Genomic DNA, 57,671 nt, shown 5'->3' on the forward strand with positions numbered 1-57,671 from the left:
TTCCGCGGGCGGTACGTGCTGCCCGACGGCCGGATGACCAGCGACAGTCCGACGGCCTACGCGCTCGGCATCGCCTTCGGACTGCTCGCCGAGGAACAGCGCGACGCGGCCGGTGACCGGCTCGCCGAGCTGGTCCTCGCCGACGGGGCCCGCATCGCGACCGGATTCGTCGGCACCCCGCAGATCTGCGACGCGCTCACCGACACCGGACACCTCGACGTGGCCTACCGCCTGCTGACCCAGACCGAGTGTCCCTCCTGGCTGTATCCGATCACCCAGGGAGCCACCACCATCTGGGAGCGGTGGGACAGCCTCCGCCCGGACGGCACCCTGAACCCGGGCGGCATGACCTCCTTCAACCACTACGCCCTCGGCGCTGTCGCCGACTGGCTGCACCGCGTGGTCGGAGGCATCGCCGAGTCCGCGCCGGGCTACCGCCGCCTCGTCTTCCACCCCCGCCCCGGCGGCGGCATCACCTGGGCCCGCACCCGCCACGAGACGCCCTACGGGACGGCTCGGATGTCGTGGGAGACGACGTCCGGCGGCCGGATACGAGCCCGTGTCGTCGTACCGGACGGCTGCACCGGCGTCGTACGACTCGCCTCATGCCCTCCCCTGGAGGTGGGTCCGGGAGAACACGAATTCGACTCCTGGGAACTGGAGAAGAAGTCCGCCTGACGTATTCATTCTTCTCGTCGATGGTCATCATCCATACGGTTGATGGCGCGGGTCGGCGTCCGTCCGTTTTCATTTGAAATTTCACTTCACTATTTCAATAAGACGGGTAGATTGCCTGGTCAGAAGCATTTTTCCGGTGCGGCTGCCGCAAGGGTTGACCGCTCTGGATGTGGCCCTTAGTTTTGCCGCTCAATAAGTGGAAGGCGCAACGGAAAGCCGATTCCCCTCCCCGTGGAATGCATGGGAATGCATGGGAACTGCGCTCCTCTCAGAGCTGGGGCCGGCCGTCACCTGACCCAGCGGCCGGCCCCTTTCCCATGTGTCCGTTGCGCACCGCCCCCATTTCCCCGGAGAGCCGCTGTGAAGAGAAGAACGTTTCTGTCCGCCGCCACCCTCACCGCCCTGAGCGCGAGCATGGCTCCCGTGCTGAGCGGAGCGGCAGCCGCCGCGACCTCCCAGGACCGCGCCGCCGCGATGCTCGCCCGGATGACGGCCGCCGAGAAGGAGGCGCTCGTCAGGTGCGACTTCGCGGCCCTCTCCCACCTCGGCATACCGGCCCTGACGATGGTGGACGCCTCCGCCGGCCTGCGCGGCGAGCAGGGCGTCACCGCCTTCCCGGTGCCGATCGCCCAGGCGGCGACCTTCGACGCCTCCCTGATGGGCCGGGTCGGCAGCGCCATCGGAACCGAGGGCCGGGCCAAGGGGTACAACAACCTCCTCGGTCCCACCATCGACCTGGCGCGGACCTGGCACATGGGCCGGCTGGCCGAGGGCATGGGCGAGGACCCCCTGCTCGCCGGTGAACTGGGCGCGGCCCTCACCGTGGGCATGCAGAGCCGCAACGTCGTCGCCACGGTCAAGCACTTCGCCGCCTACACGCAGGAGACCAACCGCTTCTTCACCGACACCGCGGTCTCCGGCCGCGCCCTGCACGAGATCTACGAAGCGCCGTTCCGCCGCGTGGTCACCGCCGCCCCGGCCACGTCCGTCATGATGGCCTACCCGAAGATCAACGGCACCTTCGCGACGCAGAACGCCGCCCTCTTCGACGACTTGAAGAAGCAGATCGGCCTCCAGGGCTACACCGTGCCGGACTTCTGGGCGGGTGACGACCAAGTCGCCGCCGCCCGGGCGGGCATGGACCTCGCCGGGCTCGGCCCCGCCGGCGTCAGGATTCCCGCCGGGTCCCTCACCGGCGGCGCGATCCCGGGCACCCGGCTGGACGACGCGGCCCGCCGCATCCTGGTCTCGATGTACGTGAACGGCCTCTTCGACCACCCGGTGCCCCCCGCCTCGGCCGACGTCAGCACCCAGGCACACCAGGCCCTGGCCCACGAGACCGCCGTCGCCTCCCTCGTCCTCCTGGCCAACCGCTCCGCCGCACTGCCCCTGCCGGCCAGCCTGAAGTCCCTGGCCGTCATCGGACCCGCGGGGACGGACGCCTTCACCGGGGTGGCCGGCTCCAGCTACGTAGACCCGGGCACCTGGACGACGCCCCTGGACGCCCTCCGCGCCCGGGCCGGCAGCGGGGTCAAGGTCACGCACGCCCAAGGCACCAAGGGAGACCTGCCCCTGACCACCGTGCCGTCCTCCGTGCTGCGCACCGGCACCGGAGCGCCCGGCCTGACCGGCACCTACTGGGCGGGCGCCGAAGCCTCCGGTACGCCCCTCACCTCCCCGCACCGACGCCACCGTCGACTTCACCTCCGCCCCGGTGGACGGGCTGCCCGCCGTCTGGTCGGCGAAGTGGACCGGCACGCTCGTCCCCACCACCACGGGTCTGCACCGCTTCTCCCTGCTGCCCGCCGGAACCGCCACCCTCAAGATCAACGGCGCCACCGTCGTCACCGGCACCCGGCACAGCCGCCGCTTCTTCCTCGGCCCCTACGACTACCCCCTCCAGGGAACCGCCCGGCTGACCGCGGGCAAGGCCGTCACCGTCGAGCTGACCTACACCAACGCCACCACCGACCCCGGCACCTGCGGCCTCACCCTGGGCTGGCAGCCAGGCTCCCTGATCCCCGCGGCCGTCGAGGCGGCGCGTGCCGCCGACGCCGCCGTCGTCTTCGTCAACCGGGTCGCCGGCGAGGACATGGACCACCACGGGCTCGGCCTGCCCGGCGACCAGGACCAGCTCATCAGCGCCGTGGCCGCGGTGAACCCGCGCACCGTCGTCGTCCTGAACACCGACGGCCCCGTGGCCATGCCCTGGCTCGGCGAGGTCGAGGCCGTGCTCCAGGCCTGGTACGGGGGCCGGGCCATGGGCACGGCGCTGGCGGCGGTCCTCTTCGGTGACAGCGACCCCTCGGGCCGCCTGCCCGTCACCTTCCCCGTCGACGCCACCCAGGGCCCCGGCACCACACCGGCGACGTACCCCGGCACCAACGGAACCGTCTGCCACGAAGAGGGCATCCTCGTCGGCTACCGCTTCTACGACAGCAAGGGCCAGCAGCCACGCTTCCCCTTCGGCCACGGCCTGTCGTACGCCTCCTTCGCCCATGGCTCCCTGCAAGCCACGTACGACACCACCACCAGGAGCGTGACGCTGCAGGTCACCGTGACCAACACCGGCTCACGCCGGGGCACGGACGTCGTGCAGGTCTACGCGACCCTGCCCGGCGCCGCGGCGGCCGAGCCGCGCCGGCTCGTCGCCTTCCGCAAGGTCACCCTCGACCCCGCGGCCGGCAAGCAGCTCACGATCACGATCCCCGCGCAGGACCTGACGGTGTGGAACGCCGGTACCTGGAAGCTCGTGCCCGGCACCTACACCTTCGCCACGGCACGCAGCTCGCGGGACCTGACCGCACAACGAGCCGTCCCCATCGGCTGACAGCCACCCCTGCCGGCGCGCCACGCCTGCCGCCTCCCCGGCACGGCATGGCGCGCCCCACCTACCCCGTCCCTCTACCGCACGGAGCCCTCTCGTGCCCTCCAGACCGAGACGCATCCCGCTCGCCGCGCGGCTCGCCACGGCCATGGCGCTGCTGACGGGCTGCTCCGCCGTCGGCGGGATCGGCGGCGACACCGCGGACACCGAGCTGTCCGTCATGGCCAACACCACCGACAAGACGTCCATGCAGGCCGTCGTCGAAGCCTTCCGCCGAGCCCATCCCGGCATACGGGTCACCGTCCGCTACGCCGATACGAACACACTGCAGAAGGAGCTCCCGCGACGGCTCCGCGCGGGCGACGCGCCGGACATCTTCACCGTCTGGCCGGGCAACGGCAATCCCGCATCGGTCGTCGCCCTGGAGCGGGAGTACTTCCTGCAGGTCCTCACCCTGCGCCGCTTCGGCGGCCGCATACCGTCCGGCATCCGGCCGGTCACCGACACGGACCTGGGGACGTACGTCGTCCCCGTCACCTTCAGCGCCATCGGCGCGATCTACTCCTCGGAAACGCTGGAGACGCTCGGCGAAACCGCTCCCCGTACCTACAGCGGCCTGCTGGAGCTCTGCGACACCGCCCGCAGCCACGGCAAGGTCCTGTTCGCGCTGGGCAACGCGACCCCTTGGGTGACCCAGCTCGTCGACTACGCCCTCGTCGCCACCACGGTGTACGCCGACGATCCCGACTTCGACGCGCAGATGGAGTACGGCCGAAGGACGTTCGCCCGCTCCGGCTGGCGTCAGGCCATGGCGAAGTACCTGGAGATGCGGGATCACGGCTGCTTCAGCTCCGACCCCCTCCGCACCACCTACGAGGAAGCCGTCGAGCAGGTGGCCGACGGACGAGCGGTGGGCGTGGTGCAGGTGGCCGGCACCCTCCCCGATCTGCGTGCCGCCGCACCGGACATGCACTTCCGGATGACGGCGCTGCCCGCCACCGACGACCCCGAGGCGACCCGCATGCCCGGCGCGGTCTCCGCCGCCTACGGACTCAACGCGGACACCGCGCACCGCCGGGCAGCCCTGACCTTCATCGACTTCCTGGGCTCCGAACGGGGGCAGAACCTCTACAACAAGTCCGGCGCCACACTGCCGGCGCTCCCCAACGACTCCACCTCCGTCGACCCGGCCGTAGCGGAGGTGGCGCGGCGCCAGAAGGAGGGCACGACGGTACCTTTCATGGACCAGCGGTGGCCCAACTCACAGGTGCAGCAGACCCACTTCGCCCAGGTGCGCGCCCTCTTCGAGGGCACCACAGACATCGACCGGACCTTGGCCGCGATGGACGGCGCCTACAAGTAGGGACACGCGGAGGGCCATGCACACACCACGCCAGGAGTCGGTGCTCTCCCGAGCGGCGCGCATCCTCGAGGCGTTCAGCCAGGACGAACCGGCCCTGACGGTCTCCGAGATCGCACGCCGGACGGGACTGCACGTGGCCACGGCGTCCCGGCTGGTGGCCGAGCTCGTCGCCCATGACTTCCTGAGCCGGGACGCCGATCGCAAGGTTCGGATCGGCGTCCGGCTCTGGGAACTGGTGACCCGCGCCTCACCGACGCTTTCGCTGCGCGACCACGCCATGCCGTTCATGGAGGGCGTGCACGACGTAGTGGGCCACCATGTGCAGCTCGGCGTGCTCGAAGGGGGCGAGGTGCTGTTCCTCGAACGCCTCTCGGCCCCCCACGCGGTGGTCAACTACACCCGGATCGCCGGTCGTCTGCCTCTGCACGCCTCCTCCAGCGGCCTGGTCCTCCTGGCCCACGGCCCGGCCGACCTCCAGCAGCGGATCTGCGACGGCCCGCTGACGGCCTGCACCCCGGCCACCCCCGCCACCTCCGCGGGACTGCGGGCGACGCTGGCCGAGGTCCGCCGCCAGGGCTACGCCTCCTGCCCCGGGTTCGTCCACGCCGACGCCCTCGGCGTCGCCGCCCCCGTGCGGGGTGCGGACGGCACGGTGGTGGCGGCGCTGTCGGTCATCGTGCCCCAGGACGCCCGGGCGCAGACGGTCGTCCCCGTCGTCCGCACCGCCGCCCGGGGCATCTCCCGCGCACTGGCCGGCAGCGCGACGTCTTCCCGGAGCCGGCCTCTCACTGGATGAGAAAACCCACCTGCGAAGTGCGCAGCAGCAAGCAGCAAGGCACCCCGCCGCACCGGTCACCGCGCCCACTCCCGCCCGCCGGAGCCGCGCGACACACCGTCGGCGTCATTCCTTCGGGTGGCTCTGTTGCTCCTGATGCGGAGAATGTGCTGGTAGCTGACACGATGGGTGGTCTGGCGAAGGCCGGCCGTGATCAGGGGGCGCCGGCACCACAGGAGGTACGTCGTTGTCCCGTCCTCAGCTTCCCGCTCAGTACGTCGGTGACCATTCGCAAACTCAGGAACACAGACCCGACACATCGGCCGAGATCCTTCCGGTGACGGCGGGGCAGCGCGAGGTGTGGCTCGCCGAGCAGCATTCCCCGCACCTGGGCTCGGCCCTGCGCCTGGGTGAGTACCTGGACATCCACGGACCCGTCGACCCAGGTCTGTTCGAGACGGCCCTGCGCCAAGTCGTCGAGGAGACCGACGCGTTACGGGTGCGCCTGGTGCCCGGCGCGGACGGCCCCGTCCAGATCCTGGAGCGCGAACTGCCCTGGACGCTCGCCTTCGTCGACGTGAGCGACGAGCCCGCGCCGGAGGCGGCCGCCCGAGCCTGGATCTCCGAGGACATGGCCCGGCCCATGGACCTGGCCAACGGGCCCCTGTTCAGCTACGCGCTGTTCCGGCTCGCACCGGACCGTTTCTGGTGGTACCACACCTACCACCACGCCGCCGTGGACGCCTACGGCTACGCCCTGGTGGCCCGCCGGGTCGCCGAGGTGTACACCGCCCTGGTCCAGGACACCGAGCCCGGCCCGTGCCCCTTCGGCCCGCTGTCCGCACTGGTTCAGGCCGACCGGGACTACCACGCGTCCCCGGATCACGCCGCGGACCGGGAGTACTGGGCGGGCGAGTTGTCCGGATGGACGCGCACGCACGCGCCGCCCGCTGCCGACGCCGATGCTCAAGGGCCCGTTCCGCGCACGGAGTTGCTGCCCCTCCAGCGGCCCCAGGCCCTCAAGGAGGCGGCCACCCGCGCGGGCGTCTCCCGCTTCCGTTTCGTGTTCGCCGCTGTCGCGCTCCACACGCACCGGCTGACCGGCGCCCGGGACATCGTGCTCGGGCTGACCGTCGCGGGCCGGGTGGGCGAGGCCGCCCGCGAGACACCGGGCATGCTGGCCAACAGCGTCCCCGTACGTCTCACGGTCCGGCCCGACATGCCGTTGCGGGAACTGCTGGCCCAAGTCGACCGGCAGATGCGAGCAGCGGTCGAGCACCAGCGCTACCGCACCGAGGACCTGCACCGCGACCTCCACCTGTCCCGCGGCCCCGGCAGCGTGTTCTCACCGGTCGTCAACCTCATCGGCTTCGACTACAACGTCACCTTCGCCGGGCACCGTTGCGTCGCGCACAACCTCTCGTTCCCGCTCGGCGCCGACCTGCTGATCATGGTCTGGGACCGTCGGGACGGATCCGGGCCGCACATGCGACTGCACGCCGCGCCCGGAGCGCACGGCCAGACGGACCTGCTCGACACCCAGCAGCGTCTGCTGCGCCTCCTCGCGGACATGTCGGACCTGGACCCCGACCGGCCGATCGGCTCGCTCGACGTCCTGACGCAGGACGAACGGCAGCGCCTCCTCGACCTGGGCGACGCCACCGCGGCGGGCAGTCCGGCCGTGCCGTTCCCGACCCTGTTCGAGGAGCAGGTGCGCCGCGCCCCGGACGCGGCGGCCCTGGTGGCCGACGGGACGTCTCTGACGTACGCGGAACTGAACGCGCGCGCCAACAGGTTCGCGCACGCACTCGTCGCCAGGGGCATCGGGCCCGAGGACGTGGTCGCCCTCGCGCTGCCCCGGTCGGCCGAACTGGTCGTGGCGCACCTCGGCGTGCTCAAGGCCGGGGCCGCCTTCATGCCGGTCGATCCGGCGTATCCGGCGGCGCGCAAGCAGTACATGCTGGCCGACGCCCGCCCGGCCCTGGTGATCGAGGACCGGGCGCTCGTGGCCGACCTGTCGCAGGGGCAGCCGGAGACCGATGTGTGCCGGGCCGTGGACCCACGGCATCCGGCGTACGTGATCTACACCTCCGGTTCCACCGGGAAACCCAAGGGCGTGGTGGTGACGCACACCGGTATCGCCTCAGTGGCGACATTCCAGGGAGAAGGCGCGGCGATGACCTCCGGCAGCAGGGTGCTGCAATTCGCCTCGCCCAGCTTCGACGCCTCCGTACTGGAGACGTATGGCGCCCTGCTGAACGGGGCCACGCTGGTGGTCGCCCCCGCGGCCGACCCCGTCTCCGCCCTCCTCGACGGCACCTCCCTCACGCATGTGGTCGTACCGCCCTCGGTGCTGGCGGCGCTGCCCGAGACGGACGTGCGTGTCCCGACCGTGCAGGCGGCCGGTGAGGCGTGTCCGCCGGGGCTGGTGGCGCGCTGGGCGCCGGGCCGGTGCATGCTGAACGCCTACGGGCCGTCCGAAGCCACGGTCATGGCGACCCTGAGCCCGCCACTGGTGCCCACGGCCGCGCCGCCGCCGATCGGCCACCCGACCCCGGGCAGCCGCCTCTACGTGCTCAGCGGCACCCTGCACCCGGTGCCGGTGGGTGCCGCGGGGGAGCTGTACATCGCCGGGCCCTCCCTGGCGCGCGGCTATCTGCACCGGCCGGCGCTGACGGCCGCCCGCTTCGTGGCCGACCCGTACGGACCGCCGGGCAGCCGGATGTACCGGACGGGCGACGTGGTGCGGTGGCGGTCCGACGGCCAGCTGGAGTACATCGGCCGCGCCGATCAGCAGGTCAAGGTGCGCGGGTTCCGCATCGAACCGGGGGAGGTCGAGGCCGCGCTGACGGCCTGCCCCGGGGTGCGGCAGGCCGCCGTGCTGGCCCGGTCCGGCCGGCGGCACAGTGATGTCAGGCTCGTCGCCTACGTCGTAGGGGACGAGGACGCCACCCGGACCGGGCTGCTGCGGGAGCGCCTGCGGCAGAGCCTGCCCGAGCACATGGTGCCCTCGGTGTTCGTACGGCTGGACGAGCTGCCCCGCACGCCGAACGACAAACTGGACCGCGACGCCCTGCCCGCCCCGGACGACGACCAGTTGGAGGCACCGCCGTCGCGTGCGCCCCGCAGCCCGCGCGAACAACTGCTGTGCGAACTGTTCGCCGAGGCCCTGGGCCGCTCCCAAGTCGGCCCGGACACCCACTTCTTCGAAACCGGCGGGCATTCCCTGCTGGCGATCCGCCTGGTCTCCCGCGTCCGCGCCGTCCTCGGCGTGGATCTCACCCTCAGCACGCTGTTCGACGCACCCACGCCCGCCCTGCTGGCGTCGAGGCTCGACCTCGCGGACACGGCCCGTCCGCCCCTGACCGTCCAGGAACGACCCGACCGCACTCCGCTGTCGTTCGCGCAGCGGCGCCTGTGGTACCTGCACCAGGTCGAAGGACCCGGAGCCACCTACAACATCCCCCTGGTGCAACGCCTGTCCGGCCCCCTCGACCGGGCCGCACTGGAGCAGGCCCTCGGTGACGTGGTGGGCCGCCACGAAAGCCTGCGCACGGTCTACGGCGACATCGACGGCGAGCCCTTCCAGCGGATCCTCGACGCCGACGCCGTGCGTACCGCGCTGCCGGTGACCGATGTGGACGACGAGGAGGCGCTGCACGCCCGGCTGCTCGACGCCGTCCGCTACCCCTTCGACGTGGCGATCGAACCGCCCCTGCGCGCCGAGCTGTTCGCGCTGGGCCCCGCCGAGCACGTCCTCGTGATCGCGATCCACCACATCGCCGCCGACGGCTGGTCCCTGGCGCCCCTCGCCCGCGACCTGGCCACCGCCTACACCGCCCGCAGCCAGGGCCGCAGCCCCGACTGGGCGCCGCTGCCCGCCCGGTACACCGACTATGCCCTGTGGCAGCGCAGGCTCCTGAGCGAGCCCGACGGAGTGCTCGCCCGCCAACTCGACCACTGGCGGCAGACCTTGGCGGGCCTGCCCGAAGAGCTCGGCCTGCCCTACGACCGGCCCCGCCCGGCCGTCGCGTCCCACAGCGGTGCCCGGGTCCGCCTGACGATCGATCCGGAGCTGCACACGGCACTGACCGAGCTGGCCCGCCGGTCCGGCGCGAGCCTGTTCATGGTGCTGCACGCCGGGCTGGCCGCGCTGCTCACGAAGCTGGGCGCGGGCACCGACGTGCCCGTCGGCAGCGTGATCGCCGGGCGCAACGACCAGGCCCTGGACGACCTGGTGGGCTTCTTCGTCAACACCCTGGTGCTGCGCACCGACACCGCCGGAGACCCCGCGTTCACCCGGCTGCTGGAGCGCGTCCGCCGGAGCGCACTGGCCGCCTACGCGCACCAGGACGCGCCCTTCGAGCAGGTCGTCGAGGCGCTCGCCCCGCCCCGGTCGCCCGCCCGCCACCCGCTGTTCCAGGTCGCGCTCTCCCTCGACGCCGACGAGGGCGCGGCGCTCCGGCTTCCTGGGCTGGAGGTCTCCCCGATCGCGGTACCTACCGAGACCGCCAAGTTCGACCTGGACATCGGCGTCTACGAGAAGCGCTCCGCGCAGGGCACGTGCCTCGGTCTGCACGCGACCCTCGACTACGCGACCGACCTGTTCGACCAGGGCACGGTCGAGGACCTGGCCGCGCGCTGGGTACGGCTGCTGGAGGAGGTCGTACGAGACCCCGACCGGCCGCTCAGCAGCCTCGACGTCCTGTCCGCCGACGAACGCCGTCACCTGCTGGCCGACACCGGCCGGCCCGCCGCGGCCACGGGCACGGTCCCGGAGCTCTTCCACGCGTGCGTGCGTGCCGCGCCCGACGCGGTCGCCGTGGTGGCGGGCGGCGTCACGTCGACGTACGGGGAGCTGAACGCCCGGGCGAACCGGCTCGCCCACGCCCTGGCCGCGCGCGGGGTGGGTCCCGAGGACGTGGTCGCGGTCGCCCTGCCGCGTTCGCACGACCTCGTCGTGGCCCTGCTCGCCGTGCTCAAGGCGGGGGCCGCCTATCTGCCGCTCGACCCGGAGTACCCGCGGCCACGTCTCGCCGCCATGGTCGACGACGCCAAGCCGGTGCTGCTGCTCACCCACCGGGCCACCGCCGTCGGCCCGGAGATGCCCACTCTTCTGCTGGACACCCCGGAGACCGAGCAGGCGCTCCAGGGGCTGCCCGACAGCGACCCGGTGACAAGGTTGTCGCCCGACCATCCCGCCTACGTGATCTACACCTCGGGGTCGACCGGGGCGCCGAAGGGGGTCGTCGCCCGCCACGCGAGCGTGGCCAACCTCGCCGCGCAGTACTGGGAACGGGTCTTCGGTCCGGCGGCCGAGCGCCTCGGGGGCCGGCCGCTGCGGGTCGCGCTGACCGCCTCCGTGTCGTTCGACGCCTCGTGGGGCCAGCTCGCCGCCCTGACGGCCGGTCATGAACTGCACGTTCCCGACAGCGGCACCTGGGCGGACGCGGACCGGTTCGCGGCCTGGGCCGTCCGGCATCGCATCGACACCATCGACGCGACCCCCTCGTACCAGCGCATCCTGTACGACCGCGGGTTGTTCACCGACGAGCGGTGGCGGCCGGGCCTGGCCGTGCTCGGCGGTGAGGAGCTGCCGGAGCGGCTGTGGAGCGAACTACGGGCGGTGGACGGGCTGGTGGCCCACAACATGTACGGGCCGACCGAGTGCACCGTGGACGCGCTCCAGGTGCGCCTCGACGCGGCGCCGAGTCCCGTCCTCGGGCAACCGGTCCCGGGAGGCCGCGCCTACGTCCTGGACACCGCGTTGCGGCCGGTGCCGCCCGGGGTGACCGGCGAGCTGTACGTTGCGGGCGCCGGACTGGCACGCGGCTATCTGCGCCGCCCGGGTGCGACGGCCCACCGGTTCGTGGCCGATCCGTACGGTCCGCCCGGGAGCCGGATGTACCGCACCGGCGACCTCGTACGGCGGCGCGGTGACGGCCTCCTCGTGTTCGCGGGCCGGGCGGACGAGCAGGTCAAGGTCCGCGGCCACCGCGTCGAACCCGGCGACATCGAAGCAGTCCTCGCCACCCACCCCCACGTCGCCCACGCCGTCGTGACCGCCCGCGCCGACCACCGGGGAGACACCCGCCTGGCCGCCTACGCGGTCCCCGTCGACGGGGCCGGGATCGACCCCGACGAACTGCGGGCCTTCCTCCGGGAGCGCGTGCCCGCCCACATGGTGCCGTCGGCGTTCACCACCCTGGACGCTCTGCCCCTGACCCCGAACGGAAAGCTCGACCGCCGCGCCCTGCCCGCACCGGACTTCGCCGCGGGCGCCGGCGGCGGCCGGGCCCCCGGCACCCCCGAAGAACGCACCCTGTGCGACCTGTTCGCCGAAGTGCTGGACCTGCCCGCGGTCGGCGTCGACGACGACTTCTTTGCCCTGGGCGGCCACTCCCTGCTCGCCACCCGTCTGGCCAGCCGGATCGGCGACGCCCTGGCCGTGCCCTTCGGCCTGTCGGCCCTCCTGGAGGCACCGACCCCGGCGGGACTGGCCCGGCACCTGCAGACCGGCGAGACGACCACACCCTCGTACGTCCCGGACACCGAGGCGAGACTCAGCCCCGCCCTGCGCTTCGCCTCCGACCCCCGGCGCGGCGGTGACCCACGGGAGATCCTGCTCACCGGAGCCACCGGCTTCGTCGGCGCCTTCCTCCTGGCCGAACTCCTGGACAGGACAACGGCCCAGGTGCACTGCCTGGTCCGCGCACAGACCGACGCCGAGGCACGCGAACGGCTGGCCGAGGCATTGCGGACGTACGGCATCACCGCGACGGTGGACGATCCGCGCCTGCACATCGTGCGCGGTGACCTCACCGCCGTGGACCTCGGCGTGGGATCGGCGCACTGGGCGCGGCTGCGGGAGACGGTCGACACCATCGTCCACAGCGGTGCCCGCGTCCATCACCTGTCGCCCTACGCCCGGTTGAAGCCGGCCAACGTGGACGGCACCCGAACCCTGCTGCACCTGGCGGGCGAAGGCCGGCCCAAGGCGTTCCACCATCTGTCGACGCTCGGGGTGTTCCGGTCCGGCCCGGAGGCACCCCGGCCGGTCACGGAGGACTCGGCGATCGACGGTGCACGCCACCCCTACGGCCGGGGCTACGCGGCGAGCAAGTGGGTCGCCGACCGATTGGTGGAGCGTGCCTTCGCACGGGGAGCGAGCGGCGGCATCCATCGCCTCGGCCGCGTCTGGGCCCACTCCTCATCCGGCGCCATGAGCCCGGACGACATGTTCTCCCGCCTGCTCACCAGCTGTGCGGCGCTGGGCTGCCATCCGGTGGACCCGGGCCTCGAGGAGAGCCTGCTCCCCGTCGACGTCCTCGCCACCGCCGTCGTAGGACTGCTCCTCGACACCGACGGGACCGATCTCGTGCACCACCTCCACCACCCGCGCCGGACCGGCCCCGGCGTCTTCATGGCCGGCTACGACCGGCTGCACGGGACGCGCACCGAACCACTCCCGCTCACCGACTGGCTGCGCCGCCTGCGCCGCGCGACCGAACGCGGACAGGACCTGCCGATCGCGCCCTACCAGGCGTACTTGGAGGAGTACGCCGACACGGCACAGGACGCGCGGCAGCCGGGCCTGGAGTTCGCCAACGAGCGCACGGTGCGCCGACTGCGGCGACTGGGCGTGGTGATCCCGGAGATCGACGAGGCGGCGGTCTCCCGCTACTGGAAGTTCGTGGACAAGCGATGACCTTGCTGGAAAGTCCCCCGGCCCAGCGGCCGATGACACGGCTGACTCCCACCCGAGCGAAGATGCGGCCCCGTTCGATCGTGCCCGGACGCCAACGCTGGGAGGTCGACCTCCTCAAGGGCAGGCCCGCGGCAGCGCGGCTGACCGAGGCGACGCTCCTCGAGACGCCGGGCATCGAGGAAGTGCACGCCAGCCCGGTCACCGGCCGGGTGCTGCTGCGGCACGACCGTACGGTCAGCCCGCGCGAGGCCGCCGGACTGCTGCGGCAGGCCGTGTCACGCACCTTGACGGCCCTCCTCACGACGGTGGTACGACCCCGCGCGGCCCGGCCCGCGGCGCCTCGCCGGGACCCGACGCCCCGAACGGACAAAGCAGGCAAGGGACGTTGGCTGCCGCGGATCGTCGCGGCCGGCGGCGCCGTGGCGGCGGCCGTCGTCGGCGGACCGCTCCTGCTGAAGGTGCTCAGCAAACCCCTGCTCATGCTCGGGCTGACCACCGCGGCCACGGTGGGGATCGTCCGCAGAGCCTGGCGCAGATCCGACCGCACCGGCGACGAAGCCGCGGCGCACCGCCATCCCCTGCGCCGCATCATCGGCCCCCACAAACGTAAGTTCGCGCTGGCGGCGGTGCTGTCCGGTCTCTCGCAGCTGGCGGAGATGGCACTGTTCGCCCTCAGCCCGTCGATCGTGCTCCTGGTCGCCAAGGGCGGCAGCTCGACCCTGGCCGGTTACGGACTGGCCGGTGTCACCAGCCAGTTGGGGCTCCTCGTCGGTGCCGCCGGCGCCGCCTGTCTCGCCATGGCGGCCTTCGGCTACGGCGCAAGCGTCGCCTGGCGGCAGCTCGCGCAGACCATCGAGGACGACTGGCGCACCCGCACCTACGAGCACGTCCAGCGGGTGGCGCCCTCCGAGCTGGAAAAGGAGCGCGTCAGCCGGGTCAACAGCGTCCTGTCCGAGGACATCAGCCAGATCAGCACCTTCGTCGCCTCCAACATGAACGACGTCGTGCAGATGGTCGCCAGCCTCGCACTGGTCGTCCCGGCCTTCCTGCTGCTCGCCCCGCAGATCGCCTGGATCGCGTTCGTCCCCATTCCGGTCGTCGCCTGGCTCTCCTTCCGCTTCCACGAACGCGCCGTCGCCCACCACGCCGCCTCCGACGAACGCCGGGCCCGGCTGAACGGCCGCATCACCGAGAACCTCCACGCCCACACCACCATCAAGTCCGCCGTCACCGAAGAGCACGAGATCGCCCGGATCACCGAGTTCAACCGCGAGTGCAGCGAGGCCAACCGCGCCAGCGGACGCAGCTCCGCCATCCCACCCCAGATCCTGCGCCTGGCCGGTGGTTCCGCCCTGGTGGGTACGGTCCTGCTGGGCGGTACGGCCGTGTTGCGCGGGACCCTGTCCACCGCCGCCTTCGGCCCGCTCATCGAGATGCCGGGGATCGCCATGCTGAAGCTGTCCCGGCTGGGCAGCACCACCGACCAGTACCAGCGCACCGTCACCGCCCTGGACCGTGTGGAGCGCCTGCACCGGCTGCCGCTCGAACCCGTCGCGCAGGGGCGCCCGTTGCCCCGGCAGCAGGTGAAGGGCGAGATCGAACTGCGGAACGTGACCTTCGCCTACCCCGGCCGCGCCCCGGCCCTGAAGGACACGTCCCTGCTCATCCCACCCGGCCGGACCACGGGCATCGTGGGTACCAGCGGCGCCGGGAAGACCACCGTCGCCAAACTCCTCATGCGGTTCCACCACCCCGACCGGGGCCGGGTCCTGCTCGACGGCGCCGACGTGCGCACCCTCGCCCTGCCAGACCTGCGCCGCGCGATCGGCTACGTCACCCAGGAACCCTTCCTGTTCGACGCGACGATCGCCGAGAACATCCGCTACGGCGCCTTCGACACCACCGACGAGCAACTCCTCCACGCCGCCCGCACCGCCGGCGCCGACACCTTCATCGACAGCCTGCCCGACGGCTACGACACCCGGGTCGGGGAGCGGGGCGCGGCGCTGTCCGGGGGGCAGAAACAGCGCATCGCACTGGCCCGCACGATCCTGCGCGACCCCCCGGTCATCATCCTCGACGAGGCCACCTCCGCCGTCGACAACGAGACGGAGGCCATCATCCAGCGGGCCCTGCAGGTGTTCGGCTCGGACCGCACGATGGTCGTCATCGCGCACCGGCTGTCCACCGTCCAGAGCGCCGACCAGATCTACGTCATGGGACCAGGGGGACTCGTGGCCGAACAGGGCACGCACGAGGAGCTGGTGACCCGCGGAGGCACCTACACCACCCTCTGGCAGCTCCAGGCCGGCACCCCGACCGTCGCCTGACGGATGACCTGTTCAGCTGTTCGTCATTCGTTCGGGTGGCAACACCTGCCGGGCCTCCTGGAACCACCGTTGACCTGGCAAGATGTATGTCCGATCCCTTTTGTCAAGCCGTCGCCGCGCCCGCCCTTGTTCGAGGAGCGGGCGCGGGCCGAGCCCTGTACCGCGCCGGACACTCCTGTCCGCACGGCCGAACCTGACGCTTCCTCACGTTCGCCCACCTCGCTCACCGGCCCGCCGCATGCGTGCCCGTGTCCATGAGTGCACGAGTCGCAACCCGCGAGCCACCAGAACCCGGAGAACCGACATGGCGCATGCCACCAACCCGTTCGACGACGACGAGGGCCGCTTCCTGGTGCTCGTCAACGACGAGGGCCAGCACTCGCTGTGGCCCGCCTTCGCCGACGTCCCCGACGGCTGGACCGTCACCCACCCCGCCGACACCCGGCAGGCGTGCCTGGACCACATCGACCGGACCTGGACCGACATGCGGCCGCGCAGCCTCGTCGAGGCCATGGACGCCGGAGGCTGAGACGCCGGACAGCACACCGGCACACGCCGGCCGCGTCCCCGCCGTGCACGACCGCAGAGCCCCTCCCGGACTCCGGCCCGTGAACTCCCCTCATCCCACCAGCCGTTAGGACACCGCCCGTGTTTCTCTCGGAATCCTGCGCCGTTCTGGCCCGCCATCCCGGCCTGAAGGAATTCGCCTGTCGTGTCACCGACTTCCTCGACACCCACCTGCCTCAGCCCGTCACCGAGGATGCCGCCCGGCCGCCATGGCTCGATCTGCGCAAGCGCGCGGCCCAAGCCGGGTTAACCGGGTTCGACCTGCCGCGCACCGACGGCCGGCCGCCGTACCCGTGCGGCCTCGCCGGGGACCGGGACGCGGCCGCTCTCGTCCCCCCGCGTCTGGAACGCGTGGCCCAAGGTCTGGCCATGTTCCTGGCCGGCCGGCGCGACTGCGACGCCCGCGAACTCTTCAGCTCGGCGCACGGCGCGATGGCCGTGCGGTACGGCCTGCCTCCCATCGCCCGGACGGTCCACGACCGGATCGTGGGCGGCGGCGAGCTGGCCGGTGTGGCGTCGAGCGAACCGCACTCCGGGTCGGACCTGCGGGGCTTGCGCACCGTAGCGGTCGATCAGGGCGACCACCTGCTGCTCTCGGGCACCAAGGGCCTGGTCAGCCGGGTGGAAGAGGCCACCGGTTTTGTCGTCTTCTGCAAGCTGGTCACGCCCGAACAGGCCGCCGGGCGGGATGCCGACGGATCCTGGCTGCGCGAAGTGCCGCTGTCGGCCCTCTGGTTGCCGATGGCGACCGCGGGCATCCTGACCGAGACCACCGTGCCCCTCGGGCTACGGGGCTGGAGCCTGGGGCATCTGCACTTCGACAACGTCAGAGTCGGCAGGGAAGCGCTGCTCGGCAGGCCCGGCGACGGCCGCCACATCTTCGACTCCCACTTCTCCGGCTGGCGGCTCATGATGGCGCTGGTCTGCCTCGGCGCGGCGACCGCGGCGATCGAGGAGACGACGGCCAGGGTCCGCCGACGCAGTGTCGGCCGGACGTCCCTGGCCGGCGTGCCCTCCGTGGTGTGCCGGATCGGCACCGCGGCGGCCGAGGTGCAGGCGGCCACCGCCTGGTGCTTCTCCCTGCTGGAGCGGCTCGACCGGGACGGGGAAGACATCGACGTGGCGGCCTGCTCCGCCGCCAAGGCCTTCGCCACCGACGCGGCCTACCGAGCCGTCGACATCGGGCTGCAACTGCACGGCAGCGAGGGCTACACCCGCCGCACGCCCATGGAGAAACGCCTGCGCGACATCCGTGGCCTGCGGATCGCCGACGGCCCCAATGACACCCTCTACGGGGTGCTCGCCCATTCCCTGCTCACGGGCTCCCGGCCGTCCGCGCCCCTGGTGGCCCAGCGGCAGGCGTGACTCCTCTCGGCGTCCTTTCGCTGTCCTTCAGGAAAGCCTGTTCCTGAGCATCGAGAGATAGAAGGGGAGTTTCTTCACGGCTGCCCGCGGTACTTCATAGATTTCCACCGCGCCATGCAAATGATCGCTGATGGTGAGGATGCATTTCCCGTTTGCATGGCGCACTTCAGCGGAATAGAGAACTTCCCCTGACGTGGGCTCAGCCGCAGCAGTGGCCTCGTCGGTTACTGCCTTTTCCATAATTCACTCCCGGCTCAGTATTCTCACCTAGGGGGCGGATAAGCACAGCTTGCCCCCTATCGCACGCTAAGTCACAACGACCCCGAAAAGATCAACTCGACCTGGTATGCACACGAACGGGTGAATGTCCTGAGAAGCCCTGGTGAGTGGGCATCTCGAATAGCTAGGCTGGTATTTCCAGGATGCTGCCGGAGAATTCCGGTATGCTGCTAGAAGGGCTGTACTGACTATGCTTCCTGTACTTCCTGTCTTCTTGGTCGGGGTGGCCGCCGCTCCCCTCCTGAAGAAGATGATCCGGCCGGTCGTGCGGGGGACCGTAAAGTCCTCCGTAAAGCTGGCCATGGACGCCAAGCGGGTCGCCCACGAAATCAACGAAGACCTGAGCGACATCGCGGCGGAAGCCACCGCCGAGGCATTCGCCGCAGACCTTCAGGAGGGGTCCGAGGTGCCGCGCCAGACCGTAAAAAAGACCCGACCGAGCACCACGGCCCCGAACGTATGAAAGTGCTCCGGTAAGCTCCCGCCGCCTTCGCGTCCTTCTTCCACTCGGCGGTAACGGGTTCGGTTTCGCGTAGTGCCTGCGATCAGGCCCTAGGATCCGCTACATGGGGCGGGACGTGAGTGTGGTGCTGAAGGGGCGCGGGGGCGTCATGCGACTGGAGAGCGGGGAGGTTCGGGTGGTGCGGGGGCGCGTGACGTGGCGGATACCGTTGCGGGCCCTCGGTTCCGTGGAGAGTGACGGCGCGACCTCGGTACGGCTGAGGATCAGCGGCGACACCTCGGGAGACGGCTTCCAGGTGAGCAGCGGCAACAGCAACGCCGTCGGCGCGTTCACCGAGGCGCTGCGTCGGGCCATGGCGGGCCACCCGCCCGTATCGGACGGCGCGGCGCTGGTGAGCACCGAGCCCACGCCCCGGACGCCGCCGGCCCTGAGCAGTCGCGCGTCCAGGTGGACCGTGGGGGTGGGCGGCTATCTGCTGCTGCTCGTTGTCCTGTTCGCGGTCGTGGAGGCGCCGGACCAAGTGGGCTGGCTGACCGCCACCGCGTTCCTGCTGCCCGGCGGCGCCGGACTGCTGGTGCTGGCATGGAGATTCTTCCTGCGCGACCCGTGGATACTGCGCCGCCGCGGCGTGACGGTGCCCGGCGAGATCGTCGATTACCGCACGTCCCCGAAGCAGCAGGCCATGAACCCCGTCCTGCGATTTACGACCGCCGGGGGTGTCACCGTCACTCAGGAGTCGACGGTCACCGTACTGATGCGGCGCCGGAGCCCGGCCGTGGATGTCACCTACGATCCGCAGAACCCCAGCAGGGTCCGAGGCGGCCGAGCCCCGGCCCATATGAGCGCGGGTCTCTTCGTCGCCGTACTCGGCTCGCTCGCAACCTTCGTGCCGCTGACCGGCTTTGTCATCGCCGTGCTGGACAGCCTCCTGCACGGCTGAACCGCGGTGGAAACTACGTCATCGCAGCGCTGGTGCGGTCGAGGAAGTCGGCGATGAGCGGAGCGATCTCGGGCAGCTTCTCTTCGAGGGCGAAGTGACCGGTGTCGAAGATGTGGAGTTCGGCGTCGGGAAGGTCCGCCAGGTAGGCGTGCGCGCCGGCCTCTGGGAAGAACGGGTCGTTGCGGCCCCAGGTGATCAGGGCGGGCGGAGTGTGGTCGCGCAGCCATGCCTGCCACTGCGGATAGCGCTCGACGTTGGTGTGATAGTCGAAGGCCAGGGCGATCTGGGCTTCCTTGCGCCCGGGCAGGTCCAGGAAGTGCTGGTCGAGGGTCCAGCCGTCGGGGGCGATGAGTTCGGGAACGCTGGTGCCGCCCTCGTACTGTCCGCGCGTGCCGGGCAGGGTCAGCAGGCCGCGGATGGCGTCTTCGCTGCCGGGGGTGTCCGGGGTGAGGGCGATGAAGTCACGGGCGCCGGATGACAGGCCCTGCTGGTAGGCGTTGCCGTTCTGCACGACGAGGCCGGCGATCCACTCCGGGTGCCGGGTCGCCAGCCGGAAGCCGACCGGGGCCCCGAAGTCGAAGACGTACATCACGAACCGGGTCAGGCCCAGCCGTTCCACGACGCCTTCGACGACGTCCGCGAGGTGATCGAAGGTGTAGACGAAGTCGCTGGGGGTCTCGGTGTGCCCGAAGCCGGGGTAGTCCGGCGCGATCAGCCGGTAGTGCGTGCCGAGAGCGTCGATGAGGCGTCGGAACTGGTGGGAGGCCGACGGGAATCCGTGCAGAAGGAGCAGGACGGGGGCGTCGGCCCGGACGGGGACCGACTCGCGGTAGAAGACCCGCACCCCGTCGACGTCGACGTGGCGGTGGACGGTGCGTGCGAGGGCGGCAACCATGACTTCACATGCCTCCTGAGTGAGGTTACGCATTAGTTGTACCGGTGGAGATCTAACGCGTCAACGGCTCTAGGTATCATTAGGACCATGGTTGATCTCAGACCGCTCACCGGAGAGCCCCTGGCCCTCGACCTGGTCAACACCAGACCGCACACGGCCGACGGCCCGCTCGACCTGCTCGGCGACGTCACGCAGTTGCGGTCCTGGCTCGTTCTCCAGGCGGACCGCCTCCCGGAACCGGCGTCGGACACGACGCTTCTCTCCGACGCGGATCTGGCCGCCGTGCACGAGGTACGCGAACACGTCGCGGTCGCCGTGAACGCCGCGCGTCAGGGCGAGCGGCCCCCCACGGCCGCACTGGACGGCCTCAACAAGGCGCTGTCCGCCGCGCCCGCCGTCCCGCGAGTCGGCTGGGACGGCACCGCGGTCACCCTCGCCACCCGCCGTTCGGGCACCCCCGGCACGCGGCTCGCCGCCCTGCTCGCCGAGGACGCTGCCGTACTGCTGGCCGATCCGGCCGTCCGCAAGGTCCGCCCCTGCGAGGCCGAGGACTGCGTGATGCTGTTCCTGCCCGCGCATCCGCGCCGCCGCTGGTGCTCGGCCGCCCGGTGCGGCAACCGCACGCGCGTCGCCCGCTATTACCAGCGCCACAAGGCCGATTGAGCCCGCCGATGCTGTGGCACTTCCGTTACCCGCCGAGGGATCGCCGCGCTCTCAGCCGCCCTCCACGTCCGGGCGAACCGCGTGGCGAGCTGTTGGGTTGGCCATCAGGCGGCGCGGATCAGCGGCCCGGGTGATCGCCGACTCGACGGCAGCGACTCGGTCCGCGAGGAGTCCGAGGGCGGCGACGGCATGGGTGAGGGGGTCGGCGTCCGGGCCGCCGAGAGCGTGTGCGCGCACGTAGGTCGCTTTCAACGTGGCCCAGCGCGCCGCCTGTTCGGTGGTGAGCGTGCCGCGCAGCTCGACCAGTTTCAGGAGGTTGGCCTCGGCGCCGGTGGTGAGGGTCTGGGCCTCGGCCGAGTAGTGGTCGTGGACCAGGGCGGCCAGTTCGGCGTCGTTCATGACCGGCTGGATGCGCTGGGTGATCTTGTTCATGTTGCGGTAGGAGCCCTGGAGTCGGAAGGGCGGTTCCGTCCGCGTGGTGTCGGACTGGGCTGCCGAGGCGATGTACGCGGCGTTCACCGCCAGAACCGTCTGGCGAGCCGTGATCACATGGCGCAGCACGGCCACGATCCGTCCCAGTTCGGCGGGGGAGCAGGGGTGGTTGAGCCGGTCACCGCGGGCCGTCGAGTCGCCTTGCGCGAGGCGGATCAGCAGGTTGAGATCGGCGCGGTCCCGGCCGGCGAGCGGCGCCAGGACGGGGTTGGACGTGAGCGCGTTCTCGACGAAGCTGAGGGCGAAAGCGTCGTCCTTGCCGGTCAGGACGTCGCCCAGGTTCCACACGTCGGCACGGTTGGCGAGCATGTCGGGCACCCGGAAGCGGCTGCCGGACTCGGTGTAGGGGTTGCCGGCCATGCAGACGGCGAAGCGTTTGCCCCGCAGGTCGTAGGTGCGCGGTTCGCCTTCCCGCACGCCCTCGATGCGGCGGGTTGCGTCGCACAGCGGGATGAACGTCTGCAGCAGCTCGGGGGAGGTGTGCTGGATGTCGTCCAGGTAGAGCAGGGTGTTGTTGCCCGCCTCCAGCGCGAAGTTGATCTTCTCGATCTCCCGGCGGGCGGTGGCGTTCGGGGCCTCGGCAGGATCGAGCGAGGTGACGGAGTGGCCCAGCGCCGGACCATTGACCTTGACCAGGAGCAGGCCGAGCCGGTCGGCGACGTACTCCATGAGCGTCGTCTTGCCGTAGCCCGGCGGGGAGATGAGCAGGAGCAGGCCGCCGGTGTCGGTGCGCTTGGACTCGCCGGTGGTGCCGAGCTGTTTGGCGAGGCTGTCGCCGACCAGCGGGAGGTAGACCTCGTCGATGAGCCTGCTGCGCACGAACGCGGACATCACCCGTGGCCGGAACTCGTCCAGCCGGATCCGGGCACGCTCGGCGGCCACCAGCGCGGTGCGGCGGCGCTGGTAGGCGCGGTACTCGGGGACCTCGCGGGCGCGGAACGCCCTGGTGCGGGCGAGGAGTTCGTCGATGCGGACGGTGAGCCTACGGCCGTCGATGCGCGGGTGGGTGCCGAGCAGTCCCTCCACGGTCTGTGTGAGCGGTGCGTCGGACTCGTAGCGGGCCAGGTCCGGGCAGAGCTCGGCGGCCACCGCTTCGGCCAGGTCGCCGGGGGCGATGTCCAGGCCGGTCGCGGAAGCGTACGAGGACAGCCACGCTTCGGCGAGCTGCGTGCGGGCAGCCAGGTCACCGAGGGCGGCGAGGTCGTCGTCGTAGGCCGAAGTCCCGACGGTGCGGCGGAACTTGTCCAGCAGAGTGCGGGCCTGGGTGCTGAGGACGAAGCCGTCGGGGCCGCTGGTCAGCTCGTCGAAGAGGTAGGCGGCGGCGAGCGCCTCGTCGGTGGGACCGGAGACCGATGCCGGGTCCTTTCCTGCCCGGAGGCCGATTGCGTGGGCGAGTTCCCTTTCGAGGTCGGCGATGGTGGGGGCCAGGCCGAACGTCTCCCGGGCGCGCGCCAGGGACACCGCACGGCGAGCCCACGACGCGCGCTCGTCGGCGGTCGTGCCGTGCGCCCAGAACAGCTGAGCCGTGGCCCGGGCGGCGGGCTCGTGGCGCAGGAGGGCCGCGCCCTCGTGCAGGCGCAGCAGGGCCGCGAGGATCAGGACCGTGTCGTGGTCGTGGACCCCACGCTGGTAGCCCTCGTCGTGCGCCGCCTCCGCTGCCTGGCGGACCAGGGCGGGCAGGTCGGCGTCGGACAGGGCCGCCGGGCCGTGCTCGTCCAGGAGGCGGGCCGCGAGGTGCTCGGCGCGGTAGACCTCGGGTGACTCGGACGGCAGCGGGCGGTCCCAGTACGGGCGGGTGGCGGCGAAGTCGGGGTCGGTGACGGGGGCACGGTAGTCCGTGCCGGTCAGCGCGAAGGCGAGACCGTAGCCGTGGGGAACCAGCGTGAGTTCCAGGGGCTGGGAGTTGACCGCGAATCGGTGGCTGCCGAGGCGGATCGTGCGGCCGTCGTCGGTATAGAGGTCGTTACGGTCACGCAGGGAGCGAAGTGCCTCTTGACGGGCGGACTTCAGCCGCCCCTCCAGCTCCTCCGCCCGCACATGGTCGCCGAGTTCACGAAGCTCGTCCGTGACACGGCGGACCTTGGAGGTCATCGGGTCGGAGGTGAAGTACGTGGCGACGGCGTCCGCGTCGCCGAGCGTGGCCGCACGCCGGGCCACGGTGTGCAGGACCCGGGCCGCCGAATCGGCGAGTCGTTCGGCGCGCCGGGCGCGGGTGTCGGCGAGGGTCTGCTTGCGAGAGGAGAACGCCTCGTGGACCTCGTCGCGTTTGTCCGCGAGTTCGTCCAGGAAGTCGTCGAACTCGGCGAACCGGGACTCCAGATTCTCCAACTGCACAAGTATTCGCGCGAGTTGGTTGTCGCACGCCTCCGGGCTGTCGGCGGCCGCCAGAGCACCGGTGACGGCCTGGCCGAGCAGCGCGAACTCTGAGGTGAACTCGGCTCGCCCCTCGCGATCGAGGAGTGCGCGGCGTCGGCCGTCGAGCGTGGCGCGAGCGCGGTTGGCGCCGCCCAGGACCTCGGCGATGCGCTCCAGGATGGAGGTGCGGACGGTGGCGTCACCGATGTCGAGCCCGGCGACGACCTCGGTGACCGTGTGCAGCCCGTCGGCGAGTTCATCAAGGCGAGCGGCGACGGGCGCGGCCTCGGCGACGGTGGAGATGGCCTCGGCGTCGGCGACGAGCCGCTCGACGGCGACCTGGTGCCCGGCGAAGGCGTCGTCACGGGCGAGGTGGCTGACGGCCCGCTGCCCGAAGGTGGCGAGATCGGCCTCGACGCCGGTGGCGAGTTCGTCGATACGCGCGGCGTCCGCGTACCGCAGGTCCTTCAGGGTCAGCAAGTGGCCCTGGGCGAATCGGAGTTCGGTCAACCCGGCGATCCAGGCGGTGGCGTCCCGGGGAGTCTCGCCGCGCAGCCGTCGTACGACCGTGGCGGTGCGCTCGGCGGCCTCGGTGAGGGCGTCGGCGGCCTGCCGAGTGAGGGTCTGGACGGTCTCGAACTCGCCCAGTACCTGCTCGGCCGTGGCCCGCACCTGCTCCAACGGTGTGTGCAGATCGCCGAGTTCGGGCTCGGGCAGCCAGTGGTAGGAGTCCGCCGTCCGCACGCAGGCCGCGACCAGGGCCTCGTACACCTCGGTCGTCGGGGTCGTCTCGGTGACGCCGCGGGTGAGGGACAGACAGTCGGAGATCCCGCGGACGAGGTCGGCGTTGCCGACGCGGGCCAGCCGACCGGTGCCGACGGGCTGGGCGGCGGCGTGGGTGTCGGAGACGAACGGGGAGTTCCACCGCTGCACGGGGTGCACGCGCTGCGGCTCGTCGCCGTCGGCGCGCAGGACCACCAGCGAGCCGTCGCCGAAGAGGGCCCAGCCGTGGCAGGACAGCGGAGTGCTGACCTCCTTGCGGATCATGTTGTACGGCAGCAGGAGGCTGCGGCCCTCCCCCCGCGCGTGGAAGGCGAACAGCACGTCCTCGCCGTTCGGGGAGCGGACCGCACGCTCGAACTCCAGGTCCATGGTGTCGACGGCGTCGAACGTCTTGTACGTCCCGGTGGCGAGACAGTAGCCACCGGGAAACACGATCCCCTGGTCCTCGGGCAGCCGACGGCATGCCTGCCCGATGCCGTCGAGGCGGACGACGGTCTTGGTGAGGGTGTTGAACACCAGGAAGCGGTGCGCGTCCTCTTTGTAGGGACGGATCCGCAGCAGGATCAGGACGCCGACTCGGGCGTAGGCGATGTCGGCGTCGGCGAGGGACTGCAGCGGCTCGTCGACCGGCTCGGCGTAAATGCCCTCGCCCGTCTCGGTGTTGTCCTCCACCTTGACGGTGAGGGTGCCGCCGACCGTCTCGACGAAGATCTCACCCTCGACGCAGACGTGCGGGTGCCGGCCGAGGATGTGGTCCTCGCGGGTGGTCTGCCGCCACTCGAAGTCGTGGGAGGGCGGGAAGACGTGGTCGCGTTCGCCGCGGGCGTCGAGGAAGCGGGGCCGGCCGTCCTCGGCCAGGGCCCAGCGCAGCACGCGGATGTCGTCGGCCTTCTCACCGGTCTGGAAGACGGCCAGCAGCATGCCGTCGACGCGGCGGAGCTGGAGCAGGTGGGCCTGGCGGTAGTAGCGGTACAGGGCGGTGAACTCCCGCCGGAACGCGGCGTCGTCGAGCAGCCCGGGGATCGCGTCGTCGGGCAGCCGCTTCAAGTCGCGGTCGTGCAGCGCGAAGACGTCGCCGACGGTTGTCTCCGGCTTCAGGCCGAGGAAGACGTTGTGGCCGAAGAGCAGTACGTCACCGACGGCGACGATGTCACGGGGCACACAGGCGTGCTCGGTGCGCAGCCGCTCGGTGCCGGCGAGTTCGAACCGGATCGAGCCGAACTCCTCGATGCGGCGGGCGTTCAGTGCCTCGGCGCGGCGGGCCAGCTCGGCCGCCTGCGCGGTGAGCCGGTCGCGCAGCACCTCGTACGTGCTTGTGTCCAGGCCGGTGGTCATGGGTCCTTCCAGGAGGTCGCAGGGAGAACGCGGCCCGCAACTGCCGTCCCCCGTGCGGCAGTTGCGGACCAGGCACCGGTCAGCCCTTGGCGTTGCCGTTGAGGGCGACGAGGGAGGTGTCGGCGAGACCCAGCTCGCCCGCCTTGTCCAGCAGCTGCTGGAGCTGTCCCGAGTTCGCGCCGCCCGACTTCATGAGCTTCATCAGCAGCGCCGAGACGGTCAGGTTCTGCACGTCGGCCGTGGAGACCTGGCCGAGCATCCGGCCCAAGTCGTCCGTGAAACTCGCCGTACCGTCCAGCCAGGGCCCGGCGAGCGCCTGGGCGGTCTCGGAGTGCTGGACGAACCCGTCGAGCCCCTTGCCCAGCGCGATCGAGGAGACGAGGCGGTCGAAGAAGACCGAGTCGCCGCCGACGATGCTGATGTCGGCGTTCTCCAGACCGGTGGCGAGGACCGTGGCCTGCGCCTCGGCGACCTGCCGCTGCACGTCGAGCCCGGCGAGCCGGACGTCCTTCTCGGCCTCCAGCCGCAGCCGGTACTCCTCGTGGGTACGGGACGCCTCGTCGAGCGCGGCCATCGCCGCGGCCTTCTCGGTGAGACCGGCGGCCTCCGCCTTGAGCTTCTCGCCGATGCCCACGGCCTCGGCGAGCGCCTTGGCCCGCGAGCCCTCCGCCTCGGCCCGCATCCGCGCCTCGGCGGCCTCGGCCTCCGCCCGGCCGGCCTTCTCGATGACCTCGGCCTCCTTGTCGCGGACCTGGACGGCGGCCAGGCCCTCCGCGGCGGCCTCCGCCTGAACGCCCTCAGCGAGCCGCAGCTTGGCCTGCGCGTCCAGGTCGGCGGTCTTCAACCGCGCTTCCGCGAGGGTGAGTTCCTCCGCCGCGCGGTGGGTGGCAGCCTGCTCGGCGGCCTCCGCGGCCTTGATGTCCTTGACCAGCCTCTCCTGCGCCTCGGCCTCGGCGGCGATGATCACGGACTGCCGCCGCCGCTCGGCCTCCTCCACGGCACGCAGCTTCTTGATGGACTCCTCCTGCTCGGCGACCGTACGGTCCACCGCGACCCGCTCGCGGACGACCTCGGCGATCTCCCGCTTCTCCGCCTCGACCTCCTTCGAGGCCGCGATCCGGGTCAGCTCGGTCTCCCGGTCCCTCGCGATGACTTCGAGGAGACGGTCCTTCTCGATACGCTCGCTCTCGATGGCGATGACCCGCTCGCGGTTCTTCGCGGCGACGGCGACCTCGCGGGCCTGGTTCTCGCGCTGGACGCCCAGCTGCTCTTCCGTCCTCAGGAACGCGGACTGCGCCCGCAGCCGCTCCTCCTCCACCACCCGCGCCGTCTCGGCCTCCTCCCGCGCCCGTACGGTCTCGATCTCCCGCCGCTGCTTGATCTCGGCGTCCACCTGGCGCCGTTCGAGCTCCAGGATCGCCTCGCGGGCATCGACGTTCTGCCGGGTGATCTCCTTCTCCTCGGTGCGCTGCGCCTCGTTCGTGGCCACGTGCTCCACGACCGTCAACTCGGTTATCTTGCGGATGCCTTGGGCGTCGAGGACGTTGGCCGGGTCGAGCTGGGTGATCGGCGTCTGCTCCAGGTAGTCGATCGCCGCGTCCTCCAGGTGATACCCGTTCAGGTCGACGCCGATGACCTCGATGATCCGGTACCGCAGCTCCTCGCGCTTGGTGTACAGGTCGGTGAAGTCCAGCTGCTTGCCGACGGTCTTGAGGGCCTCGGAGAACTTCGCGTGGAACAACTCCTGCAGCGTGTTCCGGTCGCTCGCCCGCGCGGTGCCGACGGCCTGGGCGACCTTGATGACGTCCTCGACGGTCTTGTTGACCTTCACGAAGAACGAGATCCGGATATCGGCACGGATGTTGTCCCTGCAGATCAGTCCCTCTTTGCCGGCACGGGTGATCTCGATGGTCTTCACCGAGATGTCCATCACCTCGGACTTGTGAAGCACCGGCAGCACGACTTGTCCGGTGAAGGTCACATCGACCTTCCGCATCTTGGACACGATCAGCGCCTTGCCCTGCTCCACCTTGCGGAACAACCGGGCGACGACGAGTACGACGAGCAGGCAGACGGCGACGAGCACGCCGACGCCCAGGATCATGGCAGTCATGGATACGTCCTTGAGGCGTAGCGGAGTTGAGGCGACAGGCAGGTACGCGAGAAGGGAAAGGGGGCGACGTCCGCGGCTCAGGCCGCGGGATGCCAAGGCCCCGGTTCGTCCGGGGAGAGGCGGTGCAACCGCCGTACGATCCAGCAGGTGGTGGGCCAGGCCACGAACAGCGCCCCCACGGGGACGGCCAGGCGCAGCAGCCCGGTGGCCGGTCCCTGCGGCGCGACCGCGGTCAGGGCGACGGTCGCCCCGACACTCAAGGCCCAGCCGACCACGGTCAGCAGCGTGAAGGCGACCGCGACCGGCACGCCGCTCAGGCGCTGTGCCCGCAGATCCACGTCCGTGTCGAAACTGTCGGGGGTGGTGACGCCCACGGCGACCAGCAGCCAGAAGCACACGACCACGACGAGCGCCGCGGTCAGCAGGATCGTGGGAAGCCCCGTGGCGGCAACCAGAAGGGTTCGCATGTCCCGATCCCCCCTCACCTGAGCGTTCCGCCGTGCTGTCCTCGCCCCATGCTGGCCGACCGGCCCACGGCCGTGCATTGCCGGATCCCGGCAGTGTTCGACATGTTCTGCATGCCGGAGCCTGCAGCGGCCTGGGCCTGCGGCCGGGTGGGTTGGTGCTTCGGTGGCTTGGGCGGGGTGATGCTCAGACGATCTGCCGTTGCCGCAGGCGGCGTTGCCTCAGCCGCAGCGGCACGACCACTGCGATCAGCAGACCGACGAAGACGAGCAGGGCCATCGCCGGGCTTACGGCGTCCAGGGCGTCGGCGATGGCGCGCTGAACGGTGCCCGCCGCGTCGATGACCGGGTCCTGGACCGTGGGGTCGTCCTGGACGCGGATCTCGTACCAGCCGTAGTAGGCCACGTAAGCGCCCACGAGGAGGAGCAGAGCGCCGCCGAGGCGGGGTGCGAACGAGCCGATGCGGCGCAGGCGGGTGACGGCGGTGGCGCGGGTCAGGGCGACGGTGAGCGAGGCGATGCCCACGACCAGCCCCATCCCGCCCGCGTAGGCCGCGAACAGGGCGACGCCCTCGCCGGTGGAGCCGCTGCGGAAGGCGGAGACCACGATGGCGAGGAACGGTGCGATGGTGCAGCCCAGCGAGGCGGTGGCGTAGGCCATGCCGAAGAGCATCATGGAGGGCAGGGAGCGGGTGACGGTGGGTGCCCGTCGGATCTTCGGCGCCAGGGTGGGCAGTTGTCGCCCGGCGAGCATCCAGGCACCCGCGATCGCCATGAGCAGCCCGAAGCCGATGGTGAACCAGGGCAGATGCTGCTGCACCTGACCGGCGACGGGTTGCACGGCCAGGCCGAAGATGCCGAACAGCGCGACGAAGCCGACCGTCATCGCGGCGGTCGCGATCAGGGCGCGGCCGAGGGAGACCGCGCGGCTGGGGGAGTCGTCGCCGAGGACGAGCAGGGACAAGTAGGCGGGGAGCAGGGCGAAGCCGCACGGGTTGACGGCGGCGAGCATGCCCGCGCCGAGGGCGAGGGCGAGAGGCAGGTCGGACATGGGGTTCAGCCGGTGAGCCCGGCGACCTTGTCGGCCAGGCCCTCGCCACCGGGCAGGACACCCTCGTAGACGGTCTTGCCGGCCTTGTCGAGGATGACGTAGCGGCTCTGCTCGGTGACCTCGAACCGCTTCCAGAGGGCACCGTCCTCGTCGGACAGGTGGGGGAAGGAGGCGGTGTCCGTCTCGGCGACGAAGTCCTTCATGGCGGCGTTGGTGTCGAGGCCCGCGATGCCGACCACGTTCGCCTTGCCCGCGTAGTCGGCGGCGACCTTCGCGGTCTCGGCGGCCTGGGCGCGGCACTTGGGGCACCACGGCGCCCAGAACCACAGCACGGTGGGCTTGCCTGCGAGGGTCTTGCCGTCGAAGGGTTCGCCGTCCACGGTGGTGCCGGAGAAGGTCAGCGCCTCGGGAACCGCGGTCCCCGCGCCGCCCGCGTCCGACGGGGAGGCTTGTCCGGTGGCGGATGAGGCCGGGGAGGAGGCTTTCGGCGCCGAGTCGCCTCCAGAGCCGGAACTGCCGTCCGAACCGCAGCCGGTCATGGTCAGCAGGGCGGCGGCCAAGGCGGCCGGGACGAGGGCGCGGGCGCGCATGAGGACTCCTCTGGTTGTGGGCTGCTGCGACTGTAGGTCTCCTGGGCCTCGCAGGGCAGGGCGGCGATCTTACGGTTCGATGACGTCGGCCTGCGGTGCCCTGGGGGCGTGGGCTGAGGCGGCGTCCGGCAGCGTGCGGGAGGCGGTGCCCGGGTGGCGGCACCGCCTGACGTCGCAGGCCGACTGGGCCCGTGGCCGGGAGGTCGGCGCGGGTTAGCAGGTTGGCGGCGGAGAGAGGCCGGTCGCCGCATCCGGCGGTGTCGATGGAGGCCACCGCGTAGCCGTACACCGGGCCCCCGACCCTCGCCGAGGTCGCTGCGGACCCGCCGCGCCGACGCCAGGCCGCAGTCCGTCAACCGGCGGTCTTGACGGGTGCGCTGCTCCGTCCATGGCGGCGACCGCTGAGTTCGACGTCGAGCGTCTCCTGAGCCACCCGCATGCCCTCGGCGTGCACGGGATCCTGCAGACGCCGCCACACCTCTTCCTCAGTGACGTCCTCGACGTGGCTGGTCACCCACCAGATGTTGCCGAAGGGGTCCTTGATCCGCCCTCCGCGCTGTCCGAAGGCGTTGTCCAGCAGGGACGTGACGACCTGGCCGCCGGCTTCGACGGCACGCGAGAACGCCTCGTCCGCGTCGGCGACGAAGACACGCAGCAGGCTCGGCATGGGGGGCCAGTCGGGGCGTCGGTCGAAGGCCAGCACAACGGTGTCACCCACTCGGATCTCACCGTGCCCGATCAAGCCGTCCTCGGTCTGCACCCGTGCCAGTTCCTCACCTTCGAACACCTGCGCAATGAAGTCGAGCAGGGCCCCCGTGTCATCGGTGACGACCCAGGGCGCGACGCTGGTGTAGCCCTTCGGCGCGGTGCTGGTCTGCTGGGACATCGTGGTCCTTCCGCTGATGTTGGCTGACGACAGCAACCGTAGGAGCCGAGTAGGTCACATTCCGTCCTAGATCACAGGGCGCGGCACCAATGGTCCCCGAAGTTGAACTTCGTCTTGGCAGTGGGCAGTCATGGGGTTAACGTGCCTCGACCGTGTTCTCCCGAACCGTCGATCTGCCTGTTGAACTGCCGTGAGAGGACCACTATGTCCGCACGTCACAGAGTCGCGGTGACCGCCACCCTGGCCGCCGCTGCACTCGTCTCCCCCCTGCTCGTCGCCGGACCCGCCACCGCGGATGCCGACAACGCGAGCTGGTCACATCGGGGTGACGCACTGGCGAGGAAACTCGTCAAGGAGTCCACAGCCACCAACGCCTTTCGCCACCTGAAAGCCTTTCAGGCGATAGCGGACCACAACGGCGACACCCGAGTGGCCGGTAGCAGGGGCCATGAATTGTCGGCCGTCTACGTGGAGGCGGTGCTCAAGGCCGCCGGCTACGAGGTCTCCCGGCACGAATTCGACTTCGTCTACACCGACGACATCGCCGAGTCCCTCACCGTGGTCTCGCCCACGCCCCGCGACATCCCCATCCAGCTGATGACGTACACCGTCAGCAGCCCCGAGGGCGGCGTCACGGCGGACGTGGCCGTCGCTCCCGTGGACGCCGACGGCACCAACGGCTGCGAACCCGCCGACTTCGCCGCCGGCGCCTTCACCGGCAAGATCGCCCTGATCAAGCGCGGCGGTTGCACCTTCGCCGCCAAGCAGGCCAACGCCCACGCGGCGGGTGCGGTCGGCGCCGTGATCTACAACAACACCGAGGGCGCGCTCAACGGCACCATGGGCGACGCGACGTCCGGCAAGATCCCCACCGGCGGCATCACCCAGGCCGACGGCGAGGCGCTGGCCGCCGAGGCGGCCAAGGGCCCCGTCAAGGTCACCCTCGACATCCGCGAACTGCGCGAGAACCGCACGACGTTCAACGTCGTCGCGGAGACCCGTGGCGGCGACGAGGACAACACCGTCTTCCTCGGGGCGCACCTGGACTCCGTCTCCGACGGCCCGGGCATCAACGACAACGGCTCCGGCTCGGCCGGCATCCTCCAGGTCGCCCAGAAGCTGGCCAAGTCCCAGGACAAGATCAAGAACAAGGTGAAGTTCGCCTGGTGGTCGGCCGAGGAGTTCGGCCTGGTCGGCTCGGAGGCGTACGTCGCCTCGCTCACGGAAGAGCAGAAGAAGCAGATCAAGCTCTACCTGAACTTCGACATGATCGCCTCGCCGAACGCCGCCTACTTCGTCTACGACGGCGATGACTCCGACGCCACCGGCGCCGGCCCCGGCCCCGAGGGCTCGGCCCAGCTGGAGAAGGGCATCAACGACTTCCTCGACTCCAAGAACATCCCGCACGAGGGCACCGATTTCACCGGCCGCTCCGACTACGGCCCGTTCATCGAGGTCGGGATCCCCTCCGGCGGCACCTTCACGGGCGCGGAGGGCATCAAGACCGAGGCGCAGGCCGCGAAGTTCGGCGGCGAGGCGGGTGTGGCGTACGACGTGAACTACCACGCCCCCGGTGACGACATCGACAACATCAACATGCGGGCGTTCGACGTCAACATCGACGTCATCGCCGATGCCGTCGGCCACTACGCGTACGACCTCGCACCGCTCACCCAGCCGGTGGAGTCCGTCCCCACGGACGGTGACTCCGGCAGCGGCGGCGGCCTGCACGACGGCCACGCGCACGTGACCGAGTAGACGGTCCGCGGACCGGTGTGGTGCGGCCCTCGTCAGGGGGCCGCATCCGCGAGGGGAGCCCCGCCCGGCGTGCTCCGCGAGGAAGTCGGTCAGCTCCTGGCCGGTACCGGGGGCCCGGCCGAGGCGGCCGTCGACCCGGCCCTCCCACACAGGAGACGGCGGCCGAACGGCTCGATCTGTTCTTCAGCACCTGGCGCCGCCACCTCACCTCTGGCGTCGAAAGGGTCGCCGAACTGCTCCGGCAGCACGAACTGAGCGGCACGCCGCTGCCCGTTCCGGACGCGCCGCCCGTGTGAGGAGTCACGGATCTCACGTCAGCGGGTGAGGTCCGCAGCCGCGCCCCGCGCCTCCAGGGCCCGCCTCAGGGCGCGCAGCGCGTAGCACGACCGCGACTTGACGGTGCCCAGGGGAATGCCCAGGTGTTCGGCGGCCTGTGCCGCGTTGAACTGGCCGTAGTAGAGCAGGCAGATCACCTGGCGCTGCTGTTCGGGCAGGTCTGACAGGGCGTCCAGGATCAGCCGGCCCCGCAGGAGTTGATCGGTCGGATCCGGTACCGACAGGTCGAGGGTGGCGAGCGGCGTGCAGTCCGCGGGGCGCCGCCGTTCGGCGCGATGGTGGTCGATCGTCAGGTTGCGCACGGTGGTCCACAGCCATGGTCTGACCTCGGACGCGTTCATGCCGAGAGCCGAGGCGTGTTTCCAGGCGCGCAGGGCCGCCTCCTGGAGGATGTCCTCGGCCCGGTGCCAATCGCCGCCCAACAGCCGGGCGGCGTACCGCAATGTCGATCCTCCGTGTTGCTCGTACAGCTCGTCGATGAACCGGTCACGCTGCTCGTCCGCAGTGGTCAGCAGTGGCGTGGGCAGAGCAGACCAGTGCCCTGAGCGACCAGTCCAAGACCGATATGGGTAAGTGATTGATCAATTCTGCATATCGTCCCTGTTCGGCCCGCCGGTCAGCTGCGCGTGGTGGCGTGTGACCGTCACAGAACAGTGACGCGTGGCGTTCTTTTCAGGCGCCGTCATGAACCCTTCGTCCGCCGACGGCGTGGAACCAGCGGGCCGGCGCATCCGCGAGTCCGGCCGTGATCTGTGAAGGGACACCACGTGCGAGCCACAACGACGAAGACCTGGACCCGTCGCTCACTGCTCCTCGCCGGCGCCGCCGCGGCCCTCGCGGGCGGCCCCGTCATGCCCTGGGCCGCTAGCGCCACCGGGCGCCGGGACGACGCCGTGCGATCACTGCGGGCCCTGGAACGCCGGCACGGAGCCCGGCTCGGGGTGTTCGCCTGGAACACGGTGTCCGGCGAGACGGTACGCCATCGGGCCGACGAGCGGTTCCCCATCTGCTCGGTGGCCAAGACGCCCGCCGTCGCCGCGGTGCTCCGGGACCTCGACCGGGACGGAACGTTCCTCGCGAAGGTCATCCGGTACGGATCGGACGACGTCACACGATCCGGGTACGCCCCGGTCACCGGACTTGCCGAGAACCTGGCCCACGGGATGACGGTCGAAGACTTGTGCGCCGCGACCATCACCCACAGCGACAACACCGCCCTGAACCTGCTGGTGCGGGAGCTGGGCGGCCCGACCGCCGTCACGTGTTTCTGCCGTTCGCTCGGTGACGACGTGACCCGCCTGGACCGCTGGGATCCGGAGCTGAACTCGGCCGAACCCGGCCGCGTCACGGACACCACCTCCCCGCTCGCCATCGGCAAGACCTACGCGCGACTCGTGCTCGCCCGGGCGCTCGCCCCCGCCGACCGGGAACGCCTGACGGGGTGGCTGCTGGCCAACACCACGGGCGACAACCGGATCAGGGCCGGCCTCCCTGCGGACTGGACGGTCGCGGAGAAGACGGGCACCGGGGAGTACGGCACCACCAACGACGTCGGCGTGGCCTGGACGCCCCAGGGGGAGCCGGTCGTGCTGGCGGTCCTGTCCACCCGGCCGGACCCCGAGGCGCCGGCGGACGAGCCCTTGCTGGCCCGTGCGGCGGCCGTCATCACCGAGGCCCTTGGCTGAGCGGGGCTCTCGGCCGACCGACGCTCTTCTGGAATCTCAGTCCAAGTGCTAGATTTGCAGTCCAGATAGTTGCCGGGCGGCGAAGGCGCCTGTCATCGGGAGGCGCGAGATGCCGTACACAGAAGTCAGCGAAACCGACGATCACCCCTATCCGGTCGCCCGCCGCAGCGGCGACCTGGTGGCGGTGTCCGGGCGGCTGGGGGTGGACGAGGCGGGAGTGCTCGTGCCGGGCGGCTTCGAGGCCGAGTGCGCCCGGGCGTTCGCCAACCTGGACGAGGCGCTGAGGTCGGTCGGCGCGACCCGCGCGGACGTCGTCCAGGTCGTGGTGTACCTGACCGACGTCACCGACCGGGACCGCCTGAACGTCGCCTACGGGAACTTCTTCGACCGGCCCCGGCCCGCCCGCTCCTGCGTCGGCGTGGCGGCGCTCCCGTACGGAGCCTGCGTGGAGATCGAGGCACTCGCCCACCTGCGGACGTCCGCCGGGGCCACCGATGCCGTCTGAGGAGCGGGTACGGGAGCAGGACGCGATCCTCGTGGCAGTGACCCCGGTGGCCGACGGCCTCGCCGCCACGCTGGGGTCCTTCTGCGAAGTGGTCCTGCACGACTTCCGGCGTCCGGATCGCTCGGTCGTGGCCATCGCCGGTTCGGTCACCGGACGTCAGGTGGGCGGGGCGATGAGCGAGATCGGCATGGGCCTCGTCGCCCGCGGGGACGAGGCCGCCGACGAGCTGAACTACGTCACCCGCACGCAGACCGGAAAGCTCGTCAAGTCGTCCACCATGGTGCTGCGCGACTCGGCCGGCACCGTATTCGGCGCCCTGTGCGTCAACCTCGACGTCACCGCCGTGCACCAGGCGGGCGCCCTGATCGCGGGCCTCGCCGGGGCGGCCGATGCGGCTCCGGTGCCCACGACCACCTTCGGCAACGACATCGACTCCGTGGTGGACTCCCTCGTCGACACGCATCAGTTGCGCCAGGGCAAGCCCTGGAGCGCCCTCGACCGCGACGAACGCCTGCGCCTGTTCGGCGCGCTGGACGCCGACGGCGTCTTCGCGGTCCGCGGCGTGACCCAACGGGTCGCCGAACGGCTCGGCATCTCCCGGGCGTCCGCGTACAACTACCTCGCCCAAGCCCGGGCCAGCGCTCCCGCGCCGCCCCAGGACGGCACCGGGAGCTGGCACACCCATCGGAACGGAGAACGAACATGACGGTCACCCTGACCGACGTACAGGACGCCGCCGCGCGGATCGAGGGAGTGGCGCACCGCACCCCGGTGCTGCGCTCGCGCACTCTGGACGCCCTGGTGGGCGCCGAGGTGCACGTCAAGTGCGAGAACCTGCAGCGTATCGGCGCCTTCAAGTTCCGCGGTGCCTACAACGCGGCCTCCCGGCTGTCACCCGAACAGGTCGCCCGGGGCATCGCGGCCTACTCCTCCGGCAACCACGCCCAGGCCGTGGCGCTGGCGGCCCGCGAACTCGGCACCACGGCGGTCATCCTCATGCCCGAGGACACCCCACGCTCCAAGGTCGAGGCCACGCTCGGCTACGGCGCCGAAGTGGTCACGTACGACCGCTACACCGGAGACCGTGTCGCCATCGGCGAGGCGCTGGCCGCCGGCCGAGGGCTCACCCTCATCCCGCCCTACGAGCACCCCGATGTCATCGCGGGCCAGGGCACCGCCGCCCTCGAACTGATCGAGGAGGTCGGCGACCTCGACGCCCTGGTGGTCCCGGTCGGCGGCGGCGGGCTGATCGCCGGCAGCGCCACCGCCGCCAAGGGGCTGCTGCCCGGCATCAGCGTGATCGGTGTCGAGCCGGAGGACGGCGACGACACCAAGCGCTCGCTGGAGGCGGGCCGGCGGGTCTCCGTGCCGGTGCCGCGGACCATCGCCGACGGACAGGCCGCGGACATCCCCGGAGAACTCACCTTCTCCCTCAACCAGAAGCTCGTGGACGACATCGTCCTGGTCAGCGACGACGAGATCCGGGACGCCATGCGCTTCGCCTTCGAGCGCATGAAGACCGTCGTGGAACCCAGTGGCGCCACGCCCCTGGCCGCGCTGCTGGCGGGCCGGATCGATCCGCTGCCCCGCCGCGTCGGAGTCATCGTCTCCGGCGGCAACATCGACGCCCGCCGGTTCGCCGAGGTTCTCGGCTGACACCTGCGCTTCCAGTGGGGGAGTGGCGAGGGCACCGAGGCCGAGGTGCCGGTATCCCGTCAGATCGGCTGGGTGCCGGTGGCCATCCGGCTCTGCGCGTCGGCCTGGTGCCACCGGTATCCGTACAGGGGCACAACTGCCGCGAGGGTGCGCCTTTTACGGGCTCCTGACTGCTGTGTACGCCTCGGGGCGAGCCGCAGAGGCACTCCGCCGCTTCGAGACGGTAGGCCGCACCCTGGCCGAAGAGGTCGGCACGGACCCCGGGCCGGAGCTGCGCCGGGTCCACGAAAGCATCCTCCGGCACGACGTCTTCGGCGCCCCCGGACCCGACCCCACGCCGTGGGAGTCCGCTTCCGGGACGGCTCTCGCGCACACGCTCTACTGACGCACACGCGCCCGCAACTCCTCGGCGTGCGCGCGCAGTTACCGCATCCGATACGACTCGCCCTGGGCGAAGCGGCGGCCTTGGGCGTCGTAGAACGGTTCCCCGCGCCACAGTGCCAGCGCGGTATCCACCTCACGCAGCTCTTGCCGTTGGCCGAGCACGTCCACGGGCGGAGCGGACCGGGTCGGGTCGGGCGGTGTGCGTTTCGCGTGTGGTCGGCCGATGCGTTCCGAGCATCTGCACGGTCCCGGTCACTTGCTTCCCCCTTGCCGGCGGTCACCCTGACGAACGGCATCGTCGTCCCGGGCACTGCTCACACGGCAGACCGATTTCCTGCTCACTCGCTGATTGCCGGACCAGGGCCCTGTCCTGTCTCTCTGATCTTGATCAGGGGGATGAGTCCTGACCGCTGACCATCAGCTGAGAGCAGAGGGTGTCGTAGGCCCATCGCTCCCATTTGTCCGGCGGCCAGGCGCGGTCGCGGGTCAGGACCAGGAAGAGCTCCGGACTGAGCAAGGCGTAGACGATGTCAGCCACCTCTGTGGCGGAGAGGGCGGGGCGGGCGCCGGGCTTCTCGGTCAGGGCCCTCGCGGCTGTCGAGATCACTGTGTACCGCGGGTTGGTCCGCTGGGGCCACAGCTCCCGGATTTCCGGGTTGGTCGCTGCCGCGGCGCGGACCATCTCGTCGATGGCTGCGACCCGTTCCAGTGTCCGGCGGGTGCCGGTGACCAGTGCGGCCAGGGCGGACTCGGCGGTGGGCGCGGTCGTGACCTCCGCGAACCACGGCCGGTCCATCGTGGGCACGGGGTCGTCGTCTCCCGCGATCGCGACGTCGACCAGTTCCTTGAGCAGGGTGGGCTTGTTCCGGAAGACGAAGTAGATCGTCTGCACCGCCACGCCCGCCCGGTCGGCGATCTCCTGCAGCTTGGTCGCCCCGTAGCCCTGCTCGACGAACAGGTCGGCGGCCGCGTCGATGATCCGCCGCCGTGTCTCTCGGGCCTTGTCGCCCCGCTTTCCCTTGACCTCAGTCATGACTGGAGTCTATATCTAGAGTCGGACTCTAGAGGTCAACTCTAGTCAATGGAGGGTGAGAGTCATGCACGCCATCGCCAACCGTCAGCAGGCCGAGGCATGGAACGACTGGGAGGGCATCCACTGGGCCGAACACTCCGAGCGCTACGACGCGATGATGGGCGCCTTCAACGCGCCTCTGTTCGCCGCCGCGGGCATCGCGGCCGGCGAACGGGTCCTCGACGTCGGCTGCGGCACCGGCCAGACGACCCGCATCGCCGCGCGGCAGGCGTCCGACGGTTACGCCGTCGGAATCGACCTGTCCGCACCCATGCTGGAACGCGCCCGACGCGATGCCGCCGCGGAGGGCATCGGCAACGTCACCTTCGAGCAGGGCGACGCCCAGGTGCATCCGTTCCCCGGTAGCGGGTTCGACGTCCTCCTCAGCCGCGGCGGTGTCATGTTCTTCGGCGACCACATCGCGGCTTTCACTCATCTCAGGCACACGCTCGTGCCGACGGGGCGACTCGCGTTCCTCGGCCCTCAGCCCGGGGGCCCGGACAGTGCCTACGCCCGTGCGACCGCCGCGCTCTCACCGTTCCTGCGTGAAGCGTCCCCCGCCGCCAGGGGTATGGGCTCGCTCCTGGACCCCGCGCGTATCCGTCAAGTCCTCACCGCCGCCGGGTTCACCGACATCGACGTGACCCCCGCCGAGGCTCCCATGACGTTCGGCGCCGACGCGGGCTCCGCCGTCGACTTCCTCTTCGCCATGGGCCCCACCCGCTACAACCTGCGCGAAGTGAACCCCGAGACCGTCTCCCGTATCCGTGCCGAAGTGCATGACGCGCTCGCGGAGTTCGAGACGTCCGACGGGGTCCGCATCCCCGGGTCCGTCTGGATCGTCACGGCTTCCAGGGGGCATGCCCAAGAGCGGGTATGAAGTCGCTGACCTGCACCGGCAAGGGCGCATTGAGCTGGAGGCCGGAGCGTTTCCGGTGACGGTGGATGCCTCCTACGACGACCTGCCCGAAGCCCTGCTCGACCTGGCCCGAAGCCGCTGGTCCTTTTCGGCTGAGCACCGCGTCAGTTCGCCCGGTGACCTCGTGCGGCGAGTGCCTTCTTGAGGGCTCGCAGGGCGTAGTAGGAGCGCGACTTGGCGGTGTCCGGTGGGATGTGGAGGTGGGCGGCGACCTGGGCGACGCTGCGTTCGAGGTGGTACAGGAGGCGGATGATCTCCCGATGCTGCTCGGTGAGATCGTCGAGGGCGTCGGTGACCAGGTGGGAGGTGAGCAGACGCTCGACGTCGTCGTCGGGGGCGGTCGCGTTGTGCAGGGTGTCGGGGGCCACGGTCTCGGGGGGCGGAGGCCGTCTGGGCCGCCGGGTACGTGAGTCATGCGGGTGTCCGGGCCGTGCGGGAGCTCCGCGGTCCGCCTCGTGGGGTGGCGTCCTCATCCGTGATCGGTGTGTGTTCCGTAGCGGACTCACACTGCGGGGCGGGGCTTGGACGAACCTTGCCGCCACCTTGCCGCAGCCCGAATTCCCCTTGTTGAAGCCCGGCCTGGTGCGGCGGATCGTCGAACTCGCCACCGGGCGCCCGCGTTACGCGCCCGGGGCACCGGACCGGGTACGGCTGCTGGACACGGTCGGCCGCCTCACTTGAGCGCCCCGACCCGCGGCATCCCAACGACGCCGCTCAGCGCAGCGAGTCCCAGAACGTGGTCAGCTCCCAGGCGCTGTGCTCGGGATCCTGCAGCATCCACCAGTGCCCGAGATCCGGCAGTCCGACATGGCGCGCGCCGAGGAGTTCGGCGGTCTGCTCGGACAACTCGGCGATCTCGACGTGGTCCTGCTCCGGGATCAGCACCAGGCCCGGGCTCTTCGGTGTGCCGGTCGTCGCCCCCCAGTCGGCGAACACGTTCGGGGTGGCCGACCGGTAGAGCGAGAGGATCGCGTCACACATCGTCCGGTCCAGCCGACCGTTCATGGCCAGGGCGTGCTCCGCGGGCACACCCCAGCCGCGCAACGCCGTCGCCGTGCTCTCGGGGTGGTCCGCCGGAGTGGTCAGCGCGTGTTCCATGAGCGCCTCGCCCGCTGCCGGCGTCTGCCAGATCCGGGCCAAGTCGTGTCAGACGTACGAGGGGTGGTAGACGCAGGCCACGTCCATCACCCAACTGCGCAGCGGAACCGCCCCGTTTGTGGCGGCCCTGGCGGTCAGCAGCGCACCCCAGTCGTGACCGACGAGGTCGATCGGGCCGTCCAGCTCCTTCAGAGCGTTGGCCAGCCAGTCGGCGTAGAACTCCTTCGTCGGGGTGGCCCCCTCCGGCAGCGGGGCGCCGAAGCCGGGCAGGGACAGCGTGACGCTGTCCCTGCCGAGCAGGGGACGCAGTTCGTCCCACACCTCAGCGGTCTCGGGAACGCCATGAACCAGGACGACGGGCATGGATGGGCTCCACTTCGTTGAACGACACCCGATGCACGCGTCCTGCGCCGCACCGGTGGATACATCACTGACTACGTGCGGAGTGCGAGGTTATGTCGATCCGTTCCATGGGGGTATAGCCGGGCGCGCGGCAGTAACCTCGGCCGCCACCTACCGTACGAAGAGTTGTCCCGCGGGTGTCGACGAACTGCTCGATCCGCTCACCGCAGCCGAGCGGAGCGGACGCTTCGGTGACGTGCTGACTCCGTCGCACCGTCACCCCCGCAGCCGACCGACCCCCTCCGCCAGCGGTTCCACCACCTGGCCGAGCAGATGCAGCGGCCCGGCCGTCACTCCGGCCTCCTCCACGGCCCGCCAGTAGGCCAGGGCCGTAGGAGCGTCGACCAGGCCCCGTACCAGGGGTACGTCCACGCCGGAGGCGTGCAGCAGGGACTCCGCTCGGCAGGATGCCAACGTGCCCGCGATCCCGTACGCGGCCGTGGCCTCGGCACCCGCGACCGCCTCGGGAAGCCCCGCCGCCAAGGTGCGCCGGGTGTCACCGACCGTCAACAGCCCCCCGCCGACCACAAGTACATCCGCCCGATCCCGCATCCTCGCCAGGGCGCGGTCCGTGGCGAAGCAGTGCGGGAAACTGTCGTCCACGACGACGGCACCGGGCCGCAGCCGGTCCACGTCGATGAGGTCCCGGTGCCCGCTGACCGCCGCGACGACCAGCCCGGCCCCGTACACGGCGTCGGGCAGGTCCGGGTCGGAGACGTGGACGGCGACCTCATCGGCCAGCCCGCGTTCCCGCAGCGTGCGGGCCAGTGCCCCAAGACGTGGACTGCTGCTGGGCACGTCACACAACATGAGCCGGGCGGGCGGCCGTTCGGCCAGGGTGAGCAGCAACTCCAGCGACGAAGCGCCGATCGAGCCGAGCCCCACCACGGCCACCTCCAGGTCGGACAGGTCGCCGCCGGTCGCGGCCAGCGCCGCGTGCACCGTGCTGACCACGGAGACGACGGTGGTCGCGTGCCCGGTGGTGACGGACGCCGCCGCGGCCCGGTCGGCGCGCAGTACGTCGAAGCCGTAGCCGGTGAGGGAGGGGATCATGCCGGCCAGCGAGACGCACCGGGCGCCGAGCTCTGTAGCCGTTCGCACGGCCCCCACGGTGTGCGCGACCAGCGTGCGATCGCCGACGAGTTCGTCGGCGAAGAGCGGCAGCGCCACGAAGCCGGACCGGCCCAGCGGCGTGGGGGTCGTCTCCAGCAGCCGCGGCTCGCCGCCCGGGAACAGCAGGCGGCGGATGTCCTCTCGGGTCGAAGGGGTCTCCGGCAGACCCGCCAGCCGGGCCAGATGGGCGGGAGCGGGGAGATAGCCGACGAGCGCGGCGTCCAGCTCCTGGCCTTGGGGGCGCGCGACCCGCCGTACGGGTCGGGGCTCGGAGGCCGGCACCGTACGGACGAGCCGGTCGCGCAGTTCGTCGGCGAACTCGGCGAGCGCGTCCGTATCGAAGGCCGCCGCCGCGCCCCGCACGGTGATCTTCAGCCGGTCCCCGTCGGGCCGCACCGCGAGGAACACGTCCGTCCCGGCCGCGGGCGGAGTGAAGCCGCTGTCCTCCTCCTCGTCCCAGGACACGGCCAGCACCTCCCCGCCCTGCGGGCCGAGCGCGCCGAAGTCCAGGAAGGTGAAGAAGAACTGCGACGTCAGCGGCAGCCCGCTGGTGTCACGCGGTACGACGTCCTCGTGGACGCGGGCGGCGACCGTCTCCTCCACCACCCGGCGCACCCGGGACGCGACATCGTCGCCCCGGGGCGCTGTCACGCCCGGCCCGAAGGGGCGGACGGCGACAGCGGTGGCGAACGGCCCGAAGACACGGTGGATGTCGGGCAGGGGGTGGTCCCGCCCGGACACGGCCACGCCGATGACCAGGTCCTCCTGGCCGGTGCGGGCGGCGAGCGCCGCGTGGTAGGCGGTGAGCAGCGGCGCGTACAAGGTGGCGCCCGTGTCGGCGGCGAGCTTGCGGAGCGCGCCCGTGACGGTGGCGTCCAGGTCGAAGCCGTGGGAGTGGAACCCCGGTGACGGAGGCATGGAGGCCGCCGCCGGAGCGGCGCGCAGGACCGGCTTCGCGTACGGCGCGGACAGTGCCGCCCGCCGTTGCCGCGCTCCCTCCTCCTCCGCCTGCGGACCCCCGGCCCGCTCGGCGAGACGCTGCGCGAACGCGCGGAAGCTGCCGCGCAGTTCGGGCAGCGCGGGTGCCGCACCCCGGCTGAGGGCGTCGTACACCACGGTCAACTCCCCGAGCAGCAGGGCCGCGCTGTAGCCGTCGCCGATCAAATGGTGGGCGTGCACGACGAGTACGTGGTCGTGCGGCGTCAGGGTGAGGACCCGCAGGCGCAGCAACGGCCAGGCCCACGGCTCGAAGCGGCGGCGCCGCTCGTCCGCCACCCGTTCCGCCAGCTCCGCCGTCCCGGACACGGTCGTGAAGTCGACGGGCAGCCGCAGCGACGCGGGCAGTTGCTGCTGAATCGGCGGCCGTACCCCGGCCGGGAAGACCGTGCGCAGCATCGGATGCCGGGCCACCAGGGTGTCCACGGACCGCTGGAACACTTCCCGGTCGAGCGGGCCGGTCAGCCGCACCCGGGCCAGCCAGGAGCCCCCGGTACCGGGGGCGAGCGCCTCGGCGAGCAGAAAGCCGCGCTGACTGGGGGTGACCGGGAAGGCTGCCGGTACGACGAGGTCTGCCGGGAGGGACGGCTCTCCGGGACCGCCGTCGGCGCCAGCCGGTTCCGCCTCGGCCGCCGCCATGTCCTCGGCCGCCGCTTTGTCCATGGCCGCGGCCAGCGCGGCCAGGGTGCGGTTGCGGTACACGGCGGTGGGCCTGGGCAGCGGACCGCCGCCGTGCCGGGCGAGCCGGTCGAACACCTGCAACGCCAGCAGCGAATCGCCGCCCAGCTCGAAGAAGTCGTCGTCCGGTCCGACCCGTTCGACGCCGAGCAGCTCGCACCAGATGCGTGCCAGCCGTTCCTCGGTGTCACCGGTGCGGGACCGGGGCGCCTCCGCCTGCGGCGCCTCGCCCCGGGCGGGCAGCAGGGCCCGCCGGTCGACCTTGCCGGTTCCGGTCAGCGGCAGGGCGTCCAGGAGGGTGATGCGGGCCGGCACCATGTACGGCGGCAGCGTCTGCGCCAGATGACGCCGCAGCGTTACCGCGTCCACGTCCCCACCACCCTCCGCGTCCCCACCACCCTCCGCGTCCGCCCCGCCCTCCGCGTCCCGGAGCACGACGAACGCGGACAGCCGCCCCTCACCGGCCAGTACGACCGCCTGTGCCACGTCCGCACGGGCGCGCAGCGCGGCCTCCACCTCGCCCGGCTCGACCCGGTGGCCCCGTATCTTCACCTGGTCGTCGAGGCGGCCGACGAACCGCAGCACACCGTCGGGCAGCACCTCCACACGGTCACCGCTGCGGTACCAGCGACGCCCGTCCCGTTCGGTGAACGCCGCTCGGGTCAGGGCGGGGTCGCCGAGGTAACCGGCGGACAGTCCGACGCCACCGATCAGGAGTTCACCGGTGCCGCCCGGACCGCGCGGCTCACCGTCGGGTCCGATGACGAGCAGTTCGGTCCCGGACAGGGCACGGCCGATGGGCAGGGCCCTGACCTCCTCGCCCGGGCGCTCGGTGACGATGTGGTAGGTGGCGTTGATGGTGGTCTCGGTGGGCCCGTAGAGGTTGACGATCGTCTGCCCGGGGCCGAACAGGTCGTACCAGCGACGCACCCAGTCCGCCCACAGCACCTCACCGCCGACGTGGACCAGGCGCAGCGCGGACAGATCCGGCAGCGGTCGGCCGCGCCGGACCAGTCCCTCCGCGGCGGTCAGCAGCCGTTCCCACAGCGACGGCACCGAACTCCACACGGTGATCCGGGCCCGCGCCACGTGGTGCAGCAGCAGTTCCGGGTCCCGTACGAGGTCGCGGTCGGTGGTCACCACGGTGGCACCGGTGAGCAGCGGCGCGAGCAACTGGCGTACGGAGGCGTCGAAGCAGGGCGAGGATGTGTTGGCGAGCCGGTCGCCGGGGCCGTACGCGAAAGTGATCGTGGCCCAGTGGAGGTAGTTCTCCATGGCGCGAAAGGTGATGGGCACCGCCTTGGGGCGGCCGGTGGAGCCGGAGGTGAAGATGACGTACGCCGCCGCGTCGGCGTCGGCTGTCTCGCCGGGCCCGTCCGCTTCCTGCCCGTCGTCCGGCCCGGTGACGGGCACGGCCGTCAGCGTGGTGAGCGCCCGCGCCGCGGCCTCGGTGCTCTCGTCGTGCACGACGACGCGCACTCCGCACCGGCCCGTCTGGTCGACCAGCCGGGCCGCCGGGTGCTCGGCGTCCAGCGGCACCCAACCGGCGCCCGACCGGAGAATGCCGACGACGGCGACCACGGTGGTGGGGCCGGGCGTGGTGAGCATCCCCACCAGGTCACCTGGCCGTACGCCGTTCTCCCACAGCCGCCGGGCGAGGGCACCGGTGGCCGCGTCGAGCTCCCGGTACGTCAGGGCGCGTCGGCCGTCGTCCACGGCGACCGCGTCGGGTGCGGCCCGGAACTGCTCCAGCAACCGGCCGACCAAGGCCGACCGACTCACGCCCTCCGGTCCGGCGGATGTGCGTGCCAGCGCCTGCGACACCGGCCCGATCGCCGCGCAGCCGCGCAACTCCTCTTCGAAGGCGGTGGCGAGGTGGGCGATCGTCGCCTGCGTGAAGAGGCGTTCGGGGAAGTTCCAGGACAGGCGCAGCGCGGGCCCGTCCTCCCAGCAGAGCAGGTTCAGCCGGGTCGCGGCCGAGCCGGTGCCGGCCGCCGTGGGCCGGACCTGGACCGGGCAGTCCGGGTCCAGGGGAGCAGGGAAGCGGGCGAAGCTGAAGCTGGCGGGGCTCACCGTTCGCGGCCCCGAGGGGTCGCCGGGCAGCAGGCGGGCGAGGTCGAGGCTGCTGACGGTGGCGTGCCGCTCGCTGTCCAGCCAGGCCAGTCGCACGCGTTCGGCGACGTGGCGGAGCGGCTCGTCCGGGTCGGTCTCCAGCAGCAGCGGCAGGGTGTCGGCGAGGGGGCCGACCAGTCGGTCGAGGCCGGGCAGCCGGGCGTCGCGGCCCGCGCGGGCGACGTTCACCGCGATGTCGTGCTGTCCGCTCCAGCGCGCCAGGCAGCGGGCGTAGGCGGCGAGCAGGAGGTGGAAGAGGGAGACGTTCCAGCGGGCGGCCCGTTCGCGCAGGACGGCGACGAGGGCCTCGTCCAGGAAGCGGTGCTCGGTGACGAGCGGGCCGGGGCCCTCATCGGGGTCGGGGCGGCCGTCGTAGGGCAGGGGCATGGGGGAGCGGCCCCTGAGGCGGGCCGTCCAGTACGTGGTGTCCTCGGCGCGGGCGGAGGGCGTGCCGCCGGTGGCGAGGGCGGCGAAGTCCGCGGTGGGCGGCAGCGGGGTGGAGGCGCGGCCCAGGGTGAGGCCGGTGTAGAGCGTCCAGAGTTCCGTGCCGAGGACGTTGAGGCTGTAGCCGTCGGCGGCGACGTGATGCGCGCACAGCACCAGATGGGCCACTTGGGCGTCTTCGGTCAGCAGCAACGCCCGCAGTGGAGGTTCGCCAGTGAGGTCCAGCGGCCGATTGGCCAGCTCCGTCTCCAGCGCTTCGAGGCCGCCTTCGGGGCACGGCCGCGTCTCGAACCACACGGCCGGATCGGCACCCGTCGTCACCGTCTGGTGCGGTACGGGGGAGGGGTGGGCGTCGTCCTGTCCGAGCCGGATGCGCAGCATGCCGTGCCGCTCGGCGAGCGCGGCGAGGGCGCGGCGCAGCAGGCCCGGGGTCGAGGGGGCCGTGGATGGTCTGGCGCACCCAGCCCCGTGCCGGGGTTCCCGGATACAGGACGCTGCTGGTGTGCAGGGCCAGTTGGACGGGGGTGAGGGGGAACGGCGTGCCTTCCGGGACGCCGCTCGTCGGGAGGGTGGTTGCGTTCGTGTCGGAGGCGGCGGTGTCCAGGTGGGCACAGAGTTCCCGCACCGTGCGGTACTCGAAGAACAGCGTCGTCGGCAGCTCCCTGCCCAGCGTGCGTTCCAGTCGCCGGACCAGGTCGACCGCGGTGAGCGAGTCCAGGCCGAGGGAGAGGAAGGGCGTGTCTTCGTCGACCGCCTCGGCCGGCAGGTGCAGGGATTCGGCGAGCAGGGTGCGCACGAGGGCGCGGGTGCCGGATCCGGATACGGCGGAAGCAGGCGCGGGCACCGGGGTTGGTATCCGGTGCCGAGGACGCCGTACCGCTGGCGCGTGACCGTCGATGTCGGCGAGTACGAGCTGCGCGGTGTCGGCGGCGCATGCCGCACGCAGTGCATGCAGCGCTTCGGCCGGTGCGAGGGGTGTGCCCCCGGCGTGCAGAGGCATGCGCTCCGCCGCGGTGGCGGCCAGCCCCGTGCGGGCCACGGCGCCAAGGTTCACAGCCAGCCAGCGGCGCCCGGCGGCACGCTCGGCCGCGGCGAAGGCGTCGAGGTAGGCGTTGGCGGCGGCGTAGTCGCCCAGCGCGCCCGCGGCACCGGGGAGGACGGACGCCACCGAGGAGAAGGCCACGCACAGGGCCGAGCGGTGCCCGTGGCGGTGGAGGGTGCGGGCCAGCAGGCGGGTGCCGATGGTCTTGGCGGCCAGTGAACGGCCGGTGTCGGCTTGGCTGGTGCCCCGCAAGGAGCCTGGAACGGCCACCCCGGCCAAATGGAACACGACGTCCAGCGGCGGGAGTTCGGCGAGAAGCGCGTCGAGCCGTCGTTCGTCGGTGACGTCGGCCTGCCGATAGCGGGCGTCGGCGCCGAGTTCGCCGAGTTCGGTGAGCAGCGCGGCCGGTGGCCGTGGGGAACGGCCGGTGAGGACGAGAGTGGGGCGGCCCCGCCCGGCGAGGTCCCGGGCGAGCGCGGCACCGAGGCCGCCCGCGCCGCCGGTGATCAGGTAGGTGCCGTCCACGGGCAGCCGGTCCTCGCAGTCCGCCACGGTGTCACCGGGCCGAGGCTCGATCCCCCGCAGCAGCCGCGCACCGCCGCGCCAGGCGGCCACGGCCACCTTCTCGCCCGGCGCCCCCAACTCGGCGACCACGCCGGCGAGTTGCTGCGTGGCCGTGTCCCGGGACGACAGGTCGGCGCAGACCAGCTCCGCGTCCTCGGTCTCCTCCGGGAAGGCGAGCGCGAGCCCAGTGAGCAGGGCCTGTCCCGGACGCGGAGTCGCCTCACCGTCCGCGCCGGTGCGGTGGGCGTCCTCGGTGAGGAGCAACAGGCGCTTGGCACCGGCCCGGTCGAAGAGCCGCAGGGTGTTCCGGAAGGCGGCCGCGGCGTCCACGCCCGAGTCGTCGTCCGCCCGCCCCGTGAGGTGGACGACGGTGTGCGCGGACGCCGTACCCGCCTCGGCCACCGGTACCCCGCACTCGGCCAGCCGCGCGGACAGCTCCCGCACCGCATCGCCGTCGGGCCCCGCGACCAGGGTGACCGGCACCGGTCCCGGCGGCTCGGAGAGGGCAGTGGGCGTCCAGGCGACCCGGTGCAGCAGCCGGGCGGCGGCGTCAGGTCCGGGCCAGTAGGACCGCCGCTGGAAGGGGTAGGTGGGCAGCGGCACCCGGCGTCCCGTCGGGGCGAGCGCGGCGTGGTCGACGGCGACACCACGCGTCCACAGCCGGGCGACGGTACGCAGCAGCGCACCCCTGTCCCACCCGTCCCCCTCACGCGCGGCGGGGAGGGCGGAGAGCGTGACCGGCGCCGGGCTGGACCCGTCGGCGGCCAGACGTACGGCGCTCGGCAGATCGGTGCCGGGCCCGACCTCCACGTACGTGTCGAAGCCGTCCTCGACCAGGCGCCGCGCCGCAGCGGCGAACTCCACCGGCCGCAGGGCGTGTTCGCGCCAGTGAGAGGCGTCGGGGGCGGGTGCCCAGTCGCCGGTGAGGGTGCTCAGCAGCGGTATCGCGGCGGCCCCCGGCGGCAGGGCGCGGGCGGCGTCGTACAGCGCCCGCGCGGCCGGTTCCATCATCGGTGAGTGGAAAGCGCGCGTGACGCTGAGCCGTTGCACGGAGACGCCCCGCCCGGTCAGCTCGGCGACCGCGTCCTCGACCGCGCGCACGGTCCCGGACAGCACCAGCCGGCCGGGGGCGGTGCGGGCGGCGACGCTCAGCGCGCCGTCCGACGCGGCGACCAGGGCGTGAACGGCGTCGTCCGCCCCGCGTACGGCGGCCATCGCGCCCTGCTCGGTCAGCTCGGCGAGGAGCCGGCCGCGTTCGGCGGCGAAGCGGACGGTGTCGGACAGCGGCAGCAGGCCCGCCGCGCAAGCCGCGGCCAGTTCCCCGACGCTGTGACCGGTGACGGCGTCCGGTACGACGCCCCAGGCGCCCAACTGCCGGGTGAGCGCCACGGCGTAGGCGATCAGGACGGGCTGGGTGATCTCGGTGCGCGCCAGGTCGGCAGGGTCGACGCCGGGGTCGGTGCACCAGTCGGTGAGGGTGCGGCCGGACAGCGGGCCGAGGTGTGCGGAGGCCTCGTCGAGGGTGTCCCGGAACACGCCCGCGGTGGCGTACAGGCCCGCCGCCATGCCAGGACGCTGGGTGCCCTGACCGGGGAAGAGGAAGGCGAGGCGGGGGCGCGCCTGGACGGTGCCGGTGGACGGTTGTCGCGTGGTGTCACTCGCCGAGGCCAGGGCGGTCAGCTGTGCGCGTACGTCACCGTCGCAGACGAGCGCGAGCCGGTGCGGGGCGTCGTCGCGGGCCGTGCCCGCGGTCAGGCACAGGTCGGGCTCGGTGATGTCCGGGCGGGCGGCCAGGTGGTCGGACAGTTCCCGGACCAGGGCGCGCAGGGCGGGTGGGGTGGTCGCGGAGAGCGCGAGGAGGTGGGGCCCGTCCGTCTGCGTCTCAGGGGTACGGCTGAGGGGTGGCGGCGCCTGCTCCAGTACGGCGTGCGCGTTGGTGCCGCCGAAGCCGAAGGCGTTGACCCCTGCCATGAGCGGGCCCCCTGAAGGCGGCGCGGGCCAGGGGACGAGCCTGCCGGGCACCTGGAACCCGGACCCGGCGACCGGCGCGGCGGGCGGGTCGGCGTGCAGTGAGGGCGGTACCTGGCCGTGCTGCAGCGCCAGTACGACCTTCACCAGGCCCGGCAGCGCGGCGGCGTTGAGCAGGTGTCCGATGTTGGTCTTGGCCGAGCCCAGCAGACGCTGGTGCCCGTCGGGCAGAGGGGGGAAGGCGTGGGCGAGCGACATCAGCTCCACCGGGTCGCCGAGGGCCGTGCCGGTGCCGTGTGCCTCGACGTACGTCACGTCGGCCGGGTCGACGGCCGCGGTGGTGTGGGCGGCGGTGATGACCTCGCGCTGGCGGGCGGGGTTGGGTGCCAGCAGGCTCAGCGAGGTGCCGTCGTTGTTGACGGCGGTGCCGCGGACCAGGGCGAGAATCTCGTCGCCCGCCTGCTGTGCGTCCGTCGTCCGCCGTAGAACCAACACCGCGCCGCCCTCGCCGGGCACGAAGCCGTCCGCGGCGGCTCCGAAGGCGCGGCTGCGGCCGGTCGGGGACAGGGCCTGCGCGGCGTGCAGCATGCGGTGCGCGGTCGGCGTGAGGTGCAGGTTGACGCCGCCGACGAGGGCGATGTCGCACTCGCCGTCCGCGAGGCTGCGGCGGGCCAGGTGCAGGGCGACGAGGGCGGACGAACAGGCCGTGTCCACGGCCAGGGCCGGACCGTCCAGGTCGAAGCTCTGCGCGATGCGCGCGGCGAGGAGGTTGGGCAGGTTACCGGTCAGCGCCGCGGGCGGCAGGTCGGTGCCGTGTGCCCGCTCCAGGAGTTCCCGGTAGCCGCTGTCGCCGGTCGTGGCGAACACGCCGATGCGATGAGCGCGGCGGCGCGGACCGGCGTAACCGGCCCGCTCCAGGGCCTCGTGCGCCAGTTCCAGCAGCAGCCGGGCCTGTGGGTCCAGGGCCCGGACCTCTTCGTCGCCGATCCCGAAGCGAGCGGTGTCGAAGTCCGCCGGGTTCTTCAGGAACGCTCCCCACCGGGCTTCGGGCATCTGCTCGCCTTCCCACCGGTGCGGCGGTACCGGAGTGACGAGGTCCCGCCCTTCGGCGAGCAGGTGCCAGTACTCGTCGGGGGTGGTGGCGCCGGGGAAACGGCAGGCGAGACCGACGACGGCGAGGGTGCCGCCCGTACCTGTGTTGCCTACTCGGGAGGACGTCATGGCCTGCCGTGCCTGCGACTTCGCCTCCGGTTCGTCGAGCAGGTGGTCGACGATGTCGGCCACCGTGTCCGCCCCGGCGCGCAGCGCCGACACCTCCAGGCGGCGGCCGAAGGCGTCCTCCAGCGCGGCCAGTACCTCCATCGCCTTCAGCGAGGTCCCGCCGAGCGCCCGGAAGGACACATGGGTGCCGATCCGCTCGACGGGCAGCCCCAGCACCGCGGCCCACACCTGGCGCACCGTCCGCTCGGCCGCGGCCTGCGCCCGGGGCACATCGCGCTCGCCGGGGTCGCGGGCCACACCACCGGGCGTGCGGAGCACGACGTGGGGGAAGCGGCCCGCCTCGAACCGCTTCCGCAGCGCATGGCGGCGCAGCTTGCCGCTGGTGGTGCGGGGGAAGCGGCCGGGCGGCAGGGCGACGACCCGCACGTCCTCGTGGAAGAGAGCCTCGCCCACGCGGTCGGCGACCCGTCGCAGCACCTCGTCGGCCGAGCGCGGGGGACGTGCCCAGGCGACGCACACCAGCACCCGCTCATGGCCGGTGACGGGGTCGGTGGACCCCACCACCGCGGCGGTGCCGGGCGGCAGCCCGGGCGTCGTGGCGGCGACCTCCTCCAGGTCGGCGGCGTGGTACTTCAGCCCGTTGAGGAAGAGCACGTCCTTGTGCCGGCCGCTGACGAACAGGCGCCCGTCCCGCAGAAAACCCAGGTCTCCCGTGCGCAGCCAGCCCTCGGTGCCGAAGGCGGCGGCGGTGGCGTCGGGCAGCCCCAGGTAGCCGCGGGCGAGTTGGGGTCCGCGCACCTCGATGTGGCCCACGCGCCGCTCACCGAGCACCTGTCCGGCGTCACCGACGATCCGCACGGAGCAGCCGGGCACGGGACGGCCGAGGTCCATGAGTTCGACGGCGCCGTCGGCCGCGTCGGGGGAGGCGTCCACCACCCGGCCGCGGCTGAGCGCGTCCCGCTCCACCGCCAGCGGCACGGCCACCTCGCCCGACGGCGGGAACGTCACGGCCAAGGTCGCCTCGGCGAGCCCGTACACGGGCTGAAGGGCGTGCGCCGCCAGTCCCGCGAGCCGCGTGCGGCGGGTGAAGTCACGCCAGACGGTGGCGGAGATCGGCTCGGCCCCGACCACCACGCGCCGGACGCTGCGCAGGTCGAACCGTGCCATGTCCGCCTCCGTCGTCCGCCGGACGGTCAGCGCGAGCGCGAAGTTGGCGGCCGACAGATGGGTCGCCCGGTGGGCGGTGGCCTTCTCGAACCAGAGTCCCGGCCGCCGGGCGAACGCCGACGGCCCGATCTTGACCTGCCGGGCACGGGCGGCGAGCGGCGCGAGGTGCGTGCCGATCAGCCCCATGTCGTGGAAGTACGGCATCCAGCTCACCACCACGTCGGCGGCGCCCAGTTCGGATACGGCAATGATCTGGCGCAGGTTGGCCGTCACCGCCGCATGGGTGAGTTCGATGCCCTTGGGCTGCCCGGTACTGCCCGAGGAGAACTGCACGAACGCCAGATCACCCGGCGCACCCGGCCGGACGGCGTCCCCGAGCTCCCCGTCCGGCAGCCGGTCCACCCGCAGTACGGCGGCCTCGGCGGGCAGGTGCCGCGCCGCTTCCTCCCCGGCCGCGTCCACGAACAGGTGCGGTCGGCCCAGGTGTTCCCACACGGGCGCCACCCGGCGGGTGTCCGCGGCGAGCGGCACGGGGACCAGACCGGCGCCGACGAGACCCCAGAACATCATTTGGAAGTCCTCGCTGCGCTCGGCGACCAGCGGCACACAGGTGCCGGGCGCGACACCGGCCGCCCGCAGCCCTGCGGCCACCCGCAAGGCGTCGGCCAGCAGTTGGCGGTAGGTCACGGCCAACTCGCCCCCGTCGCCGCGCACATGCAAGGTCACCTGCTCGGGGGCCTGGCGGGCGGCGTCCAGCAGGACGTTCCACAGGGTGTCGTTGCTCATGTCGTCTGCTCACACCAAGTCGAAGCCCTGCGGCAGGGCGGGACGGAGACGGCTCCGTCGTTCATGTTCGAAACCGATATGGATCAAGATCTATCCACTGTGTATATCATCACGGCTCGTGGATCTGATACGGCACCTGGAGTGCTTCGTGGCTGTGGCCGAGGAGTCGCACTTCGGCCGTGCCGCGTCCCGGCTGGGCATGGCGCAGCCGCCGCTGTCCCAGCGCATCCAGCGCCTCGAACGCGAGCTGGGCGTACGGCTCTTCGACCGCACCAGCCGCCACGTCTCCCTCACCAGGGCGGGCACGCTGCTCCTTCAAGACGCCCGTGACCTGCTCGTCCGAGCGGAAGCGCTCCGTGGGGCGGCTCGCCGTATCAGCCAGGGGGAGAGCGGGCTGCTGCGCGCCGCGCTGCCGTCCGACATCGCCGGCGAGACGGTCGCCGCCGCCCTCGTGGACCTGCACAAACACCACCCTGGCGTACAGCTGCACCTGCACGAACTCACCACCTCCGCTCAACTCGCCGGACTTGCCGCCCAAGAACTCGACGTCGGACTCATCCACCACCCCTGCGATGTCACCGGCCTCGAACTCGGTCCGGTGCTGCGCCGCGAGCTGGGCGTGCTGCTGCCGCGGCACCTGTCCGCCGCCGCGCTCACCGAAGTGCCGCTCGCCGCCCTGCAGGGCCATGTGCTGGCCCTCTTCCCCCACGCCGACGCCCCCGCCCTGTACGACGACGTCCTGACCACCTGTGCCCGCAACGGCTACACCCCGTCCGCCGTCCGGCACGGGCGGGGATCCGGCTTCGTCCGAGGGCTGATCCTCTCGGCCGACGCCGTCGCGTTCGCGCCCCGTGACACCGCCCGGCCCGACGGCGGCGGATCGGACCCGGCAGTCGTCTGGCGCCCCCTGGCCGGGGCACCCCTCGCGGTGCGCTCCTCGGTGGCCTGGCCCCGAGGCCGGGGTGACACGGCGGTCCAGGCGTTCGCCGAGGCAGTCAGCGAGGCCCTGCGGTCGACCGCCGAAGCCGGACCGGACATTCCCGACCGTCCCCTGCACCTGCGCCCGGTAGCGGAGTACCTGTTGTGACGTCCTCTCTCGTACGCCGCATCCACGCCGCCTTCGGCGAAGCGGGTGTCACCGGCAGCCTGCACGCCGTGGACGTCGACTCCGGCGCGCAGGTCGACGCTGGTGCCGATCTGCCGGTCGTCACCGCCAGTGTCCACAAGCTGTGCCTGCTGGTGGCTCTGTACCGGCAGGCCGCCGACGGAGTGGTGGACCTGACCGAGCAGATCGAGTGCCCGGTCGGCGAGCGTACGGCCGGTCCCACCGGCCTGGCCGCCCTGCTCGACCCCGTACGCCTCTCGCTGCGGGACGCGGCCCAGTTGATGATGACCGTCAGCGACAACGCGGCGGCCGACCTGTTGATGGACCGCGTCGGCATCGACGCCGTCAACCGGACCACGGCCCGCCTCGGCCTGGACCGCACCCACGCGAGCCACGACTTCGGGGGCATGCTCGCCCTGCTCCGCGAGGACATCGGCCCGGGCGGGGCCGCCGCCCTGCTCGCACCGCACGCTCTGACCCGGCTGCGCGTCCTGGACCCGGCCGCCACCAACCACAGCACCCCGCGCGACATGACCCGGCTGCTCACCGCCGTATGGACCGACGCGGCCGCCCCGGCGGAGCACTGTGCGGCGATGCGCCGCGTCATGGGCCTTCAGGTATGGCCGCATCGGCTTGCCTCCGGCTTCCCCTTCGACGACGTGCGAGTGGCGGGCAAGACCGGGAGCCTGCCCACGGTGCGCAACGAGGTCGGTGTCGTCGAGTACCCCGACGGCGGCCGGTACGCCGTCGCCGTCTTCACCCGCTCCGCCTCCACGGCCGCCAACCTGCCGGGCGCGGACGCGGTCATCGGCACGGTGGCCCGCATGGCGGTGGACGCCCTGCGCGCCCGCTGAGGGGTCCGGTGCGGGGCGGGCGTGGCCAGTGCCGTACCGGCTGTGGACGGACCGTTCCCTTCCGGCCCATGAGCAACAGGCCCGTACCTGCGCGGCGTCATGACCTTGAGAGGGGGGCCGGGTGCCCCACGGGCAGACAGCACCCCCCTCCCGCCGTGCTGTCTCGGGTGCTGGCCGTGCTCGCGGCCGCTGTGCTGCTGTGGTGGTTCGTCTTCTACGGGGCGCCGCTGAGCTACACGTACGACCGCCGCACGCACACCGTACGGGCTGTGCTGACAATCGCGCTCGTCGTCCCCATGGTGCTCGCAGCCTGGCGGTTGATGGATCACCGCCCCTGGGCCGACGCGGGGTTGGCCTCCCTGCGTACGAGCGGGCGGCACGTACTGCTGGGCATGGCTTGTCGGGCCGTCCCCGCCGGCCTCGGGTTCGGGCTGTGCCTGGGACTGGGGTGGGTCGATGTCGTTGCGTGGACATCCGCCGCGGAGGTCGCCAGGGTTGCCGCCCTGCTCCTCGTGCTGGTCTTCCTCTACGAGGCGCTGCCCGAGGAACTGGTCTTCCGCGGCTACATCCACAGCAATCTCCTTGTCCTGCGGCGGCCTTGGCAGGCGCTCTGGTTCTGGGCGTCCTGCGCACCGCGACCGGCGACATCGCGGCCGGGATCGGCTTCCACTGGGCCTTCCAGACCACCGCTCAGCTCTTCCTGGGGGAGGGCGCGGCCTTCGACGTCGCCGGGACCACCGCCCTTGGAATGTTCGCGTTCGGGTGCGTGCCCTTCACACTGGGCTGGATGGCCGTGACCCGTATCTATCGCGATCGCATCGATTTCTAGGGTGCCGACCGCTCAGGAACCAGCGTGCCGTCCTGCGTGAACCGTCCCGGCTCGGTCGTCGTTGTACCGGGTGCCCTCACACGCCGGGGCGCGACGACAACTGCGCTGGCGCAGACCCTGTGTGACGACCCGTCGAAAGGCTTCCGATCATGGCTAGACCCCTTTCCTCTGCCAAGATGCTCGCCGCGCTGAAGGCCGAGGGTCTTACCGTGCACGAGCACGCGGGCTGGAGGACCCACAATCGCGAGGCGGCGACGGGCAAGACGTTCGGCCCGGTGATCGGGGTGCTGATCCACCACACAGGCGGCCACAACGACAAGGAGCTCTGCTTCAGGGGCCGGCCTGATCTTCCGGGTCCGCTCTGTCATGCCTGGCTGGGCAAGACCGCCGGGCTGTGGCTGATCGGACACGGCCGGACGAACCACGCCGGTGCCGTCGATCTCGACGTCCTCAATGCGCTACGCGCCGAAGCTCCCCTCCCGCACGACAACCAGGCCAACGCCGACGGCAACGACGTGTTGTACGGGCTGGAGATCGAGAATCGTGGCAAGGGCAACGATCCGTACCCGGACGCCCAGTATCGCCGGGCCGTGCTGTGGGCCGCCGCGATCTGCCGGGCCCATGGCTGGAGTGAGAAGTCGGTGGCGGGACACAAGGAGGTCCAGCCCGGCAAGATCGACCCGAGCTTCGACATGGACGACTTCCGTGCCGACGTGAAGAAGCAGCTGACCCGGAAGCCGGGCGGGGGCGGGGCCGTCACGCCGGGCGACGGCTCTGCGGCCAAGCCGCGAGTCGACCTGTCGCGCCTCATCAAGGCCGCGAAGACCGACCCGGGTGCCGGGCAGGGCCACATCACCTATATGACGGGGACGAATCTCACCGAGGCGGCCCTGGTCCAGCTGGGCTTCCTTGCCAAGGCGTTCGCAGGCGACGGGTCGTTCGGCTCCAGCACGGTCGCCGGGTACGCCAAGTGGCAGCGGAGCCTCGGCTACACCGGCGACGACGCCAATGGCATCCCCGGCAAGGTCTCCCTTGCGGAACTCGGTGACAGGACAGGCCTGTTCGCGGTCACGGCCTGAGCGGTCGAGGAGGGGAGGGAAGGCAGCAACTGCGCCTCCCCTCCCGCGGCCACCGCGGGACCGCCGCGTGTGCTCAGCCCGTGCGAGTGGTGGTGGAGAGGACCGCGGAGGCGAGGGCGTGGCCGATGGCCCTGGAGCCGTTCGCGTTGGGGTGGAGCGGGGTGGCCACGTGGGTGGGGATGAGGCCTTCCATGTACCGGTCGGCAGGTGCCGCGCACGTGTCGTGGCCGATGCCGAGGGAGTAGGTGTCCACGTAGGCAGCACCGTTCTGCCGGGCCGTCGTCCGCAGTGCGGCGCTGAGGTGATCGACGGCGCCCTGGATGTAGGTGGCGTCGACGTCCCAGATGGGCTGGGTGGGGTAGCAGCCGCCGGGACGGATGTAGTTGCCGTAGCCGATGACGAACACCTCGGCGTGCGGGGCGCGTTGCCGGACCTGGTGGAGCGTGGTGGCGAACTTCGGCGCCCAGGCGTCGATGCGTGCCTTCACGGTGTCGACGCCGTCTTCGGTGTTCTTGGCGGCGCAGCTGGTGCCGAGGGGCTTGGGCAGCAGGTTGACGCATCCCAGGGCGGTGGCGACCAGTCCGGTGTCGTTGCCGCCGATGGTGATGCTGACGACGTCCGTCTCGGCGGTCAGGGCGTCGAACTGGGGCTTGGTTCCCGCATGTTGGGAGGTGGTGAAGTGGTCGGCGGTCGCGCCGGAGCAGCTGACGTCGGTGAGTCTGGCACCCATCGCCTTGGCGGCGATGTGCGGGTAGTCGGCCAGGGAACGCAGACACAGCAGGTTCGAGGGGTCGATCGGCGGCACCAGGGGTGCGGCGGCGAACGAGTCGCCCAGGGCCACGTACTCAAGGGTTTCGGTGGTCTCGGCGGCAACGGCCGGTGTGGCAAGGGTCGTTGCCAGGGCTGTTGCGGCCACGGTGGCTGCCAGCGCCGTTCGCAGGCTGAGGTTCACGTGCGGCTCCTTCGGCTCACGGGG

At 71.7% G+C, this 57,671-nt stretch carries 39 protein-coding genes and 2 pseudogenes (1 of these 41 running past the window's edge); 24 read left to right on the forward strand and 17 right to left on the reverse strand.

Translation table 11 applies throughout. The annotated features are described in order from the left end of the window. The 9 genes and pseudogenes from ACFYW5_RS14855 to ACFYW5_RS14895 all read left to right on the forward strand — a co-directional run. Positions 1–678: the end of a family 78 glycoside hydrolase catalytic domain gene (locus ACFYW5_RS14855; RefSeq protein ID WP_389417359.1), read on the forward strand. It extends 1,896 nt beyond the left edge of the window; only the last 678 of its 2,574 coding nucleotides appear in the window; its start codon lies beyond the left edge, outside the window; it ends in the stop codon at positions 676–678. A 564-nt stretch (positions 679–1,242) separates the two neighbouring features. After that, positions 1,243–1,719 (forward strand): annotated as a pseudogene (locus ACFYW5_RS14860) (glycoside hydrolase family 3 N-terminal domain-containing protein); the annotation flags it as partial. A gap of 673 nt (positions 1,720–2,392) precedes the next feature. After that, positions 2,393–3,508, forward strand: a complete 1,116-nt coding sequence (locus ACFYW5_RS14865; protein WP_389417360.1) for a glycoside hydrolase family 3 C-terminal domain-containing protein — start codon at positions 2,393–2,395, stop codon at positions 3,506–3,508. A gap of 94 nt (positions 3,509–3,602) precedes the next feature. Beyond that, positions 3,603–4,868 (forward strand): ABC transporter substrate-binding protein, encoded by a 1,266-nt coding sequence (locus ACFYW5_RS14870; protein ID WP_389417361.1) that lies wholly within the window; start codon positions 3,603–3,605, stop codon positions 4,866–4,868. A gap of 16 nt (positions 4,869–4,884) precedes the next feature. Beyond that, entirely contained in the window at positions 4,885–5,664 is a 780-nt protein-coding gene (locus ACFYW5_RS14875; RefSeq protein WP_389417362.1) for an IclR family transcriptional regulator, read from the forward strand. A gap of 316 nt (positions 5,665–5,980) precedes the next feature. Continuing rightward, complete coding sequence (locus ACFYW5_RS14880; RefSeq protein ID WP_389417363.1) at positions 5,981–13,351, forward strand: amino acid adenylation domain-containing protein; 7,371 nt, start codon at positions 5,981–5,983, stop codon at positions 13,349–13,351. A gap of 80 nt (positions 13,352–13,431) precedes the next feature. Beyond that, entirely contained in the window at positions 13,432–15,681 is a 2,250-nt protein-coding gene (locus ACFYW5_RS14885; RefSeq protein ID WP_389417364.1) for an ATP-binding cassette domain-containing protein, read from the forward strand. Between the two features lie 304 nt (positions 15,682–15,985). Continuing rightward, a complete protein-coding gene (locus ACFYW5_RS14890) occupies positions 15,986–16,210 on the forward strand; it encodes an MbtH family protein (protein ID WP_389417365.1) in 225 nt (74 codons plus the stop codon). A 119-nt stretch (positions 16,211–16,329) separates the two neighbouring features. Then, positions 16,330–17,613 (forward strand): acyl-CoA dehydrogenase family protein, encoded by a 1,284-nt coding sequence (locus tag ACFYW5_RS14895; protein ID WP_389417366.1) that lies wholly within the window; start codon positions 16,330–16,332, stop codon positions 17,611–17,613. A gap of 27 nt (positions 17,614–17,640) precedes the next feature. On the opposite strand, the gene ACFYW5_RS14900 is transcribed toward ACFYW5_RS14895, so the two are convergent. Then, the gene (locus tag ACFYW5_RS14900; protein ID WP_389417367.1) at positions 17,641–17,853 is read right to left on the reverse strand and encodes a hypothetical protein; all 213 of its coding nucleotides are present in this window, start codon (positions 17,851–17,853) and stop codon (positions 17,641–17,643) included. Between the two features lie 229 nt (positions 17,854–18,082). Here ACFYW5_RS14900 and ACFYW5_RS14905 point away from each other — a divergent pair, with 229 nt between their 5' ends. Both ACFYW5_RS14905 and ACFYW5_RS14910 read left to right on the forward strand, forming a co-directional pair. Beyond that, the gene (locus ACFYW5_RS14905; protein ID WP_389417368.1) at positions 18,083–18,355 is read left to right on the forward strand and encodes a DUF5132 domain-containing protein; all 273 of its coding nucleotides are present in this window, start codon (positions 18,083–18,085) and stop codon (positions 18,353–18,355) included. 103 nt (positions 18,356–18,458) lie between these two features. Further along, complete coding sequence (locus ACFYW5_RS14910; protein ID WP_389417369.1) at positions 18,459–19,295, forward strand: DUF3592 domain-containing protein; 837 nt, start codon at positions 18,459–18,461, stop codon at positions 19,293–19,295. 13 nt (positions 19,296–19,308) lie between these two features. Here the strand turns inward: ACFYW5_RS14910 and ACFYW5_RS14915 are convergent, their stop codons facing one another. Next, positions 19,309–20,190 carry an alpha/beta fold hydrolase gene (locus ACFYW5_RS14915; protein ID WP_389417370.1) on the reverse strand — a complete coding sequence of 294 codons (882 nt, stop codon included), beginning with the start codon at positions 20,188–20,190 and terminating at the stop codon, positions 19,309–19,311. 87 nt (positions 20,191–20,277) lie between these two features. On the opposite strand from ACFYW5_RS14915, the gene ACFYW5_RS14920 reads away from it, so the two are divergent. After that, positions 20,278–20,853, forward strand: coding sequence for a CGNR zinc finger domain-containing protein (locus tag ACFYW5_RS14920; protein ID WP_389417371.1), 576 nt, complete (start codon positions 20,278–20,280; stop codon positions 20,851–20,853). 51 nt (positions 20,854–20,904) lie between these two features. Here ACFYW5_RS14920 and ACFYW5_RS14925 read toward each other — a convergent pair whose 3' ends face one another. The 6 genes from ACFYW5_RS14925 to ACFYW5_RS14950 all read right to left on the reverse strand — a co-directional run bounded on the left by ACFYW5_RS14925 (position 20,905) and on the right by ACFYW5_RS14950 (position 30,922). Continuing rightward, complete coding sequence (locus tag ACFYW5_RS14925; RefSeq protein WP_389417372.1) at positions 20,905–25,818, reverse strand: DNA repair ATPase; 4,914 nt, start codon at positions 25,816–25,818, stop codon at positions 20,905–20,907. Between the two features lie 79 nt (positions 25,819–25,897). Then, on the reverse strand, positions 25,898–27,931 hold the full coding sequence (locus ACFYW5_RS14930) for a flotillin family protein (protein ID WP_389417373.1): 2,034 nt from the start codon (positions 27,929–27,931) through the stop codon (positions 25,898–25,900). A 77-nt stretch (positions 27,932–28,008) separates the two neighbouring features. Beyond that, entirely contained in the window at positions 28,009–28,398 is a 390-nt protein-coding gene (locus ACFYW5_RS14935; RefSeq protein WP_389417374.1) for a hypothetical protein, read from the reverse strand. A 184-nt stretch (positions 28,399–28,582) separates the two neighbouring features. Beyond that, the gene (locus ACFYW5_RS14940) at positions 28,583–29,446 is read right to left on the reverse strand and encodes a cytochrome c biogenesis CcdA family protein (protein ID WP_389417375.1); all 864 of its coding nucleotides are present in this window, start codon (positions 29,444–29,446) and stop codon (positions 28,583–28,585) included. A 5-nt stretch (positions 29,447–29,451) separates the two neighbouring features. Continuing rightward, positions 29,452–30,036 carry a redoxin family protein gene (locus tag ACFYW5_RS14945; protein WP_389417376.1) on the reverse strand — a complete coding sequence of 195 codons (585 nt, stop codon included), beginning with the start codon at positions 30,034–30,036 and terminating at the stop codon, positions 29,452–29,454. A 352-nt stretch (positions 30,037–30,388) separates the two neighbouring features. Beyond that, on the reverse strand, positions 30,389–30,922 hold the full coding sequence (locus tag ACFYW5_RS14950; protein ID WP_389417377.1) for a VOC family protein: 534 nt from the start codon (positions 30,920–30,922) through the stop codon (positions 30,389–30,391). Positions 30,923–31,126: 204 nt separating this feature from the next. Between ACFYW5_RS14950 and ACFYW5_RS14955 the strand changes: the two genes are divergently transcribed. Beyond that, a complete protein-coding gene (locus ACFYW5_RS14955) occupies positions 31,127–32,680 on the forward strand; it encodes a M28 family metallopeptidase (protein ID WP_389417378.1) in 1,554 nt (517 codons plus the stop codon). A 314-nt stretch (positions 32,681–32,994) separates the two neighbouring features. Here the strand turns inward: ACFYW5_RS14955 and ACFYW5_RS14960 are convergent, their stop codons facing one another. Next, positions 32,995–33,594: a sigma-70 family RNA polymerase sigma factor gene (locus ACFYW5_RS14960; RefSeq protein ID WP_389417481.1), complete on the reverse strand. Its 600-nt coding sequence runs from the start codon at positions 33,592–33,594 to the stop codon at positions 32,995–32,997. Between the two features lie 189 nt (positions 33,595–33,783). Between ACFYW5_RS14960 and bla the strand changes: the two genes are divergently transcribed. From bla to ACFYW5_RS14985, 5 genes are all read left to right on the forward strand, one after another. Then, complete coding sequence (gene bla, locus ACFYW5_RS14965) at positions 33,784–34,701, forward strand: class A beta-lactamase (RefSeq protein WP_389417379.1); 918 nt, start codon at positions 33,784–33,786, stop codon at positions 34,699–34,701. Positions 34,702–34,810: 109 nt separating this feature from the next. Beyond that, positions 34,811–35,206 (forward strand): RidA family protein, encoded by a 396-nt coding sequence (locus tag ACFYW5_RS14970; RefSeq protein ID WP_389417380.1) that lies wholly within the window; start codon positions 34,811–34,813, stop codon positions 35,204–35,206. Beyond that, positions 35,196–35,912 carry a transcriptional regulator gene (locus ACFYW5_RS14975; RefSeq protein ID WP_389417381.1) on the forward strand — a complete coding sequence of 239 codons (717 nt, stop codon included), beginning with the start codon at positions 35,196–35,198 and terminating at the stop codon, positions 35,910–35,912. Before ACFYW5_RS14970 ends, ACFYW5_RS14975 begins: the two co-directional genes overlap by 11 nt. Beyond that, positions 35,909–36,862: a threo-3-hydroxy-L-aspartate ammonia-lyase gene (locus tag ACFYW5_RS14980; RefSeq protein WP_389417382.1), complete on the forward strand. Its 954-nt coding sequence runs from the start codon at positions 35,909–35,911 to the stop codon at positions 36,860–36,862. The genes ACFYW5_RS14975 and ACFYW5_RS14980 overlap by 4 nt, the downstream gene beginning before the upstream one ends. A gap of 22 nt (positions 36,863–36,884) precedes the next feature. After that, entirely contained in the window at positions 36,885–37,247 is a 363-nt protein-coding gene (locus ACFYW5_RS14985) for a BTAD domain-containing putative transcriptional regulator (protein WP_389417383.1), read from the forward strand. A 38-nt stretch (positions 37,248–37,285) separates the two neighbouring features. Here ACFYW5_RS14985 and ACFYW5_RS14990 read toward each other — a convergent pair whose 3' ends face one another. Together ACFYW5_RS14990 and ACFYW5_RS14995 are read right to left on the reverse strand one after the other, a co-directional pair. After that, entirely contained in the window at positions 37,286–37,414 is a 129-nt protein-coding gene (locus tag ACFYW5_RS14990) for a hypothetical protein (protein ID WP_389417384.1), read from the reverse strand. Positions 37,415–37,634: 220 nt separating this feature from the next. Continuing rightward, positions 37,635–38,279: a TetR/AcrR family transcriptional regulator gene (locus ACFYW5_RS14995; protein WP_389417385.1), complete on the reverse strand. Its 645-nt coding sequence runs from the start codon at positions 38,277–38,279 to the stop codon at positions 37,635–37,637. A gap of 64 nt (positions 38,280–38,343) precedes the next feature. Between ACFYW5_RS14995 and ACFYW5_RS15000 the strand changes: the two genes are divergently transcribed. Next, complete coding sequence (locus ACFYW5_RS15000) at positions 38,344–39,198, forward strand: class I SAM-dependent methyltransferase (protein ID WP_389417386.1); 855 nt, start codon at positions 38,344–38,346, stop codon at positions 39,196–39,198. A gap of 143 nt (positions 39,199–39,341) precedes the next feature. On the opposite strand, the gene ACFYW5_RS15005 is transcribed toward ACFYW5_RS15000, so the two are convergent. Next, the gene (locus ACFYW5_RS15005; RefSeq protein WP_389417387.1) at positions 39,342–39,605 is read right to left on the reverse strand and encodes a sigma factor-like helix-turn-helix DNA-binding protein; all 264 of its coding nucleotides are present in this window, start codon (positions 39,603–39,605) and stop codon (positions 39,342–39,344) included. A 175-nt stretch (positions 39,606–39,780) separates the two neighbouring features. Between ACFYW5_RS15005 and ACFYW5_RS15010 the strand changes: the two genes are divergently transcribed. Further along, positions 39,781–39,918 (forward strand): hypothetical protein, encoded by a 138-nt coding sequence (locus ACFYW5_RS15010; RefSeq protein ID WP_389417388.1) that lies wholly within the window; start codon positions 39,781–39,783, stop codon positions 39,916–39,918. A 33-nt stretch (positions 39,919–39,951) separates the two neighbouring features. Here the strand turns inward: ACFYW5_RS15010 and ACFYW5_RS15015 are convergent, their stop codons facing one another. The 4 genes and pseudogenes from ACFYW5_RS15015 to ACFYW5_RS15030 form a co-directional block, all read right to left on the reverse strand. Then, on the reverse strand, positions 39,952–40,335 hold the full coding sequence (locus ACFYW5_RS15015) for an alpha/beta fold hydrolase (protein ID WP_389417389.1): 384 nt from the start codon (positions 40,333–40,335) through the stop codon (positions 39,952–39,954). Positions 40,336–40,383: 48 nt separating this feature from the next. Next, positions 40,384–40,698, reverse strand: coding sequence for an alpha/beta fold hydrolase (locus ACFYW5_RS15020; protein WP_389417390.1), 315 nt, complete (start codon positions 40,696–40,698; stop codon positions 40,384–40,386). Positions 40,699–40,953: 255 nt separating this feature from the next. Continuing rightward, a complete protein-coding gene (locus tag ACFYW5_RS15025; RefSeq protein WP_389417391.1) occupies positions 40,954–46,461 on the reverse strand; it encodes an amino acid adenylation domain-containing protein in 5,508 nt (1,835 codons plus the stop codon). Positions 46,462–46,741: 280 nt separating this feature from the next. Further along, positions 46,742–52,828 (reverse strand): annotated as a pseudogene (locus tag ACFYW5_RS15030) (SDR family NAD(P)-dependent oxidoreductase); the annotation flags it as partial. Positions 52,829–52,946: 118 nt separating this feature from the next. Here ACFYW5_RS15030 and ACFYW5_RS15035 point away from each other — a divergent pair. The 4 genes from ACFYW5_RS15035 (at position 52,947) to ACFYW5_RS15050 (ending at position 56,695) form a co-directional block, all read left to right on the forward strand. Continuing rightward, positions 52,947–53,915 (forward strand): LysR family transcriptional regulator, encoded by a 969-nt coding sequence (locus ACFYW5_RS15035; protein WP_389417392.1) that lies wholly within the window; start codon positions 52,947–52,949, stop codon positions 53,913–53,915. After that, a complete protein-coding gene (locus ACFYW5_RS15040; protein WP_389417393.1) occupies positions 53,912–54,787 on the forward strand; it encodes a serine hydrolase in 876 nt (291 codons plus the stop codon). The genes ACFYW5_RS15035 and ACFYW5_RS15040 overlap by 4 nt, the downstream gene beginning before the upstream one ends. 598 nt (positions 54,788–55,385) lie before the next feature. Beyond that, on the forward strand, positions 55,386–55,616 hold the full coding sequence (locus ACFYW5_RS15045; protein WP_389417394.1) for a hypothetical protein: 231 nt from the start codon (positions 55,386–55,388) through the stop codon (positions 55,614–55,616). A 149-nt stretch (positions 55,617–55,765) separates the two neighbouring features. Continuing rightward, complete coding sequence (locus ACFYW5_RS15050; protein WP_389417395.1) at positions 55,766–56,695, forward strand: N-acetylmuramoyl-L-alanine amidase; 930 nt, start codon at positions 55,766–55,768, stop codon at positions 56,693–56,695. A 73-nt stretch (positions 56,696–56,768) separates the two neighbouring features. Here ACFYW5_RS15050 and ACFYW5_RS15055 read toward each other — a convergent pair whose 3' ends face one another. Further along, on the reverse strand, positions 56,769–57,647 hold the full coding sequence (locus ACFYW5_RS15055; RefSeq protein ID WP_389417396.1) for an SGNH/GDSL hydrolase family protein: 879 nt from the start codon (positions 57,645–57,647) through the stop codon (positions 56,769–56,771). Positions 57,648–57,671: the final 24 nt, after the last annotated feature.

The sequence above is a fragment of the Streptomyces sp. NPDC002779 genome (assembly GCF_042888685.1).
Taxonomy (GTDB): Bacteria; Actinomycetota; Actinomycetes; order Streptomycetales; family Streptomycetaceae; genus Streptomyces.

What these genes read in the sequence shown, in the direction of transcription:
- ACFYW5_RS14900 (WP_389417367.1), bottom strand. Translation starts at nt 17,853, where the DNA reads ATGGAAAAGGCAGTAACCGACGAGGCCACTGCTGCGGCTGAGCCCACG.
- ACFYW5_RS14890 (WP_389417365.1), top strand. Translation starts at nt 15,986, where the DNA reads ATGGCGCATGCCACCAACCCGTTCGACGACGACGAGGGCCGCTTCCTG.
- ACFYW5_RS14925 (WP_389417372.1), bottom strand. Translation starts at nt 25,818, where the DNA reads ATGACCACCGGCCTGGACACAAGCACGTACGAGGTGCTGCGCGACCGG.
- ACFYW5_RS14875 (WP_389417362.1), top strand. Translation starts at nt 4,885, where the DNA reads ATGCACACACCACGCCAGGAGTCGGTGCTCTCCCGAGCGGCGCGCATC.
- ACFYW5_RS14915 (WP_389417370.1), bottom strand. Translation starts at nt 20,190, where the DNA reads ATGGTTGCCGCCCTCGCACGCACCGTCCACCGCCACGTCGACGTCGAC.
- ACFYW5_RS14975 (WP_389417381.1), top strand. Translation starts at nt 35,196, where the DNA reads ATGCCGTCTGAGGAGCGGGTACGGGAGCAGGACGCGATCCTCGTGGCA.
- ACFYW5_RS15050 (WP_389417395.1), top strand. Translation starts at nt 55,766, where the DNA reads ATGGCTAGACCCCTTTCCTCTGCCAAGATGCTCGCCGCGCTGAAGGCC.
- ACFYW5_RS14935 (WP_389417374.1), bottom strand. Translation starts at nt 28,398, where the DNA reads ATGCGAACCCTTCTGGTTGCCGCCACGGGGCTTCCCACGATCCTGCTG.
- ACFYW5_RS15025 (WP_389417391.1), bottom strand. Translation starts at nt 46,461, where the DNA reads ATGCTGCGCATCCGGCTCGGACAGGACGACGCCCACCCCTCCCCCGTA.
- ACFYW5_RS14955 (WP_389417378.1), top strand. Translation starts at nt 31,127, where the DNA reads ATGTCCGCACGTCACAGAGTCGCGGTGACCGCCACCCTGGCCGCCGCT.
- ACFYW5_RS14980 (WP_389417382.1), top strand. Translation starts at nt 35,909, where the DNA reads ATGACGGTCACCCTGACCGACGTACAGGACGCCGCCGCGCGGATCGAG.
- ACFYW5_RS14930 (WP_389417373.1), bottom strand. Translation starts at nt 27,931, where the DNA reads ATGACTGCCATGATCCTGGGCGTCGGCGTGCTCGTCGCCGTCTGCCTG.
- ACFYW5_RS15000 (WP_389417386.1), top strand. Translation starts at nt 38,344, where the DNA reads ATGCACGCCATCGCCAACCGTCAGCAGGCCGAGGCATGGAACGACTGG.
- ACFYW5_RS14950 (WP_389417377.1), bottom strand. Translation starts at nt 30,922, where the DNA reads ATGTCCCAGCAGACCAGCACCGCGCCGAAGGGCTACACCAGCGTCGCG.
- ACFYW5_RS15020 (WP_389417390.1), bottom strand. Translation starts at nt 40,698, where the DNA reads ATGCCCGTCGTCCTGGTTCATGGCGTTCCCGAGACCGCTGAGGTGTGG.
- ACFYW5_RS14945 (WP_389417376.1), bottom strand. Translation starts at nt 30,036, where the DNA reads ATGCGCGCCCGCGCCCTCGTCCCGGCCGCCTTGGCCGCCGCCCTGCTG.
- ACFYW5_RS14995 (WP_389417385.1), bottom strand. Translation starts at nt 38,279, where the DNA reads ATGACTGAGGTCAAGGGAAAGCGGGGCGACAAGGCCCGAGAGACACGG.
- ACFYW5_RS14940 (WP_389417375.1), bottom strand. Translation starts at nt 29,446, where the DNA reads ATGTCCGACCTGCCTCTCGCCCTCGCCCTCGGCGCGGGCATGCTCGCC.
- ACFYW5_RS14920 (WP_389417371.1), top strand. Translation starts at nt 20,278, where the DNA reads ATGGTTGATCTCAGACCGCTCACCGGAGAGCCCCTGGCCCTCGACCTG.
- ACFYW5_RS14910 (WP_389417369.1), top strand. Translation starts at nt 18,459, where the DNA reads ATGGGGCGGGACGTGAGTGTGGTGCTGAAGGGGCGCGGGGGCGTCATG.
- ACFYW5_RS15015 (WP_389417389.1), bottom strand. Translation starts at nt 40,335, where the DNA reads ATGGAACACGCGCTGACCACTCCGGCGGACCACCCCGAGAGCACGGCG.
- ACFYW5_RS14970 (WP_389417380.1), top strand. Translation starts at nt 34,811, where the DNA reads ATGCCGTACACAGAAGTCAGCGAAACCGACGATCACCCCTATCCGGTC.
- ACFYW5_RS14905 (WP_389417368.1), top strand. Translation starts at nt 18,083, where the DNA reads ATGCTTCCTGTACTTCCTGTCTTCTTGGTCGGGGTGGCCGCCGCTCCC.